The organism is Rhizobium sp. 10N414 (assembly GCF_056394785.1).
The window spans coordinates 111,079-165,812 of the sequence record NZ_JBFTIN010000001.1 but is presented as its reverse complement, the minus strand read 5'-3'; the positions used below and the strand labels follow the sequence as shown (position 1 = coordinate 165,812).

General features: G+C 61.2%; 56 protein-coding genes, 2 tRNA genes, 1 pseudogene and 1 riboswitch (2 of these 60 only partly in view). Of the genes and pseudogenes, 26 read left to right on the top strand and 33 right to left on the bottom strand.

Features of this window, described 5'->3' with window-relative positions; all coding sequences use genetic code 11:
* The 5 genes from AC1DE4_RS00855 to AC1DE4_RS00835 all read right to left on the bottom strand — a co-directional run.
* Nucleotides 1-290: the 5' portion of an SDR family oxidoreductase gene (locus AC1DE4_RS00855; protein WP_062373376.1), read on the bottom strand. It extends 571 nt beyond the left edge of the window; 290 of the gene's 861 nt are visible here — the first part of the coding sequence; it begins with the start codon at nt 288-290; its stop codon lies off the left edge, out of view.
* An 89-nt stretch (nt 291-379) separates the two neighbouring features.
* On the bottom strand, nt 380-1,360 hold the full coding sequence (locus AC1DE4_RS00850; protein ID WP_477879475.1) for an alpha/beta fold hydrolase: 981 nt from the start codon (nt 1,358-1,360) through the stop codon (nt 380-382).
* 298 nt (nt 1,361-1,658) lie between these two features.
* A complete protein-coding gene (locus tag AC1DE4_RS00845) occupies nt 1,659-2,309 on the bottom strand; it encodes a hypothetical protein (protein ID WP_477879473.1) in 651 nt (216 codons plus the stop codon).
* A 91-nt stretch (nt 2,310-2,400) separates the two neighbouring features.
* Complete coding sequence (locus AC1DE4_RS00840; RefSeq protein WP_477879471.1) at nt 2,401-2,817, bottom strand: cupin domain-containing protein; 417 nt, start codon at nt 2,815-2,817, stop codon at nt 2,401-2,403.
* Nucleotides 2,818-2,894: 77 nt separating this feature from the next.
* A complete protein-coding gene (locus AC1DE4_RS00835) occupies nt 2,895-3,650 on the bottom strand; it encodes an SDR family oxidoreductase (RefSeq protein WP_477879469.1) in 756 nt (251 codons plus the stop codon).
* A gap of 342 nt (nt 3,651-3,992) precedes the next feature.
* Here AC1DE4_RS00835 and AC1DE4_RS00830 point away from each other — a divergent pair, with 342 nt between their 5' ends.
* Nucleotides 3,993-4,448 (top strand): carboxymuconolactone decarboxylase family protein, encoded by a 456-nt coding sequence (locus AC1DE4_RS00830; protein WP_477879467.1) that lies wholly within the window; start codon nt 3,993-3,995, stop codon nt 4,446-4,448.
* Nucleotides 4,449-4,528: 80 nt separating this feature from the next.
* Here the strand turns inward: AC1DE4_RS00830 and AC1DE4_RS00825 are convergent, their stop codons facing one another.
* The 7 genes and pseudogenes from AC1DE4_RS00825 to AC1DE4_RS00795 form a co-directional block, all read right to left on the bottom strand.
* The gene (locus AC1DE4_RS00825) at nt 4,529-7,264 is read right to left on the bottom strand and encodes a cation-transporting P-type ATPase (RefSeq protein WP_477879465.1); all 2,736 of its coding nucleotides are present in this window, start codon (nt 7,262-7,264) and stop codon (nt 4,529-4,531) included.
* Entirely contained in the window at nt 7,251-8,198 is a 948-nt protein-coding gene (locus tag AC1DE4_RS00820) for a polyphosphate kinase 2 family protein (RefSeq protein WP_477879463.1), read from the bottom strand. Before AC1DE4_RS00820 ends, AC1DE4_RS00825 begins: the two co-directional genes overlap by 14 nt.
* Nucleotides 8,199-8,756: 558 nt before the next feature.
* Complete coding sequence (locus AC1DE4_RS00815) at nt 8,757-9,008, bottom strand: hypothetical protein (protein ID WP_477879461.1); 252 nt, start codon at nt 9,006-9,008, stop codon at nt 8,757-8,759.
* Nucleotides 9,009-10,026: 1,018 nt separating this feature from the next.
* Nucleotides 10,027-10,242, bottom strand: coding sequence for a hypothetical protein (locus AC1DE4_RS00810; protein ID WP_018857635.1), 216 nt, complete (start codon nt 10,240-10,242; stop codon nt 10,027-10,029).
* Between the two features lie 359 nt (nt 10,243-10,601).
* Nucleotides 10,602-10,756 (bottom strand): annotated as a pseudogene (locus tag AC1DE4_RS00805) (SOS response-associated peptidase); the annotation flags it as partial.
* 266 nt (nt 10,757-11,022) lie between these two features.
* A tRNA-Thr gene (locus tag AC1DE4_RS00800) sits at nt 11,023-11,098 on the bottom strand.
* Between the two features lie 128 nt (nt 11,099-11,226).
* Complete coding sequence (locus AC1DE4_RS00795; RefSeq protein ID WP_112665862.1) at nt 11,227-12,186, bottom strand: NAD(P)H-dependent flavin oxidoreductase; 960 nt, start codon at nt 12,184-12,186, stop codon at nt 11,227-11,229.
* 254 nt (nt 12,187-12,440) lie between these two features.
* Here AC1DE4_RS00795 and AC1DE4_RS00790 point away from each other — a divergent pair, with 254 nt between their 5' ends.
* On the top strand, nt 12,441-13,628 hold the full coding sequence (locus AC1DE4_RS00790) for a hypothetical protein (RefSeq protein ID WP_169679094.1): 1,188 nt from the start codon (nt 12,441-12,443) through the stop codon (nt 13,626-13,628).
* A gap of 1 nt (nt 13,629) precedes the next feature.
* Here the strand turns inward: AC1DE4_RS00790 and ppk2 are convergent, their stop codons facing one another.
* Nucleotides 13,630-14,511, bottom strand: a complete 882-nt coding sequence (gene ppk2 / locus AC1DE4_RS00785) for a polyphosphate kinase 2 (RefSeq protein WP_169679090.1) — start codon at nt 14,509-14,511, stop codon at nt 13,630-13,632.
* Between the two features lie 236 nt (nt 14,512-14,747).
* On the opposite strand from ppk2, the gene phoR reads away from it, so the two are divergent.
* From phoR to phoB, 7 genes are all read left to right on the top strand, one after another.
* Nucleotides 14,748-15,974, top strand: coding sequence for a phosphate regulon sensor histidine kinase PhoR (gene phoR / locus AC1DE4_RS00780; protein ID WP_477879820.1), 1,227 nt, complete (start codon nt 14,748-14,750; stop codon nt 15,972-15,974).
* Nucleotides 15,975-16,172: 198 nt separating this feature from the next.
* Nucleotides 16,173-17,207, top strand: a complete 1,035-nt coding sequence (locus tag AC1DE4_RS00775; RefSeq protein ID WP_025658808.1) for a substrate-binding domain-containing protein — start codon at nt 16,173-16,175, stop codon at nt 17,205-17,207.
* Between the two features lie 148 nt (nt 17,208-17,355).
* On the top strand, nt 17,356-18,837 hold the full coding sequence (gene pstC / locus AC1DE4_RS00770) for a phosphate ABC transporter permease subunit PstC (protein ID WP_477879458.1): 1,482 nt from the start codon (nt 17,356-17,358) through the stop codon (nt 18,835-18,837).
* A complete protein-coding gene (gene pstA, locus AC1DE4_RS00765; RefSeq protein ID WP_018857628.1) occupies nt 18,834-20,156 on the top strand; it encodes a phosphate ABC transporter permease PstA in 1,323 nt (440 codons plus the stop codon). The genes pstC and pstA overlap by 4 nt, the downstream gene beginning before the upstream one ends.
* Nucleotides 20,157-20,170: 14 nt before the next feature.
* Nucleotides 20,171-20,986, top strand: coding sequence for a phosphate ABC transporter ATP-binding protein PstB (gene pstB, locus AC1DE4_RS00760; protein ID WP_062373337.1), 816 nt, complete (start codon nt 20,171-20,173; stop codon nt 20,984-20,986).
* Nucleotides 20,987-21,029: 43 nt separating this feature from the next.
* Nucleotides 21,030-21,743, top strand: a complete 714-nt coding sequence (phoU, locus tag AC1DE4_RS00755) for a phosphate signaling complex protein PhoU (protein WP_025658811.1) — start codon at nt 21,030-21,032, stop codon at nt 21,741-21,743.
* A 36-nt stretch (nt 21,744-21,779) separates the two neighbouring features.
* Nucleotides 21,780-22,463, top strand: a complete 684-nt coding sequence (gene phoB / locus AC1DE4_RS00750) for a phosphate regulon transcriptional regulator PhoB (RefSeq protein WP_477879456.1) — start codon at nt 21,780-21,782, stop codon at nt 22,461-22,463.
* A gap of 93 nt (nt 22,464-22,556) precedes the next feature.
* Here the strand turns inward: phoB and AC1DE4_RS00745 are convergent, their stop codons facing one another.
* On the bottom strand, nt 22,557-23,090 hold the full coding sequence (locus tag AC1DE4_RS00745) for a GcrA family cell cycle regulator (protein WP_018857625.1): 534 nt from the start codon (nt 23,088-23,090) through the stop codon (nt 22,557-22,559).
* A 428-nt stretch (nt 23,091-23,518) separates the two neighbouring features.
* Between AC1DE4_RS00745 and AC1DE4_RS00740 the strand changes: the two genes are divergently transcribed.
* The 3 genes from AC1DE4_RS00740 to AC1DE4_RS00730 all read left to right on the top strand — a co-directional run bounded on the left by AC1DE4_RS00740 (nt 23,519) and on the right by AC1DE4_RS00730 (nt 26,763).
* Nucleotides 23,519-24,715, top strand: a complete 1,197-nt coding sequence (locus tag AC1DE4_RS00740; protein ID WP_025660385.1) for an aspartate aminotransferase family protein — start codon at nt 23,519-23,521, stop codon at nt 24,713-24,715.
* A 42-nt stretch (nt 24,716-24,757) separates the two neighbouring features.
* Nucleotides 24,758-25,675: an ornithine carbamoyltransferase gene (gene argF, locus AC1DE4_RS00735; RefSeq protein ID WP_025660384.1), complete on the top strand. Its 918-nt coding sequence runs from the start codon at nt 24,758-24,760 to the stop codon at nt 25,673-25,675.
* Nucleotides 25,676-25,767: 92 nt separating this feature from the next.
* Entirely contained in the window at nt 25,768-26,763 is a 996-nt protein-coding gene (locus tag AC1DE4_RS00730; protein WP_018857622.1) for an Hsp33 family molecular chaperone, read from the top strand.
* On the opposite strand, the gene apaG is transcribed toward AC1DE4_RS00730, so the two are convergent.
* Nucleotides 26,764-27,156: a Co2+/Mg2+ efflux protein ApaG gene (gene apaG, locus AC1DE4_RS00725; protein WP_018857621.1), complete on the bottom strand. Its 393-nt coding sequence runs from the start codon at nt 27,154-27,156 to the stop codon at nt 26,764-26,766.
* A 200-nt stretch (nt 27,157-27,356) separates the two neighbouring features.
* The gene (locus AC1DE4_RS00720) at nt 27,357-28,541 is read right to left on the bottom strand and encodes an O-succinylhomoserine sulfhydrylase (protein ID WP_018857620.1); all 1,185 of its coding nucleotides are present in this window, start codon (nt 28,539-28,541) and stop codon (nt 27,357-27,359) included.
* A 45-nt stretch (nt 28,542-28,586) separates the two neighbouring features.
* Nucleotides 28,587-28,665: riboswitch (SAM riboswitch) on the bottom strand.
* 72 nt (nt 28,666-28,737) lie between these two features.
* Here AC1DE4_RS00720 and AC1DE4_RS00715 point away from each other — a divergent pair.
* The 3 genes from AC1DE4_RS00715 (at nt 28,738) to AC1DE4_RS00705 (ending at nt 30,397) form a co-directional block, all read left to right on the top strand.
* Nucleotides 28,738-29,832: a 2'-deoxycytidine 5'-triphosphate deaminase gene (locus AC1DE4_RS00715; RefSeq protein WP_025660383.1), complete on the top strand. Its 1,095-nt coding sequence runs from the start codon at nt 28,738-28,740 to the stop codon at nt 29,830-29,832.
* A 55-nt stretch (nt 29,833-29,887) separates the two neighbouring features.
* Nucleotides 29,888-29,961: transfer RNA gene (locus tag AC1DE4_RS00710), tRNA-Gly, on the top strand.
* A 250-nt stretch (nt 29,962-30,211) separates the two neighbouring features.
* Entirely contained in the window at nt 30,212-30,397 is a 186-nt protein-coding gene (locus tag AC1DE4_RS00705; RefSeq protein ID WP_018857618.1) for a hypothetical protein, read from the top strand.
* A gap of 123 nt (nt 30,398-30,520) precedes the next feature.
* Here AC1DE4_RS00705 and AC1DE4_RS00700 read toward each other — a convergent pair whose 3' ends face one another.
* Entirely contained in the window at nt 30,521-32,545 is a 2,025-nt protein-coding gene (locus AC1DE4_RS00700) for a methyl-accepting chemotaxis protein (protein WP_477879453.1), read from the bottom strand.
* A 233-nt stretch (nt 32,546-32,778) separates the two neighbouring features.
* The gene (locus AC1DE4_RS00695; protein WP_477879451.1) at nt 32,779-33,453 is read right to left on the bottom strand and encodes a hypothetical protein; all 675 of its coding nucleotides are present in this window, start codon (nt 33,451-33,453) and stop codon (nt 32,779-32,781) included.
* A gap of 215 nt (nt 33,454-33,668) precedes the next feature.
* Here AC1DE4_RS00695 and AC1DE4_RS00690 point away from each other — a divergent pair, with 215 nt between their 5' ends.
* Nucleotides 33,669-34,544, top strand: coding sequence for a transporter substrate-binding domain-containing protein (locus AC1DE4_RS00690; RefSeq protein ID WP_025660379.1), 876 nt, complete (start codon nt 33,669-33,671; stop codon nt 34,542-34,544).
* 12 nt (nt 34,545-34,556) lie between these two features.
* Here AC1DE4_RS00690 and AC1DE4_RS00685 read toward each other — a convergent pair whose 3' ends face one another.
* From AC1DE4_RS00685 to AC1DE4_RS00665, 5 genes are all read right to left on the bottom strand, one after another.
* Nucleotides 34,557-34,970 (bottom strand): tellurite resistance TerB family protein, encoded by a 414-nt coding sequence (locus AC1DE4_RS00685; protein WP_018858613.1) that lies wholly within the window; start codon nt 34,968-34,970, stop codon nt 34,557-34,559.
* 53 nt (nt 34,971-35,023) lie between these two features.
* A complete protein-coding gene (locus AC1DE4_RS00680) occupies nt 35,024-35,761 on the bottom strand; it encodes a thermonuclease family protein (RefSeq protein WP_477879449.1) in 738 nt (245 codons plus the stop codon).
* Nucleotides 35,762-35,772: 11 nt separating this feature from the next.
* The gene (locus AC1DE4_RS00675) at nt 35,773-36,438 is read right to left on the bottom strand and encodes a S24 family peptidase (protein ID WP_477879447.1); all 666 of its coding nucleotides are present in this window, start codon (nt 36,436-36,438) and stop codon (nt 35,773-35,775) included.
* A 102-nt stretch (nt 36,439-36,540) separates the two neighbouring features.
* Nucleotides 36,541-37,188, bottom strand: a complete 648-nt coding sequence (locus tag AC1DE4_RS00670) for a response regulator (protein ID WP_192240369.1) — start codon at nt 37,186-37,188, stop codon at nt 36,541-36,543.
* An 89-nt stretch (nt 37,189-37,277) separates the two neighbouring features.
* A complete protein-coding gene (locus AC1DE4_RS00665) occupies nt 37,278-37,676 on the bottom strand; it encodes a hypothetical protein (protein ID WP_018858609.1) in 399 nt (132 codons plus the stop codon).
* Between the two features lie 108 nt (nt 37,677-37,784).
* On the opposite strand from AC1DE4_RS00665, the gene AC1DE4_RS00660 reads away from it, so the two are divergent.
* Together AC1DE4_RS00660 and AC1DE4_RS00655 are read left to right on the top strand one after the other, a co-directional pair.
* Nucleotides 37,785-38,138 carry a DUF952 domain-containing protein gene (locus tag AC1DE4_RS00660; RefSeq protein ID WP_192240370.1) on the top strand — a complete coding sequence of 118 codons (354 nt, stop codon included), beginning with the start codon at nt 37,785-37,787 and terminating at the stop codon, nt 38,136-38,138.
* Nucleotides 38,135-39,223: a quinone-dependent dihydroorotate dehydrogenase gene (locus AC1DE4_RS00655; RefSeq protein ID WP_192240371.1), complete on the top strand. Its 1,089-nt coding sequence runs from the start codon at nt 38,135-38,137 to the stop codon at nt 39,221-39,223. The genes AC1DE4_RS00660 and AC1DE4_RS00655 overlap by 4 nt, the downstream gene beginning before the upstream one ends.
* Here the strand turns inward: AC1DE4_RS00655 and AC1DE4_RS00650 are convergent.
* Genes AC1DE4_RS00650 through AC1DE4_RS00640 form a run of 3 tightly spaced genes read right to left on the bottom strand, consistent with a single transcriptional unit; the run spans nt 39,199 to nt 41,342 of the window.
* Nucleotides 39,199-40,545 carry an MATE family efflux transporter gene (locus tag AC1DE4_RS00650; RefSeq protein WP_025660372.1) on the bottom strand — a complete coding sequence of 449 codons (1,347 nt, stop codon included), beginning with the start codon at nt 40,543-40,545 and terminating at the stop codon, nt 39,199-39,201. The two genes, AC1DE4_RS00655 and AC1DE4_RS00650, sit on opposite strands and share 25 nt — an antisense overlap.
* Before the next feature lie 31 nt (nt 40,546-40,576).
* Nucleotides 40,577-41,074 (bottom strand): CAP domain-containing protein, encoded by a 498-nt coding sequence (locus tag AC1DE4_RS00645; protein ID WP_026371973.1) that lies wholly within the window; start codon nt 41,072-41,074, stop codon nt 40,577-40,579.
* Nucleotide 41,075: 1 nt separating this feature from the next.
* On the bottom strand, nt 41,076-41,342 hold the full coding sequence (locus AC1DE4_RS00640; protein ID WP_018858604.1) for a DUF6460 domain-containing protein: 267 nt from the start codon (nt 41,340-41,342) through the stop codon (nt 41,076-41,078).
* Between the two features lie 146 nt (nt 41,343-41,488).
* Between AC1DE4_RS00640 and AC1DE4_RS00635 the strand changes: the two genes are divergently transcribed.
* Together AC1DE4_RS00635 and AC1DE4_RS00630 are read left to right on the top strand one after the other, a co-directional pair.
* Nucleotides 41,489-42,421: a class I SAM-dependent methyltransferase gene (locus tag AC1DE4_RS00635; RefSeq protein WP_477879444.1), complete on the top strand. Its 933-nt coding sequence runs from the start codon at nt 41,489-41,491 to the stop codon at nt 42,419-42,421.
* A 211-nt stretch (nt 42,422-42,632) separates the two neighbouring features.
* Nucleotides 42,633-43,268 (top strand): YitT family protein, encoded by a 636-nt coding sequence (locus tag AC1DE4_RS00630; protein WP_477879442.1) that lies wholly within the window; start codon nt 42,633-42,635, stop codon nt 43,266-43,268.
* Here the strand turns inward: AC1DE4_RS00630 and AC1DE4_RS00625 are convergent.
* Together AC1DE4_RS00625 and AC1DE4_RS00620 are read right to left on the bottom strand one after the other, a co-directional pair.
* Nucleotides 43,265-43,726, bottom strand: a complete 462-nt coding sequence (locus tag AC1DE4_RS00625) for a carboxymuconolactone decarboxylase family protein (RefSeq protein WP_018858601.1) — start codon at nt 43,724-43,726, stop codon at nt 43,265-43,267. The genes AC1DE4_RS00630 and AC1DE4_RS00625 overlap by 4 nt on opposite strands.
* Nucleotides 43,727-43,755: 29 nt before the next feature.
* Nucleotides 43,756-44,256, bottom strand: coding sequence for an RrF2 family transcriptional regulator (locus tag AC1DE4_RS00620; protein ID WP_018858600.1), 501 nt, complete (start codon nt 44,254-44,256; stop codon nt 43,756-43,758).
* A 174-nt stretch (nt 44,257-44,430) separates the two neighbouring features.
* On the opposite strand from AC1DE4_RS00620, the gene AC1DE4_RS00615 reads away from it, so the two are divergent.
* From AC1DE4_RS00615 to pdeM, 4 genes are all read left to right on the top strand, one after another.
* Complete coding sequence (locus tag AC1DE4_RS00615) at nt 44,431-45,186, top strand: ABC transporter substrate-binding protein (RefSeq protein ID WP_018858599.1); 756 nt, start codon at nt 44,431-44,433, stop codon at nt 45,184-45,186.
* A 63-nt stretch (nt 45,187-45,249) separates the two neighbouring features.
* Nucleotides 45,250-46,503, top strand: coding sequence for an NAD(P)/FAD-dependent oxidoreductase (locus AC1DE4_RS00610; protein ID WP_018858598.1), 1,254 nt, complete (start codon nt 45,250-45,252; stop codon nt 46,501-46,503).
* 51 nt (nt 46,504-46,554) lie between these two features.
* Nucleotides 46,555-49,065, top strand: coding sequence for a ligase-associated DNA damage response DEXH box helicase (locus AC1DE4_RS00605; protein ID WP_477879439.1), 2,511 nt, complete (start codon nt 46,555-46,557; stop codon nt 49,063-49,065).
* Nucleotides 49,066-49,171: 106 nt separating this feature from the next.
* Nucleotides 49,172-49,897 carry a ligase-associated DNA damage response endonuclease PdeM gene (gene pdeM, locus AC1DE4_RS00600; RefSeq protein ID WP_018858596.1) on the top strand — a complete coding sequence of 242 codons (726 nt, stop codon included), beginning with the start codon at nt 49,172-49,174 and terminating at the stop codon, nt 49,895-49,897.
* A gap of 38 nt (nt 49,898-49,935) precedes the next feature.
* Here the strand turns inward: pdeM and AC1DE4_RS00595 are convergent, their stop codons facing one another.
* Together AC1DE4_RS00595 and AC1DE4_RS00590 are read right to left on the bottom strand one after the other, a co-directional pair.
* Nucleotides 49,936-50,166, bottom strand: a complete 231-nt coding sequence (locus AC1DE4_RS00595) for a hypothetical protein (protein WP_025660367.1) — start codon at nt 50,164-50,166, stop codon at nt 49,936-49,938.
* Between the two features lie 141 nt (nt 50,167-50,307).
* On the bottom strand, nt 50,308-50,889 hold the full coding sequence (locus AC1DE4_RS00590) for a transglycosylase SLT domain-containing protein (RefSeq protein ID WP_477879437.1): 582 nt from the start codon (nt 50,887-50,889) through the stop codon (nt 50,308-50,310).
* A gap of 340 nt (nt 50,890-51,229) precedes the next feature.
* Here AC1DE4_RS00590 and AC1DE4_RS00585 point away from each other — a divergent pair, with 340 nt between their 5' ends.
* The gene (locus AC1DE4_RS00585) at nt 51,230-52,297 is read left to right on the top strand and encodes a cyclic nucleotide-gated ion channel (protein ID WP_025660366.1); all 1,068 of its coding nucleotides are present in this window, start codon (nt 51,230-51,232) and stop codon (nt 52,295-52,297) included.
* Between the two features lie 43 nt (nt 52,298-52,340).
* Here AC1DE4_RS00585 and AC1DE4_RS00580 read toward each other — a convergent pair whose 3' ends face one another.
* The gene (locus AC1DE4_RS00580; RefSeq protein ID WP_477879435.1) at nt 52,341-52,904 is read right to left on the bottom strand and encodes a dihydrofolate reductase family protein; all 564 of its coding nucleotides are present in this window, start codon (nt 52,902-52,904) and stop codon (nt 52,341-52,343) included.
* Nucleotides 52,905-52,996: 92 nt separating this feature from the next.
* Here AC1DE4_RS00580 and AC1DE4_RS00575 point away from each other — a divergent pair, with 92 nt between their 5' ends.
* Entirely contained in the window at nt 52,997-53,503 is a 507-nt protein-coding gene (locus tag AC1DE4_RS00575) for a winged helix-turn-helix transcriptional regulator (protein WP_169683767.1), read from the top strand.
* On the opposite strand, the gene AC1DE4_RS00570 is transcribed toward AC1DE4_RS00575, so the two are convergent.
* Nucleotides 53,504-54,310 carry a TIGR02186 family protein gene (locus AC1DE4_RS00570; protein ID WP_018858590.1) on the bottom strand — a complete coding sequence of 269 codons (807 nt, stop codon included), beginning with the start codon at nt 54,308-54,310 and terminating at the stop codon, nt 53,504-53,506.
* On the bottom strand, nt 54,310-54,734 hold the final stretch of the coding sequence (locus AC1DE4_RS00565; protein ID WP_018858589.1) for a sulfite exporter TauE/SafE family protein. 496 nt of this gene lie beyond the right edge of the window; 425 of the gene's 921 nt are visible here — the last part of the coding sequence; its start codon lies beyond the right edge, outside the window; it ends in the stop codon at nt 54,310-54,312. The genes AC1DE4_RS00570 and AC1DE4_RS00565 overlap by 1 nt, the downstream gene beginning before the upstream one ends.

Sequence of the window (54,734 nt, the reverse complement as noted above, 5' to 3'; positions counted from 1 at the left end):
TCCGAGACCTGTTCGAAGGGACTGAGATGCGCGTAACCGGCATTGTTCAGCAGCACGTCGAGGCGACCGAACCGTTCCATCGCGGTGTCGACTGCTCCGCGTGCTGCTGGCGCATCCGTCACATCGAGTTCGATGAGTTCCACCTGCTTGCCGTAGCGGCGCACAAGGTTGAGAAGGCGGTCGACGTTTCGGGCCGTCGCGACGAGGTTTTCGCCGCGCGCGAGCACGAGTTCGGCCGTGCTCAGGCCGATCCCGCTGACGCTGCCGGTTATGAGCCAGGTCTTCGACATGTTGGATTTCCTTAAAGGGCGATGATGGAAAGGGCTTGAATGGAAACGGCGCGGCCTTGCCGCGCCACCGATCGTCCAAGTTACGAGCGTCAGGCCTTGAGGAAGGCGAGCAGGTCGGCGTTGACCTGGTCCTGATGTGTGGCGGTGATGCCGTGCGGCGCGCCGGGATAGTAGATGTCCTTGGCGCCCTTGATCAGCCGGGCGGACTTGACGGCGGAATCCTTGACCGGAACGATCTGGTCATCCTCCCCGTGCAGGACGAGCGTCGGCACGTCGAACTTCTTCAGGTCTTCGGTGAAGTCGGTTTCCGAGAATGCCTTGACGCATTCATAGGCGTTCAGCAGGCCGGCCTGCATGCTCCAGAGCCAGAACTGGTCGAGTGTGCCCTGGGAGACGTTTGAGCCCGGTCGATTGGCGCCATAAAATTGCGGGGCAAGGTCGCGGTAGAATTGCGAGCGATCCTTGACGAGGCCGGCGCGGATCGCGTCGAACGCTTCGATCGGCAGGCCTTCCGGATTGGCCTCTGATTTCACCATGACCGGCGGCACGGCGGCGATGAGCACAGCCTTGGCGACACGCTTCGTGCCGTGCCGGCCGATATAGCGGGCGACTTCGCCGCCGCCGGTGGAGTGGCCGACCAGCGTCACGTCCTTGAGGTCAAGCGCCTCGATCAGGGCGGCCAGATCGTCGGCGTATCCGTTCATGTCGTTTCCGGATGTCGGCTGGCTGGATCGTCCGTGGCCGCGGCGATCGTGCGCCACGACGCGGAAGCCGTGCTGGGCGAGAAAGAGCATCTGGCCGTCCCAGGCGTCGGAGTTCAACGGCCAGCCATGCGAGAAGGTGACGACTGGACCGGTGCCCCAATCCTTGTAGTAGATTTCCGTGCCGTCCTTGGTGGTGATCGTTCTCATGGCTTGCTTTCCGTGGTTGCTGGTGGCGGGGAGAGGCTGCTTCGACGTCTTTGCGGAGGCAACCGCCGGCAAGCCCACGGCGATCCCGGCGGTGAGGCTGCCGAGCAGGGCGTCGCGACGTGAGACACTGACAGTCGATGGGTTTGAAATATCGCGCATTTTCTATCCTTCGCGGTGATTGACATGCGACAGAGGATGGCGACCGGCGGCCCGGAAAACCATTGGGCGGAAGCATCTGGGGACTGTGCGAAAGTCTAGGTGACCGCATCGAACGATTAGGGCGGTTGCTCGCACCGAGGCGTTCACGACGCAAAACACGCGCTGATGAAGCGCGCGTTTTCTTGCTTGTCTATGTGCGGTGTGGGTTACCGATAGGGGGCCTGCGATGTAGTGGTGAGTGCAGGCCCTTGCAGCTCTTCCTGTTCGAAGTGCACGTCCATCGCATCGAACATGGCGATCATTCATCGAAGGGCGCATTTGCCACCAGATCGACCGAGGAGGTCGGCACTTTATAGCCAGGAACCAGGCGCTCCCCGAAATCCCGCGCGAAGTTGTCGTAAGTCGTTTCCGGCTGTGTCGCGGCGATGTGGCAAAAGCACAGGGTCATCTGCCGCTTCATCCCAAGCCGCGGAAATTCGGCGACGATCGCCTTCATCTCAGCCGAGGGAATGGAACTGTATTGCAGGCCGACGACGTCGAGGCAGATGCCGGCGGTGCAGAGTGCGACCTCGGCTTCCTTGTGGAGGCCGATCGACGGCGTCGAGTTGAGCGCGACGCAATCCCAGATCTGTTGGGCGCGATACTTGTCGAGCCCGGCTTCCGTCGCAAATCCGCGCGCCAGATCCGCGGCCTCCACCTCGAAGCGCCGCGGCCCCGCAAATCTCTCGTTCAGCGTTATGTCATGCAGCAGCGTGCCGACGGCCAAGACTTCCGCGTCGTGCTCGATGGCATGAAGCTGCCCGATCCGCTCGGCAAACAGCCAGGAGCGGACAACGTGGTTGAAGAGATAGGGCTCGCATGCCATTCGCGCATGCTCAAGCGCGCGATCGACGATCGGCGTCTGGGGGACCGAAATTCCGGCAAGTGTTCGCATTGCTGTCGCGCTCATGGGTCCAAGCCTTGTTGATCTGAGTCTCTCGAAATATCGGCGGGTGAGGGCTGCGATGTCAGGCATTGGCGGGACATCGCAGAGGTTTGTCTCACTTGTCGTCGATCGTTATGTTCTTCTCGTCGGTATCGACGACGAAGACCGCAAGCAGGCGCGCCGGCTCGGTCTTGCTTGCATTCTCGCTGACGGCGTGGTGATCGCCCGGAAACTCCGAGAAGCTTTCGCCGGCATGGTAGGTCGTGACCGCGCCGCTATTGACCTGACTGCGGATTGCGCCTTCGAGGACCGTTGCATAGATGAAGGCTGAGTTCGGATGCGTGTGGGCAGGCGAGGTGCCGCCCGGCGCATACTCGACCAGCACGCCCTTCATGCTCTTGCCGGGCACGTTGGGAAGCTTCTGGTCGTAAACGATGGTGACTTTCGCGTCACCGGAGGAAGTGTCATGCGCGACGGCGGCGCCGCCGAGGACGGCCGTCAATGCGGTTGCCGCCATAAAGGTCCGGAACATGCTGGTTCTCCTGTCGTGATTGTGCATGGAAGGGACAGCCTGGGTCTTGCCGGATGCGCCGCGCCCCTCCGAAGGGGTTACGTTCTCGGCTGGTAGTGGCTGAGCCAGTCCTGGAAGCTGACGCGGCCAAGCCGGGCGTCGCCGATCGGCACGAGCGAGCCCTCGGCGAGCTCGGTGCCGAAATAAGGCGCATGCGGATCAGCGACGACCTGGCGGGAATCGCCGGTCGACTTCAGGAACTGCGCCGCGATCTCGTTGAGGCGAAATTTCTCCGGACCGGCAATCTCGATGATGCCATTCAGGGGTCTACCGAGGGCCACGTCGGCCATGGCGTCGGCGACATCCTCCGACGAGATCGGCTGCACATAGGCGGAGGACAGATGCACCGTCTGGTCGACCGTGCCTGACTGCACGATGCCCGGAATGAATTCCAGGAACTGCGTCGAATGCACGATCGTGTAGGGAATGCCAGAAGCACGGATCAGCGCTTCCTGGGCCATCTTGGCGCGCATGTAGCCGCTGCCCTCGAGCCGCTCCACGCCGACAATGGAAAGGGCGATATGATGTTCGACGCCTGCCACGACGGCTGCCTTGAGGAGGTTACGTCCCGCGGTCTGAAAGAATTCCATCACCGCCTTGTCCTCGAACGAGGGCGAATTGGCGAGGTCGATCACCACCTTCGCGCCAGCCAGCGCGTCGTCCAGGCCCTTGCCGGTCAGAGTGTCGACACCCGTATTTGGGGATGCTGCGAGGACGTCGTGGCCCTTTTTCCGCAGCCGTTCGACGGTCTTCGAGCCGATCAGTCCGGTGCCGCCAATGACAACGATTTTCATGCCTAGTCTCCTTCTTGGGTCATGTGCCCGGATCTTGATTGAAACCCGCCAGTGTCAGCATTCCGTGTGTGGGATCAGCGAAAGCCACGCCCGGATGCGGCTCCGATGGCGGGACAATGCGTTGGATCCCCGTCTTGAACCATTCTACCGGGGACGCGCTCATCTCCTGCCGAAGTATAGGAAGGGGTGTCCCGAACGGTGGAAGGCCTGATCGATCGGTGGGCGTCTGCTGAATTCCGCGTTAGGCCGGGCGCATCGACCGGCCAGATGGATGATCCACGATGTCGGGGATACCTCCTGTCCGGGCGCAACGTCCCGATCACTCATGTCACGGAGAGCATGATGACCAAGCGTTTGAACATACTGGCCAGGAAGAACGGAGGCATAGAAGGCCTCGTTGCCGTGGAGGCGTGGATTGCCAAGAGCTTCGATCCCAAGCTGATGGAGCTCGTCAAGGTGCGCGTGTCCCAGATAAACGGATGCGCCAATTGCCTGCACATGCATCGCCAGGACGCGTTGAAGCTGGGCGAGACAGAAGAGCGGATGCTCTTGTTAAACACCTGGCATGAATCGGAGCTCTATACGGATCGCGAACGGGCGGCACTGACATGGGCCGAGGCGCTGACCAATGTCGCTGAAGGCCATGCGCCGGATTCGGATTATGAGGTCGCGCAAAACGCCTTCTCGAAGGATGAACTCGTGGCGCTCTCGATCGGCATCGCAATGATCAATGCCTGGAACCGCCTGGCAATCGGCTTTCGGCTGCAGCATCCAGCGGATCGCAAGCGCGCCGCCTGACCCAAGCGTTCGCCGGGCAAATCCGTTCGCCCGGCGACTGCGGCGTCCGCGCCGCCATGCAACCCAACTTCTTGTGCGCGTTACCGACGGGTCGCTGCGTCTTTCAACGCGGGCGTAGAGCGAATGACGAGTTTTTCGATCTCCACGACGAGGAAGAAGGCGAGCCCGCCCAAGATGAGCCAGAGCCAGACTGAAGGGGGCAAGGCCTCGGTGTCGAACACGGCGTGGAGCGGCGGTGCATAAGTGAAGAGGATCTGCAGCACCACGACCGTGGCTAGGCCGTACCAAAGATAGGGATTGTCCAGATGGGCACGCACGGACAAAGACGAATCGAGCAGGTAACGGCTGTTGAAAAGGTAGTAGACCTGCCCGAGCGTGATCGCGTTGACGGCAGCCGTGCGCGCCATCTGGTCCGAAGCGCCTTGCCCCTTCATCCAGAAGAAGACCACCAGCGTATAAAGGACAAGCGCCGCGCCCACGAAGAGAATGCGCCAGATCCCGAAACCGGTGACGATCGGCCGGTCGATCGAGCGGGGAGGGCGCGTCATCACGTCCGCCTCATGGGGCTCGAACGAAATGACAAGACCGAGCGCGACCGACGTGACCATGTTCACCCACAGCACCTGCGGCGCCGTGATCGGCAGCGTGAAGGCGAACAGAATTGCGATCGCGATCACCGCGCCCTGGGCGATATTGGTGGGCAGCAGGAAGAGCATCGCCTTCTCGATGTTGTTGTAGACCGTGCGGCCTTCCTTTACGGCCGCCGAGATCGAGGCGAAATTGTCGTCGGCGAGGATCATCTCCGCGGCCTCTTTCGTCACCTCCGTGCCCTTGATGCCCATCGCCACTCCAATATCGGCCTTCTTCAGCGCCGGCGCATCGTTGACGCCGTCTCCGGTCATGGCGACGATCTGACGATTGGCTTGGATTGCCTTCACGAGCCTGAGCTTGTGCTCGGGGCTGGCGCGGGCGAAGACATCGACGTCGCGCACGCATTCCTGCAGCGCCGCATCGTTCATCGCCTCGATCTCAGTGCCCGCCACGGCCGTCTTCCCGTCGCCGATGCCGAGCATCTTCGCGATTGCCGCCGCGGTGATCTTGTGGTCGCCCGTGATCATTGTCACCCGGATACCGCCGCCATGACATTCCTGCACGGCATCGATCGCCTCCTTGCGGGGTGGATCCATGAGGCCCACGAAGCCCAGTAACACCAGGGTCTTCGGCAGATCCGCCGGCCCGAGGCTGCCGGCGCGGAGATCCGGGTTCGGCAGCCATGCCAGGCCCAAGACGCGCTCCCCCTGCGCAGCCAGCCGGTCACCTTCCCGAACAAACCAGTCACGATCGAGCGGCTCCGGACCGGTCGCGGCCTGCTGCCGGTCGCAATGATCGAGGATCACCTCAGGGGCGCCCTTGACCAAAAGCATTTCGCCGTCGGCCGAACGATTGAGGGTTGCCATGAATTTGTGCTCCGACTCGAAGGGGATCGCATCGATACGGGGCGCGGCTGCCTCCTCCGCGGCACGCTCGATGCCAACCTTTGTGGCGAAGGGATAGAGTGCGCCCTCGGTCGGGTCTCCCTCCACTTTCCACTTTCCAACCTCATCGAAGAGTTCGGCATCGTTGCACAGCACGGAGACGCGGCCCATCAGCGTGAGCACGTCCGGCAAAGCACCGACCGGCTTGCCGCCGGTCTTGATCTCGCCTTCGGGCGCATAGCCGTCGCCGCTGACCTCATAGGCCGCATCCGCCGTCACGACGGAGGCCACCATCATTTCCATCAGGGTCAGCGTTCCGGTCTTGTCCGAGCAGATGCGCGAGACGGACCCCAGCGTTTCGACCGCCGGCAGACGGCGGATGATCGCGTTGCGCTGGGCCATGCGCTGCACGCCGATGGCGAGCGTTATCGTGATCAGCGCGGGCAGACCTTCAGGGATCATCGACACCGCGATGCCGACAATCGCCTGGAATAGCTCGACAAAGGACATATGTCCGAGCCAGTGGCCCCAGGAGAAGAGCAACACGCTGATGATGCCGATGGCCGCCGTGATGACGTAGCCGAATTTCTTGATCTGGCGCAGCAGCGGCGTCTCAAGAGCACTGACGTCCGCGAGCATCTGGTTGATGCGGCCGAGTTCCGTCTGGCTGCCGGTCGCGATAACGATGCCGGTCGCCCGGCCCGAAACCACCATGGTCCCGGAAAACGCCATGTTTCCCCGGTCGCCGACGGTTGCCTTGTCGGGTACCAGGGCCGTGGTCTTTTCTGCCGGGACAGATTCGCCCGTGAGGGCTGCCTCCTCCGTGCGCAGGTTCTTGGCATCGATGAGGCGCATGTCCGCCGGGATCTTGTCGCCCGATTCCAGGAGGACGATGTCGCCTGGAACAAGTTCTGTAGCCGAAATGAGGCGCGTCGCTCCGCCTCGCAGAACGCGCGCCTCCGCCGACAGCATGTCGCGGATTGCGTCGAGCGCTTTTTCCGCCCGTCCCTCCTGCAGGAAGCCCAAGAGCGAATTCAGAATGACGACGGCAAAGATGATCGAGGCGTCGAGCCACAGGTTAAGCATCAGTTTGATGAAGCCGGCCGCGAGGAGGACATAGATGAGAATATTGTTGAACTGGGCGAGAAACCGCATCAGCGGCCCCTTCTTCCTGCCCTGCGGCAGGCGGTTCGGCCCGTAAGCCCCCAGCCTCTCGGCGGCCTCGTCGGCATCGAGGCCGCGCCCGGGATCCGTGCGAAGCTGGCTTTCCACCTGTTCCGCCGGCATCGCATGCCACGACACCGGATCCGTACCCAAAGCCGAGGTGTCATCCGCTCTCATTTTTGTTCCTCCTGGTGCTTTTAGCCCCCGTCGAGCCTTCCGCTTCGAGCTCTTGGCGCGCCCCCGCTAGATCCTTCATCTGCTTCGACGTGACTTTGGGATATTCGAGGTCGAGCTTCTCCACCGCCTCCACAATCGCGGCCGCGACGACGAGGCGCGTGAACCATTTGGTGTCGGCGGGCACGACGAACCACGGCGCCCCCTCGGAGGCCGTGGCGCGGATCGCGTCGTCATAGGCCTGCATGTAGTCATCCCAGTATCGTCGCTCGCGAACATCGGACGCGGAGAACTTCCAGTGCTTTTCGGGCTTGTCGAGGCGGCGCATGAACCGTTTTTTCTGTTCCTCGTATGAGACGTTCAGATAGAACTTGAGGATGACCACGCCTTGGCGCGTCAGATAGTCTTCAAAGCGCGCGATGTCGGCGAGCCGCTCTTCCCACAGATTTTTGCCGACAAGGTTTGGCGGGATCTTTTGCGCTTCGAGCAGTTCCTGGTGCACGCGCACCACAAGCACCTCCTCGTAATAAGAGCGGTTGAAGATGCCAATTCGCCCGCGCTCCGGAACGGCCTTGGCATGGCGCCATAGGAAATCGTGGGAGATCTCCTTGTCCGAGGGTTGCTTGAACGAGATGACATCGCATCCCTGCGGATTGACCCGCGACATGACGTGCTTAATCGTACCGTCCTTTCCCGCCGCGTCCATCGCCTGGAACACAAGCAGCAGGGACCAGGAATCCTGCGCATAGAGAATATCCTGTTCCATCGCGAGCCATTCCGAACCGCGATCGAGAAGTTGCGCCGCTTCCTGCTTGCCCATCTTGAGCCCCAGCGTATCGCCGGGATCGAAGTCCCGCAGGCGAAAATCCTTGCCGTTGGTGACACGAAACGGATCCGTGTATTTCTTCACGGCGTCTACGATTTCTTTCCGAGCCATTGACGCTTCTCCGGAAGAACGATCGTTACAGGAGAAGAAGGCTCGCGCTTGCAACCAATGTCAATCGGGGAGCGTCGCCACACGTTGTCGCTGAACGGAAACATGGTGCTGTGTGGGGCTTGGCGACCCAACGACATTTTTTCGGATCACTACCGCGGTCCCCTATTCCAGGCCGGCATACAATTGATTTGTCTGAGAGAAATGGTGCCGCTTACGCTCGAAGCGATGCTCAGAGCGGTGGCCCATGTCCATTGGTCGGAAGGATCGGCCACGGGCTACGCGGTGCTCTTGTTGGCCCTGTTTCCTGCGTTACCTTGAGTGGGTGTGGAATTGCCGGCTACCGCGAGCTTATCGTTGAGAGAGTTCGTGGAGAGTGACTTCTCCTCGATTTGCTGTTGCTGGCGCTGCTTTTGGTCCTGCCCCGCTGCCGCTGATCCACCTGCTGCTGTCTCGGGTAGTTGTCGCGTGAGTGATTGGACATGTGACCATCCCTCCGGTTCACCGTCGGCAGAATACGGCAGGTGTTAGAACCTCGCTGGGCTTTGATCGCCAGCGACGTCAGTAATGACAGTTTGAAGGGGCGCCGGGTTTAAACCCATGGTCACAGACCGGGTTCATCGGGCGCTTGCGGTCCATCATTCGGGGAGTAAGAAAGCGATTGGTCGGCTGCGTGGTGGGCGCGGCGTTTTGGTTGCTCACGGCCTTCGGGTCGGGTTGCTTTGAAGCAGCCGATGAAACAGGGGCGGCCGTACCTGGCGCGAAGGTCGAAAGACATGCGGCTGTCGTTGCAGCCATGAGAGTGCGGTTCATTGGCATTCTCCCTCGGATTGCGGTTGTCAGCAACGGCGACCACCACATACACGCAGTTAGGCCGCTATAAACGGACCACCCATAGTGCCAGCGGTGTATGAACTGATGATGTCAGACCGAGCGGCATGGGAGGTTCCGCGAAGGGGCCATCCAGCCAGCCACGGAAACCTCCTGGCCGCTCCATGGGAGGCGCCAGCGACTTTACAGCAACCACTAATATTAGTCAGCAGAAAAATGCACGCCGTCGGATCTCTCAAAGGAGTTGACGTCTCATCCTCCAAACACCCACGCTCCCAGCATCCAGAAGGCTATCCAGATCAAGGCTAAAGCGCCGACGACGAGGAGGAAGGCGAATATCATGCTGGGGATCTCGAAGCGGTTCACGGCTCTTCCTCACTGCGTATTGCCCGAACAGCATTTCCCCGCCATTCGCTCCACACACGGAGCACTTCAACCGAGGTTGGATCTCATCAATATACGCCTGCCTCAATCGATCCGGCAGGCCTGTTTCTGTCGAATGGTCGCTGTGTCCCGCAGCCATGGCACTTTACCTGAATATCGACGTGGTACGGGGCGTAGTGGAGAGATCCGGGGTTCTATCCCCCTGGAAACGAGTCACGGCATCATGGTCGATTTCGATGACAGCTCGGACAAGAGCATTGAGGGCGCGCGGTCGAAGCAAATTCGCCTTGAGCCCCAACCGCACACCCCATTGCTCTGGAGGGGCTGGGTCCTGGCTCCAAAAGCAACGTGCCGGAAGCTAAGAGTTCAGGGTTAATTTAGTATTTAGGAATGACTAATATTAAAGAAAAGGGCCCCACTGCTGGTTCGACACTCAGCGAAGACCCTGGGGCCGTGCTGGTGGGCTGCCATAAACCTCAGGGCCACCGCCGAGCAACCCGCCGGTGTACGCTCCCACGGGTAACACGATTATCATACGCCCGCCGCGGGACGGTTGCCAGTTGATCTTCGGTCAGCCGACGTCGTCCGCGAACTTAATGCTTTGCAGGGTAGCGGGTCATTCCGAGTGTTTGCCGCGATATGTGGTCGGCGGAGGAAGCGCCTCGTGAGCTTGAGCAAGCGTTTCGAGCCACGAGGCCAAGCCAGCTGGAACTTCAGCGTTCCCGGCCTCCAGCGCTTCCACCCATGAAAGGTCGCATTGCAGGGCCGATGCCAGATTGATCGGCGTCCACCGGATATGAAGAAGGCATTCCGTGAAACGGGCAGGGGTCATTGCTCACATCCTCGTAAAGCACCGACAAACATGGCCTATGATGTACTGCCAGTTCGGCAGGTCAACCATATCTTCAGCCTCCTCGATTTGGCCGTGCGTCAACCTCCGCCGTCACTGCCGTAGGAGTCGTCCTTCACGCACCTCAGAAACTTGTTTCAATTATTTCCGGGATCGCTAATGTTCCCGCATGGCAAACCGAACGGTGCGGCTTAAACAGGGCGCAGCGGGGACCGAGCATCCTGTACAGGACGAAATCTCGAATGCCAGAGGGAGAGAAGCTTAGCTCTTCGGAGGCAACGCCTGAGCTTCTCTCCCGATCCTGCGGCTTCGGCCCAGCTATGCCGCCCATTTGAGGCCAGCTAGACCATTGTTGGTTCTGGATCTGGATCTGGATCAATCTCGTCAAGGCGTCGGGCGTGTCGTTCCTCGGCAAGCCGACCTTTCTGCCGACGGGCCACATCTTCATGACTCCGGCCGGAAAGGGCTTCATAAGGTCGACGGGATCGGGTTCCGGCGGTGCGGGGATCGGCGGGCAAGCCGATTTGCTCGGCCTCAACCTCCGTGAGCTGTGCCCAAGTCTTTGCGTCTTCGAGGCGGCTGTATGTCTTGGAGAGTGGGGCGCAGCCCTGAACGCGGACCTGCACCTGATACTTTCCATTGCGCCTACGGATGGTCGCCATTGCAAAACCTCATGCTGTGACCGTGGTGTGACAGTGATGAATTGCAACGGGCTTGGTGGAGCGCGACCCTTGATAACTATTTGATTTATCAAGGAAAGAATGGTGCCGCTTACGTGACTCGAACACGTGACCCCATCATTACGAATGATGTGCTCTACCGACTGAGCTAAAGCGGCAATCCCTGCGGCCGAACCATGCGGCCCGCGATTTGCATGGGCTGATACAGGCATTGTTTGAAGATTTCAAGCGCCCTGTCGGCTCTTCGGCAAAAAAGAACGGTGCTGTGGAAATCCGCCGCCGATCTCTAGAGTGACAGCCGCGTCCGGGCAGCCGCATATTCGGCTTCCAGCCGGTCGACGAGCTTGCCGACTGGTTCGATCGCCTTGATGACGCCGATGCCTTGTCCGCTGCCCCAAATGTCCTTCCATGCCTTGGCACCGCCGACGGCCTGTTCGAAATCCATTTTCGAGGGATCGGCGACCGGCAGATTGTCGGGGTCGAGGCCGACGGCCTTCACCGACGGTTTGAGATAATTGCCATGCACGCCGGTGAAGTAGTTGGAATAGACGATGTCGTTCGCCATGCCGTCGACAATCGCCTGCTTGTAGGCGTCTGAGGCGCGGGCCTCTTCGGTCGCGATGAAGGGCGTGCCGATATAGGCCATGTCGGCGCCCATCGCTTGCGCCGCGAGGATGGCACCGCCATTGGCTATCGCGCCGGCAAGCAGCAGCGGCCCGTCGAACCATTCGCGGATTTCCTGGACAAGCGCGAACGGCGAAAGCGTGCCGGCATGGCCGCCGGCACCGGCTGCGACGGCAATCAGCCCGTCCGCGCCCTTGCGGATGGCTGAGTTCGCATGGCGATTGTTGATGACGTCGTGAAGCACGATGCCGCCGTAGGAGTGCACCGCGGCGTTCACTTCCGGCACGGCGCCGAGTGACGAGATGACAACCGGCACCTTATATTTGACGCAGAGCCTCAGATCGTGCTCCAGCCGCTTGTTCGACATATGGACGATCTGGTTGACGGCAAACGGAGCCGCTGGCCGTTCGGGGTTCGCGGCGTTGTGCGCGGCGAGATCCTCGGTGATAATGGCGAGCCATTCGTCGAGCTGGCTTTCCGGCCGCGCATTCAGGGCCGGGAAGGCGCCAACGATCCCAGCCTTGCACTGCGCCAGCGTCAGTGCCGGGTGCGAAATGATGAAGAGCGGGGAGGCGACGACCGGCAATCTGAGATTCTGGGTCAGGATCGGAGGCAGGGCCATGGGACACCGTAGGAATTGACGTTTACGAAAACGTCAATGTGATAGCAGAGACTTTGACAGAGGAAAAGTGCGCTCTATCGATTCCTCAAATATCGGCTATTGTTGCAAGGACATAGGACGGTCAGGGTCTCCTGCGTTATCCCCTGCCGATGCGAACCCGGACACCGGGTGAGGCTTGCGATTTGCGGCGGCAGCGGCTACCGCATTTACGAATTGTTAAGTACAAAGCCCAGTCTCAGAGTAAAGGACCGGACGTGAGCGGATTAGAAACGGCTATCAAAACGGCGCTCAGCAATGCCGATCGCGACAATCCCGAAGTCCGTGCAAAGATTTATCAGTCCGCGCGTCAGGCTCTTGAAGCCGGTCTCCGCAAGCAGGACATCACCGAGACGGAAGCGGTCGCCTATCATCGCCACAGGCTCGAAACGACGATCCATATGATCGAAGCGGAGGAGCGCGAACGCCTTCATCCGCGCCAGGGGCCGCCGGAAGTTGCTGTTCCCCCCGTGGTGGAAGTACCAAGGCCGGCTGATCATGTGGCAGAGGAAGAAGTCGCGAACGTTTCGATTGGCGGCGAAACCCGTGAGCATTCGGTTACCGACCCACGCTTCGACGATGAATCCAGCCTCGCCGGCGTCCATGCCGGGAGCGGCAATCATCTTGGCGCCGAGCCGGTCGCTGAATCGCCAGCGGCGGAGCGAAAGCCCACGCAGATGGATTTCCGGCCGGAGCGCGCCGCGGTTCGACGCAAGCCGCGCAAGTTTTTCTCCCGACTGCTTGTCGCCTGCGTGCTCCTTGCCTTCATCGGCATGGGTGCGTGGTGGGTATACACCTCGGGCGTGCTTAAGACCGCTGCGGAACGAGATACAAGCGTTGCCAATCCGCCGGCGAGCACTCAGCCGGAAGACTTCGACGGCGCGGACAACAGTGGCGACAGCGGTGCCGCAGGCGGCAATGCGGCGCCGGTTGCGATCGACCCGCAGAACTCCTTCTCCGCCGACTGGATTGAGGTTTTCAAGCCGTCCAATGCGGACAAGATCAAGACCGGTGCACGGGCGGAAATTCAGAATGTTGCGGAAAACGAGGGCACCGCGGTCCGCCTGATCTCGCAGAGCAACGACAGCGACGGCAATATCAGCATCAGCGTTCCCGCCGATGTCCTTCAGCAGTTGGCCGGCAAGTCCTCGACGATTGCAATCACGCTGCAATCGACGTCCGACGAACCAACTCAGGTTACGGTGGAATGCGATTTCCAGTCGCTCGGCGACTGCGCCCGTCACCGTTTCTCGGTCACCCGGCAGAAGTCGGATGTGCTTCTCCAGGTCCGCTTCGATCGCTCGCTGGCGCCGAACGCCGCCGGACGTCTGATCATCAACAGCGATGTCGACGGCAAGGCGCGCGGCATCAACCTCTACGCTATCCGAATCCTGCCGGGGCAATAGGCTATTTCAGGAAATGCGGACCCGAGCCGATGATCTTGTCATCGAGTTTGCCGATGGCATCCTTGTCCTTGCCGTCATAATCCATCGTCTTCAGCATGTGCCGGATCAGGTTTAGCCGGGCGCGACGCTTGTCATTGGCACGAATGACCGTCCAGGGCGCGAATTCCGTATGTGTCTCTTTCAGCATCCGGTCGCGTTTCTCGCTGTAGTCGCCCCATTTCGTCAGCGCTGCGATGTCCATCGACGACAGTTTCCAGACCTTGAGCGGGTCGTGGCGCCGATCGTGGAACCGCTTCAGTTGCATCTCGCGGCCGATATCGAGATAGAACTTGAAGAAGAAGATACCCTCGTGCGCGATGACCTTCTCAAGCTGAGGCGCCTGGTTCAGGAAATCTTCGTATTGCTTGTGCGTGCAGAAGCCCATGACGGGCTCGACGCCGGCACGATTGTACCAGGACCGGTCGAAGAGTACGAACTCGCCCGCGGTCGGGAATTGCGCGACATAGCGCTGGAAATACCATTGCCCGGCCTCACGATCGGTGGGCTTGGCCAATGCGACCGCCCGGGCAAGGCGGGGATTCATGTGCGCCGATGAGGCGGAAATCGCGCCGCCCTTGCCCGCCGCATCCCGTCCCTCGAAAAGCGCCATGACCCGCTTGCCGGTGGCCTGCAGCCAGAACTGCACCTTGACCAACTCGATTTGCAGCTTTTTGAGTTCTTCAAGGTATTGTTCTTCCTTGAGGTGTTTGTCGTATGGATAGCCGCCGGATTCCAAAGCCGCCTTGTCAACCCAGTCCGGCAGCACGGCATTGTCGACATCAAAGACGCGCTTCTCTCCGCGGATGTCCAGTTCGACGGCTCTGCTTTCGACATCATCGGCCATGGCTTCTTCTCCGGTGAACTTCGTCGCATACAGGCGACCATATTTCCTGTTGAAAATCAAATGTCTTGCGGATCGTGGAAATTTCTGTGTGTTCGCACCAAAGCCTTTCCGCGTGTCGTGTGCAGGCGAAAACTTCTGTCATGAATCACGGCTATCAGGCAGAGTTTGAAGATAAGAGTACGAGCCGAAACCGCGAGGGGCAGTTGGAAGACAAAGCGCCATGGACACGAAGCCTGATTGCACGCATTCGGCAGGAGCGTCCCGTCCTGCTCGTGGCTCTGCTGATTGCCCTGATTGCTCTGGCTGCAGGCGCAAACAAGTGGGTCGTGCTCGGTCTTCTGTTGCTAATGATCATCACGGCGTTGTGGCACGCGGTTCCGGCCGCCCTCCCGAAAGTCCAGCTGGAACCAGTTCCCGAGACTATCAAAGCGCCCGGCAACCGCTTGGCCCAGGTTGCCGCGACGCTTGCCGCGCTCGACATCCCCGTCATGGTGCTTTCCGGTGATGCCTCGGTGCTTTACCAGAACCGCGCGGCCGAAAAGGCTTTCGGCGAGGCCGCCATTGGTGCGCATATTTCCGCTCGCCTGCGCTCGCCTGGCATCCTCGACATGGTCGGCGAAACGATTGCAACCAACGCGCCGAACCAGATCGAGCACTCCGAACGCCTGCCATCCGAGCGCGTTTACATCGTCCGCAGCGCCCCCGTGGAGTTTGACGAACAGCAGCCGGCTGATGAGCGTTTCTTCGTGCTTTCCTTCCGGGACATTTCCGAGGTTCGCCGCATCGACCGCATGCGCTCCGATTTCGTCGCCAATGCCAGCCACGAGTTGCGCACGCCACTCGCGTCCCTGCGCGGCTTCATAGAGACTATCCAGGGTCCGGCGAAGAATGACGGCAAGGCGCAGGAGCGCTTTCTCGGCATCATGCTGGATCAGGCCACTCGTATGAGCCGTCTTGTCGACGACCTCCTGTCCTTGTCGCGGCTGGAACTCAAGTCACATATCGCCCCGGATCAGAAGGTCGATCTCGTTCCACTTCTCGGCCATGTGAGGGACTCGCTGGCACCGCTCGCAAACGATGTCGGCGTTGAGATCGTGCTGCATCTTCCGCTGCGCAAGGCAGAGGTGCTTGGCGATCGCGACGAACTGGTCCAGGTTTTTGAAAACCTGATGGAAAATGCCTGCAAATATGGGCAGGAGGGCAAGACCGTCGATGTGTTCCTGAAGAATGCGCCGGGCGAGCCGGTGGAGGTCACGGTTGTCGACAAGGGACCGGGAATTCCGGCCGAGCATGTGCCGCGACTGACCGAGCGTTTCTACCGTGTGAGCATCGAGGACAGCCGCTCGAAGAAAGGCACGGGGTTGGGCCTTGCCATCGTCAAGCATATCCTGACGCGGCACCGCGCGCGCTTGATCGTCAAGTCGGAAGTCGGCAAGGGAACGAGCTTCACCGTGCGGTTTTGACATAAAACTGCGATCAATCGTGCGGGATCGCATTCTTTGTATAATGATTTCATATATTTAATCTGTCACAAATGTTTCGTGAAAATGACATAAAAGCTCCGGGCATCAGGGGCTAAAGAGAGCGGGCCGCTGATGAAGACGGCACTGCAAAGGCCGCTCGAGGCCGCACTCAGACCGCTATATGCCCGGGAGATTGTTATGAACGCTTTTAAACTCACGGTCGCAGCACTTGCCGCTTCCGCCGCTTTCGCTGGCGCGGCCGTTGCTCGCGACCAGGTTCAGGTTGCTGGCTCGTCCACCGTCCTGCCTTACGCCAAGATCGTAGCCGAAACCTTCGGCGAAACCTTCAAGGACTTCAAGACGCCGGTCGTTGAATCCGGCGGCACGGGCGCTGGCCTCAAGGAATTCTGCAAGGGCGTCGGCCCGGACACCATCGACGTTGCCAACGCTTCGCGTCCGATCAACGCCAAGGAACTGGACGCCTGCAAGGCAGCCGGCGTGACCGACATCCAGGAAGTGAAGATCGGCTATGACGGCATCGTCTTCGCGACCGACTCGTCAAACCCTGATGTCGCCTACGTCCCGGCCGACATCTATAAGGCTCTGGCTGCCCAGGTCGTTGTTGACGGCAAGCTCGTCGCCAACCCTTACAAGAAGTGGTCGGAAGTCAACCCGGCACTCCCGGCTGTTGACATTGCTGCCTACATCCCGGGCGAAAAGCACGGCACCCGCGAAGTCTTCGAACAGAACGTTCTTGCTGCTGGCTGCAAGGCTTCCGGCGCTCTCGACGTCATCAAGGCTTCGATCTCTGACGCCGCCGCTCAGACCAAGGCTTGCGTCGCAGTCCGTAAGGACGGCGCTGCTGTCGACATCGACGGTGACTATCCGGAAACGCTGGCACGCATCGCTGCCAACAAGACCGGCGTTGGCGTCTTCGGCCTTTCCTTCTATGAAAACAACGCCGACAAGCTGAAGGTTGCGACCGTCAACGGTATCGTTCCGTCGACCGAAACCATCTCCGACGGCACGTACCCGGTTTCCCGTCCGCTGTTCTTCTACGTCAAGAAGGCACACCTCGGCGTCATCCCGGGCCTGAAGGAATACGTCAACTTCTTCGTATCCGAACAGATGATCGGACCGGACAGCCCGCTCGTCGAGTACGGCCTCGTTGCCGCTCCGGACGGTGAGCGCGACGCGATCCGCAAGGGCGTTGAAGACGGCAAGACTATGTAAGGACTTTGCCGGCGCGATCACCAGATCGCGCCGGCTTTGCCTTGTTCCGCCAAGTCGGGACGGGGTCTGAACTTCTGCAAGTTTGAGAGCCGGATCGGTCCGCCTGCCGTTTCCGCTTTTGGGGTCAAAGGGCCTGGGACCTAAACGAATGGGTACATCCATCATACTCTTGTGTCTCGTGGTGCTTGGCGCCGTTGCTTTCATCGCAGCGCGCAGCCGTGCTACGGCACTTGCCGGGGGCAAGTCCTCCGCGCTGCATTCGCGACCGGGCTACTATGGCGCCTATGCCGCCATCTGGGCGGTGCTGCCGGCACTTATCGTGCTGTGCGCCTGGCTGCTGATCAGCCCTTCGATCATTGAGTCTTCTGTCCGTGGCACTTTCCCGGATGACGTCAAGGCGCAGCCGGCCGCGCAGCAGAACCTGAATTACGGGATGGTCAGCGCGATTGCGCGCGGCTTGCCGCTCCTCACCCCGGAGGAGATCAGCGGTGCTGCCAGCGATCCGGCTGGCCTCCAGGCAAAGCTTGCTGCAAAGGGCGTTCCGCTGGCCGGCCAGCCGCAGCCATACATGATCGACGCAGCGCAAAAGCTGAACGAAGAATCGGCTTCCAGCCGCCTCGTCATGACGGCGGTCGTCCTCATCCTTGCCGTTGCCGGCGCATTCTATGCGCTTCGTGAAGTCGCTCCGCGATTCCGTGCACGCAACCGCGTCGAACGTGTCATGCTTTGGGGCCTGCTCCTGGCGTCCTCGATCGCCATCCTGACGACGATCGGTATCGTTCTGTCAATGCTGACGGAAGCCGCGCATTTCTTCGCGGTCGTTCCTGCTGCAGACTTCTTCTTCGGTACGGTCTGGGATCCGCGCTTTGCTGGTGCCGGCGGCTCGTCCTTCGGGCAATTCGGCCTGATACCGCTGCTGCTAGGCACGCTTTACATCGGCTTCGTTGCGATGCTGGTGGCGGTGCCTGTCGGCCTGTTCGCGGCGATCTACATGGCGGAATACGCGGCCCCCGCGGTGCGATCGATCGCAAAGCCGCTGCTCGAAGTGCTCGCTGGTATTCCGACGATTGTTTACGGCTTTTTCGCCCTCGTCACGGTCGGCCCCTTCCTCCGCGACCTGTCTTCGCAGGTAAACGGCCTCCTTACCGGCAATTATGCGAACTTTATTCAGGCGCAGAGCGTTCTGACAGCGGGTATCGTCATGGGCATCATGCTGATCCCATACGTTTCGTCGCTCTCCGACGATATCATCACCGCTGTGCCGCGTGCGCTCCGCGATGGTTCGCTCGGTCTCGGTGCGACGCGTTCGGAGACAATCAAGAAGGTGGTGCTTCCCGCGGCGCTGCCCGGCATCGTCGGCGCGCTTCTGATGACTGCATCGCGCGCCATCGGCGAAACCATGATCGTAGTGCTGGCGGCGGGTGTCGCAGCGCGCATCCAGGTCAACCCGTTCGAGCCAATGACGACAGTCACTGTCAAGATAGTCAATCAGCTCACTGGTGATCTGGAGTTCACCTCGCCGCAGACGCTGGTTGCCTTCGCGCTTGGTATCACGCTGTTCTTCATCACGCTTTGCCTCAACATCTACGCGCTCTATATCGTGCGCAAATACCGGGAGCAGTACGAATGACGGATATTGTTTCTCCGGGTCAGGGCGTTGTCGTTTCGAAGGCGCCTGAACGTCGCGACATCGGCCTCAAGCGCCGCTATGCCGCCGAGCGCCGGTTCCGCATCTATGGCATCGCTGCGATCTCCTTTGGCTTGATCTTCCTGGCGGTTTTGCTGACGAGCGTCGTCAGCAAGGGCTACACGGCCTTCCTGCAGACGGCGATCACGCTGCCGATCGAGTTCAGCGAGAAAACCATCGACCCGAACAACAAGCGCGCAACGGATCCGTCCGTGCTGATCGCGGCCAATTATTCGGTTCTCATCCGCGACGCGATGGTCAAGACGCTGAACCTCAATGCATCGAGCCGTCCCGAGGTGCGTGACGCGACCGCTATGATCTCCAAGGGCGCGCCGATCCAGCTGCGCGACATGGTCGTTGCCGATCCGTCGCTCATCGGCAGGACAGTCAACATCACCCTGCTTGCAGACGCCAACGTTGACTCCGCCAACAAGGGTCAGATTGACCTCAAGGTCGACGAGAAGAACCGCAAGGTGAACGACAGGCAGGTTGGCTGGATGAACCAGCTGGCGGAAACCGGTGCGCTGCACAAGAAATTCAACACCGGGCTCTTCGTCAACGGCAACTCCAGCCGTCCCGAGGCCGCCGGTCTTGGTGTCGCCCTGGTTGGCTCGCTTTATCTGATGTTGATCGTGCTCGTCCTTTCCCTGCCGATCGGCGTTGCCGCTTCGATTTACCTCGAGGAATTTGCACCGAAGAACAAGCTGACGGACCTGATCGAGGTCAACATCAACAACCTCGCGGCGGTTCCCTCCATCGTCTACGGTCTGCTCGGTCTTGCTGTTTTCATCAACTTCGCCGGCTTGCCGCGTTCAGCGTCGCTGGTTGGTGGTCTGGTACTGACCCTGATGACCTTGCCCACGATCATCATCGCGACCCGCGCAGCGCTTCGCGCCGTCCCGCCATCGATCCGCTCGGCCGCGCTCGGCCTCGGCGCCTCCAAGATGCAGATGGTCTTCCACCACGTCCTGCCGCTTGCGATGCCCGGCATCCTGACCGGCACGATTATCGGTCTGGCGCACGCGCTCGGGGAGACGGCGCCGCTGCTTTTGATCGGCATGGTCGCTTTCGTCGCGAATGCTCCGGCGACGCCCATGGAGCCTTCGACGGCCCTGCCGGTGCAGGTCTACATGTGGGCCAATGAAGCCGAGCGCGCCTTCGTCGAGCGGACCTCCGGCGCCATTATCGTCCTGCTCCTATTCCTGATCCTCATGAACCTCGGAGCCATCCTCTTGCGTCGTCGCTTTGAGCGCCGCTGGTAAACGGAGTAAACATTATGAACATGTTGACGGAAGCAGCAGTTGAGAAAGCGGTTGATCAGAAGATGAACACCATTCCCTACAAGATGATCGGCCAGGACGTCTCCGTTTACTACGGCGAGAAGCGCGCGCTGTTCGACGTGAAGCTGAACATCCGTGAAAACACGGTGACCGCCCTGATTGGCCCATCCGGTTGCGGCAAGTCCACCTTCCTGCGCAGCCTGAACCGCATGAACGACACGATCGACGGTTGCCGCGTCACTGGCAAGATCACGCTCGATGGCGAAGATATCTACGATCCGGATATCGACGTTGTGGAGCTTCGCGCGCGTGTAGGCATGGTGTTCCAGAAGCCCAACCCGTTCCCGAAGACGATCTACGAAAACGTCGCCTACGGTCCGCGTATCCATGGGCTCGCCAAGTCGAAGGCCGACATGGACCAGATCGTCGAACACAGCCTGCAGCGCGCCGGCCTCTGGAATGAGGTGAAGGATCGCGTTCACGAAGCTGGCACCGGTCTTTCCGGTGGTCAGCAGCAGCGCCTCTGCATCGCCCGCGCCGTCGCCGTCAGCCCCGAAGTCATCCTGATGGACGAGCCATGCTCGGCACTCGATCCGATTGCAACGGCCAAGGTCGAGGAGCTCATCCACGAGCTCCGCGAGAACTACACGATTGTCATCGTGACGCACTCGATGCAGCAGGCCGCCCGTGTTTCGCAGCGCACAGCCATGTTCCACCTTGGCAACCTCGTCGAGGAGAATGACACCGACAAGATGTTCACCAACCCGGACGATCCGCGCACCCAGGACTACATCATGGGCCGCTTCGGTTGATCGGCCGTCTCGGTAGCACTTACGATATTCAAGGATGAGCCCTATGGCATCGACACATATCTTTTCTGCCTACGACGATGATTTGAAGTTCCTGTCCCGCCGTATCTCGGAAATGGGCGGCTTGGCCGAGCAGATGGTCTCGGATGCCGTACGCGCGCTCGTAAACGGCGATACGGCTCTTGCCCAGAAGGTCATCTCGGACGATGTGATCCTCGACCACGCGGAGCGCGAGATCGGCGACAAGGCGATCGTCACGATCGCCCGCCGCCAGCCCATGGCGGCCGATCTTCGCGAGATCATGGGCTCCATCCGCATCGCGGCAGACCTGGAGCGCGTCGGCGACCTGGGCAAGAACACTGCCAAGCGCGTCATTGCCGTACAGAGCGCCGGCGTGCCGCGCAAGCTCGCCCGCGGCCTCGAGCACCTGTCCGAGCTCGCCCTCGTCCAACTCAAGGAAGTCCTCGACGTCTACACGAGCCGTGCTGCCGACAAAGCAAAATCGGTCCGTGAGCGCGACGAGGAAATCGACGCGATGTACACCTCGCTGTTCCGTGAAATGCTCACCTACATGATGGAAGATCCGCGCAACATCACCAGCTGCACGCATCTTCTGTTCTGCGCCAAGAACATCGAGCGCATCGGCGACCACGCCACCAACATTGCCGAAACGATCTACTACATGGCCACCGGTGCCCAGCCGGAAGGCGAACGTCCGAAGGACGATACCGCCAACACCGTCGGCGCAGTCACTGAATAGTCATTCCGCGACCGCGCCCCCAGGAGACCGAAACGAATGATCCCTAAAGTAGCTGTCGTTGAAGACGAAGAAGCGCTGAGCGTGCTTCTCCGCTATAACCTTGAGGCCGAAGGCTTTGAGGTCGATACCATCCTGCGCGGCGACGAGGCCGAGATCCGGCTTCAGGAACGCACGCCGGACCTTCTCATCCTCGATTGGATGTTGCCGGGCGTGTCTGGCATCGAGCTCTGCCGCCGCCTGCGCATGCGGCCGGAAACCGAGCGCCTGCCGATCATCATGCTGACCGCCCGTGGCGAGGAAAGCGAACGGGTTCGCGGCCTCTCGACCGGTGCTGACGATTACGTCGTCAAGCCGTTCTCGACGCCGGAGCTTGTCGCTCGCGTCAAGGCGATGCTGCGTCGTGCCAAGCCCGAGGTGCTCTCGACGCTGCTGAAGTGCGGCGATATCGAGCTGGATCGCGAGACGCACCGCGTTCACCGCAAGAGCCGCGAAGTCCGCCTCGGCCCGACCGAATTCCGCCTTCTCGAGTTCTTGATGGCATCGCCCGGCCGCGTCTTCTCGCGCTCGCAGTTGCTCGACGGCGTCTGGGGTCACGACATCTATGTCGACGAGCGTACTGTTGACGTCCATGTCGGCCGCCTGCGCAAGGCTTTGAACTTGCCCAACATGCAGGACGTCATCCGCACCGTGCGCGGTGCCGGCTATTCGATGGAAGCCTGATCCTTTCAGGCGAGAGCCTGAGAGGTCTTTCCCTTACAACGAAAAACGGGCCCGCGAGGGCCCGTTTTCTTTATTCCTTATCCGGCTTCCGGGTCAGGCGACCCGGTTAGCGGCCTTGCGGCGCTCGTTGACCGGCTGGTAGGCCATGCGCTGATGATACGTGCAATACGGGGAAGAGTCCGGGGACTCGCAACCGCAGAAGTGGAAGTCGTCATTGAGCGGATCGCCGACCGGCCACTTGCAGGTGCGCTCGGTGAGCTCGGTGAGGCCAAGGCGGCGAGAAATCGGAACGATTACATTTGCGGCCGGACGGAAGCGGACTTCCTCCACCGTATCGATTTCGATCTCTTCCTTGAGCATCGTCGCGCCCTGTTGGCGGGTAACGGTGCGTGTGGTGATCCGCGAGGCGTAGTTCGTGGCGCGGGGCGCCGAAGTCGTGCGCTTGGGGGTTCTGACGGTGGTCGTCGAACCGCCGGCCTTGGCACGGCCGGGCAGACTCAAACGATGGACTTTACCAATGACGGCGTTACGACTTACACCGCCAAGTTGTGCTGCGATCTGGCTGGCGCTCAGGCCTTCGGACCACAGCTTCTTCAGTTTTTCAACGCGCTCGTCTGTCCAGTTCATGCCCCTGTCTCCGCCTTATTAGCGTTGGTGTAGGCAGAATCCTTCACCGTTGCCACGGACGTATCCGAGGCAAGAAACGCTTACTCAAATTTTGGTGACTAGTTCCGCCGCATGCAGCCTAGTAATTGAGTTTTAACCTAGTGTGAGGCCGACTCCGTGACAAGAGTCGGTTGAATCTCGGGGAATCGATTTTCAAGTTTTCCCCAACTTGCTGGGCGTGAGAGTCATTTATGCAACATAGTTGTTGATAGGTCGAGCGCCTCGGGATGGCTGCTTGACGCATGCAGCGAAACCTCAGTTTTGTTGACATTGCAGTGCGAAAAGTAAATAGTGCTGCTCGCCGCCGAAAGGCGGCATTTTTAATTTTCCGGACCTGCTTTCCTTAGCCGGAGTCCGGCTGCTGATGATTGCTGATAGGAGATCGCGCCATGGCTGAAGCCGCGCTTTACGACACCTACTCTCGTGCCCCGCTGCGGTTCGAGCGAGGAGAAGGCGTGTGGCTGATCAGCGAAACGGGCGAGCGATATCTTGATTTCGGCGCGGGCGTTGCCGTCACCTCCGTTGGCCACAGCCATCCGCATGTGGTTGGCGCGCTGAAGGAGCAGGCCGACAAGGTCTGGCATCTGTCCAACATCTATGAGATCCCGGGTCAGGAAACACTGGCAAAGCGGCTGACCGATGCGACCTTCGCCGATAAGGTGTTCTTCACGAACTCCGGCGCGGAAGCCTTGGAATGCGCGATCAAGACCGCGCGCCGCTATCAGTTTTCCAAGGGCCATCCCGAGCGGTTCCATATTATCACCTTTGAAGGCGCCTTCCATGGCCGTACGCTGGCGACGATTGCCGCCGGTGGCCAGGAGAAATACCTCGAAGGCTTCGGTCCCAAGGCGCCTGGCTTCGATCAGGTGCCGTTCGGTGATCTCGATGCAGTCCGCAGCGCCATCACAAATGAAACGGCCGCGATCCTCATCGAACCTATTCAGGGGGAAGGCGGCGTCCGCCCGGCGACGAACGAGTTCCTGAAGGCACTTCGCGCGATCTGCGACGAGCATGGTCTGCTGCTGATTTTCGATGAAGTGCAGACCGGCATGGGCCGCACGGGCAAGCTCTTTGCGCATGAGTGGTCAGGCGCTACCCCCGATATCATGGCGGTTGCCAAGGGCATCGGCGGCGGCTTCCCGCTCGGAGCCTGCCTTGCCACGGCAGAGGCCGCTTCCGGCATGAAGGCCGGCACGCATGGCTCCACTTATGGCGGCAATCCGCTCGCCATGGCAGTTGGCAGTGCCGTGCTCGACGTGATCCTCGCGGAGGGCTTCCTGCAGCAGGTGCGTGACGTCTCGCTGGTATTCCGCCAAGGGCTGGCCTCGCTCAAGGATCGCTATCCTGATATCATCGAGGATATCAAGGGCGAGGGGCTGCTGCTCGGCGTCAAGGCCGCCGTGCCGTCCTCCGAACTGCTGCAGGCGATCCGTGACGCCCATCTGCTCGGCGTACCCGCTGGCGACAATGTCATTCGTCTTCTGCCGCCTCTGGTCGTCACTGCTGACGAAGCCCGCGAGGGCCTTGCCCGCCTCGAACGCGCCGCCGAAAGCGTGCGCGCTGCGAAGGTCAAGAAGACGGCTTAATGAGTAGTGCCTGTCGGAAGGCGGGCGTGATAGGTAACGATAATGGCTTCCCCCAAACACTTCCTCGATCTCTCCGCCGTCGCGGCATCCGACCTACGGCTCATCATGGATGACGCAATCTCGCGCAAGCAGGCCTTCAAGGCCGGGCAGGGCGACAAGCCGCTATCAGGCAAGATGCTGGCGATGATCTTCGAAAAGCCCTCGACGCGCACCCGCGTGTCCTTCGACGTTGGCATGCGCCAGCTCGGGGGCGAGACGCTGTTCCTGTCGGGCACAGAAATGCAGCTCGGCCGCGCCGAGACGATCGGTGACACGGCCAAGGTGCTGTCGCGCTATGTCGACGCGATCATGATCCGCACGACTGATCATGCCCGCATGCTGGAGCTCGCCGAGCATGCAACCGTTCCTGTCATCAACGCATTGACGGATGATACGCACCCCTGCCAGATCATGGCTGATGTCATGACCTTCGAAGAGCACCGCGGCCCGATCAAGGGCAAGACGATCGCCTGGACCGGTGACGGCAACAACGTGCTGCATTCGTTGGTCGAAGGAGCCGCGCGTTTTGGCTACCGCATGAATATGGCGGTGCCCCTTGGTTCCGAGCCAAAGGATCACTATCTGAACTGGGCCCGCAATGAGGGCGCCGAAATCATGCTTTACCATGATGCAGACCGTGCGGTCGCCGGCGTCGATTGTGTGGTGACCGATACCTGGGTCTCCATGAATCAGGAACATCGGGCCCGTGGTCACAACGTATTCCAGCCTTATCAGGTCAATTCGGCTTTGATGGCGCAGGCCGACAAGGATGCATTGTTCATGCATTGCCTGCCCGCCCATCGTGGTGAGGAAGTTACGGACGAGGTGATCGACGGCCCGCAATCCGTGGTCTTCGATGAAGCGGAAAACCGTCTTCATGCGCAGAAGTCGATTCTTGCTTGGTGCCTGGGCGCGATCTGAACCATACTGGACGCCACGTTTGGCCGGAAGGCCCGGTGGCCGTGCGAGCGGATGGACACCCTTGTCTGCCGCTCTCAGACTAGGAGAAGACCATGGCAGAACCTGCAGCCACCCTCGGCGAATTCAATTTCGCCGGCGATGATCATGTCGTTCCGTTTCAGGTTGAGGGACTGGATGTGCGCGGTCGCGCCGTCCAGCTCGGGCCGATGCTGGACGCGATCCTCGAGCGCCATCGCTATCCTGCGCCCGTCGCGCGGCTTCTTGCCGAAGTCGTTGTGCTGACGGTGCTGCTCGGCACGTCGCTGAAATTTGAAGGCAAGTTCACGGTCCAGACCAAGGGCGACGGCCCGGTGGACCTGCTTGTTTGCGATTTCTCGACGCCTGAGAACGTGCGTGCCTACGCACGCTTCAACCAGGGCCTCCTCGACAGGGCCGTTGCGGCAGGGCAGATCGAGCCCGAACAGCTTCTCGGCAAGGGCATGCTGGCCTTTACGATCGATCAGGGCAAGTTTTCCCAACCCTACCAGGGTATCGTTGCGCTCGACGGTGCGACCCTTGAAGAGATTGCCGGCACCTATTTCCGCCAGTCTGAGCAGATCCCGACGCGGGTGCGTCTTGCTGCTGCCGAACTCTTCGATCGCGACGACGCGGGCAAGCCGCGCCACCGCTGGCGGGCTGGCGGTCTTGTCGCCCAGTTCCTGCCGGAAGCGCCGGAGCGCATGCGCCAGCCGGATCTTCACGGCGGCGACGGCGATAGGACTGGCGGCACCCACAAGGAAGACGATGCCTGGATGGAAGCCCGCTCGCTCGTCGACACGATCGACGCCGACGAACTGACGGATCCGCAAGTCGGCACCGAGCGGCTGCTATATCGTCTGTTCCACGAGCGTGGGGTTCGCGTCTACGAACCGCGCGAGGTCTTCGATCGGTGCAGCTGTTCCCGCGAAAAGATCAAGGGGGTGCTGAAGGGCTTCTCGGCGGAGGAAATTGATGCCAGTCAGGAAGACGGCGCAATTTCGGTCACCTGCGAATTCTGCTCGACGACCTATCGTTTCGAAGTGGAAGAGGTGGCAGAGCCTGCTGAGTGATCAGTTCAGGACTCTCAGCAGCCCTGGCGAATCCAGTGAGAAGGCGGGTATTTCGACATTGAAAAGCTCGCCTTCGTCCGTTTCCATCTGGTAGTGGCCGAACATCAGCCCCGACGGCGTATCCAGCGGGCAGCCCGAGGAATATTCATAGGTATCGCCGGGCGCGAGCCGCGGCTGTTCGCCCACGACGCCGGCGCCCGTGACCTCATCGACGAGGCCGTTCTGGTCGGTGATGTTCCAATAGCGGTTCACCAGTCGCACGGACTTGTCGGAATTGTTGCTGATGACGATCCGGTAGCCCCAGACATAGCGATCGTCTTCCGGATCGGATTGCTCCTCCAGATAAAAAGGTTCGACGACGACTTCAATGTCTCGTGTAAGGGCGCGGTACATGCCTACACCATAGTCAATATACGTTACCGGTATCTTATACGACAGCCGATCCGTCAATAAACCGATAGTCGATCACGTCCGTAATGCCTGTAAAGGCAAGAAGTTTCGCCACTTAAGCCTGACTTTGACCTGTCTTGGGTGGGGCAAAGCAGCATGTGGCGGTCGGCCGGATTTGCGTCGATCCGGCCGATGTCGGCTGATCAGGCGTTCACTTTTGCGAGAGCCTGGGCGAAGTCCTCGATCAGGTCGTCCGTGTCCTCGATGCCGGCGGAAAGACGAACGGTACCGCCGGAAATGCCGAGCTCCGCCCGTGCTTCGTCGGTCAGGTTCTTGTGCGTCGTCGTAGCCGGATGCGTGATCAGGCTCTTGGCGTCGCCCAGATTGTTGGAGATCTTGACGACCTGCAAGGCGTTTTGGAGCGCGAAAGCTGCTTCCTTGCCGCCCTTGAGTTCGATGGCGACCAGTGTCGAGCCACCCTTCATCTGCTTGGCGACGATGTCGGCCTGCGGATGATCGTTGCGGCCGGGATAGATGACCTTGGCGACCTTCGGCTGATCGGCCAGGAAGTCGGCGATCTTCGATGCGTTTTCGGTCTGCTGCTTGACGCGCAGCGGCAGCGTCTCGAGTCCCTTCAGCAGCGTCCATGCCGTGAACGGCGACATGGCCGGGCCGGTGTGGCGGTAGTAGTCCTGAAGGTTCTCGTTGACCCATTCCCGGTCGGAGAGGATGACGCCACCGAGGCTGCGGCCCTGGCCGTCGATGTGCTTGGTGGCCGAATAGACGACGATATGGGCGCCGAGCTCGAGCGGCTTCTGGAAGATCGGCGTGGCGAAGACGTTGTCGACCACGACCTTGGCGCCGATCTGGTTGGCGAGCTTGGCGACGCCGGCAATGTCTATCACCTCGAGTGTCGGATTGGTCGGGCTTTCCAGGAAGAACACCTTGGTGTTCGGGCGGATCGCCTTTTCCCAGTTTTCCAGATGGCGACCGTCGACCAGCGTGCATTCGATACCGTATTTCGGGGCGAGCGTCTCGACGACCCAGCGGCAGGAGCCGAAGAGGGCGCGGGCGGCAACGATGTGGTCGCCGGCCTTCACCTGGCAGAGGATTGCGGCGGTGACGGCTGCCATGCCGGAGGCCGTGGCGCGGGCTTCCTCTGCGCCTTCCAGTGCGCACATGCGCTTCTCGAACATGTCGTTTGTCGGGCTGCCGTAGCGAGCGTAGATATAGCCTTCCGTTTCGCCCTTGAAGCGCGCTTCGGCCGCTTCCGCGCTCTCATAGACGAAGCCCTGCGTGAGGTAGATGGCTTCCGAGGTCTCGCCATATTGCGAGCGCAAAGAGCCGTCGTGAACGAGTTGGGTTGCGGGGCGCCAAGTCTTGCTCATGAATCACCACTTTCAAACAACAAAAAAACCGGCCGCGAAAGCAGACCGGTTTTGCACCCGGTCCTTTTAGCCACTTGTTTAACGTGGCTGCAAGCCGACCGGCCAAATCACCACGGGATAAAAGTGCAATACTGCCGTTCTATGCTTGCGTCAATTCCTTGAGTTTGGTTTTGTCTCCCGCGAATATGGATGGGGCATGATGGCTCGCGAAACAGGAATTTTGGCGGATCGCGCGATAGCCGCGCTCTTTGAGGCGGGACGTCTCACCAGCGAGCGCGATTTGGACCACGACCAGATCCAACCGGCAAGCCTTGACCTCAGGCTTGGCGCGAAGGCATTCCGCGTTCGCGCGAGCTTCATGCCGGGTCCTTCCCATTTGGTGTCCGATAAGCTCGATCGCCTCAGCCTCCACGTCGTCGACCTCAGCGAAGGCGCCGTGCTGGAGACCGGCTGTGTCTATATCGTTCCCTTGATGGAGCGCCTCGACCTGTCGGCCGACATGTCGGCCTCGGCCAATCCCAAAAGCTCGACCGGACGTCTCGATATCTTCACCCGCGTCATCACCGACTACGCGCAGGAGTTCGACAAAATCCCGGCTGGCTACTCCGGCCCGCTCTATCTCGAAATCAGTCCGCGTACTTTCCCGATCGTCGTGCGTCGAGGCTCGCGCCTGTCGCAGATCCGTTTCCGGGTCGGCCATTCGATACTTGGGGAGCCGGAATTGCTCGCGCTCCACGATGCCGAAACGCTGGTCGCCAGCAAGCTGCCGAACGTCTCCGGCGGCGGCATTGCCCTGTCGATTGATTTGGCCGGCGACAAGGATGGACTGATCGGCTACCGCGGTAAGCACCACACTGCAGTCGTCGATGTCGACAAGAAGGCGCAGCACGACATCTATGACTTCTGGGAACCTCTCTATAGCCGCGGTCGCAACGAACTGATCCTGGATCCGGACGAGTTTTATATTCTCGTCTCGCGCGAAGCCATCCATGTGCCACCGCACTACGCGGCAGAGATGACCCCCTTCGATCCGTTGGTTGGCGAATTTCGCGTGCATTATGCAGGCTTCTTCGACCCCGGCTTCGGCCACGTCCCCGCCGGCGGCCGCGGCAGCCGCGCCGTGCTCGAGGTCCGCAGCCACGAGGTTCCCTTCATCCTCGAGGACGGCCAGATCGTCGGTCGCCTCGTCTATGAGCATATGCAGGAGCACCCCGAGAGCCTCTACGGCTCCGGCCTCGGCTCCAACTATCAGGCCCAGGGCCTGAAACTCTCGAAGCACTTCCGCATCTGACAACGCCAATGCCCGCTTGACAGCGGCACCCATCTATTGGAAATCTCGCTCCAACGCGGGTGTAGCTCAATGGTAGAGCAGCAGCTTCCCAAGCTGAATACGAGGGTTCGATTCCCTTCACCCGCTCCAAGTTCAGATGGTTTTGCTGGGACTGAGCGGATTTCATCCGCACTGTGGTCTGAGCGTGGTGCCACGTGGGCCGCCGTCGTTCGCTGTCTTACTCCACGAGGAAAGAACGCCCTTAAGAGGTAGCCTCGAAGGAAATTGAAATAGTTGACAATCCTCTAATAAACATGGTTAATTTTTAACTATTCTCCGATATCACGGGAACGCAGGCGACCCCTTGGTCGTTGTCGGCATGATCAGGAGGAGTTGCAGAATGCTTTTGAAGATTTTCACGGCGAAGCGCGAGATCCGGGAGAATGGCGATACCGGCACTTACGCTGACGGCTACTATGCGCCGGAAGTGGTTCTTGCGTCTGCGCGCGATGACGATCGTGCTTCCTATGAGCGCGATTATGGTCGCGGCCGCAAGGTCGAGCAAATTCCGCTCGGGTTTGCCTGAGCACCCTTTTTAGCTTCCGTCTTGTGCGGCAGCCGGGCCATGGCTCGCTGTTTGAAGTCGAAAGTCTATAATCGAAAAGGGCGGCATTGAGCCGCCCTTTGCTTTTGTACCGTTTTGCTGGGATCAGAATTCCGTCCAATCGGCGTCGTCGCGTGGGCTCGAAGAGGCGCTGCTTGCACCAAATGCGCTTGCAAGTTTCTGCCCAAGCGCCCGAGCCGGCGAGCTAGAGGGGCGGGTGACACCCGGAGTGGCGATGCGGACGGGTGCCTTTCTGGCTGCGACCGGCGGCGCGGCCGGCCGTGGCGCCGAATGGATGTGAGTGCCCTGCAGCGGCGCTGCCGCGGCAATGTTAGCGCTGAAACTGCCAGTGCCGGTCAGCTTGAACTGGTCGAGCAGGTTGTTGAGTGTCGCCGCTTCCGTCGCGAGCTTGTGGCTCGCCGCCGTGCTTTCCTCGACCATGGCCGCATTCTTCTGCGTTCCCTGGTCCATCGAGTTCACCGCCGTGTTGATCTCCTGCAGGCCGGTCGATTGCTCGCGGGCGGCCTCGGCGATCGCGTCGACGTGCTGGTTGATCTCCTGAACCTCGTGAACGATCGCATCAAGCGCCTTGCCGGTTTCGCCGACAAGCGACACGCCCGTCTGCACATGGTCGCCCGATGTGGTGATCAGCGACTTGATCTCCCTGGCGGCATTGGCCGAGCGCTGTGCAAGTTCACGCACCTCCTGGGCAACGACGGCAAAGCCCTTGCCGGCTTCACCGGCGCGCGCGGCCTCGACGCCGGCGTTGAGGGCCAGAAGATTGGTCTGGAAGGCGATGTCGTCGATGACGCCGATGATGTTGCCGATCTCCGCGGAGGATTGCGCGATCTGCTGCATGGCGTTGACGGCCTTGCTGACCACTTCGCCGGACTTTTCTGCACCGGCGCGCGTGCGTGCCACGAGCCCACGTGCTTCCTCGGCACGCTTGGCGGCATCCTTCACGGTGGTGGTGATCTCCTCGAGGGCCGCTGCCGTCTCCTCGACGGACGCTGCCTGCTGCTCGGTGCGCTTCGAAAGCTCGTCCGCCGAGGCGCGGATCTCGGTTGCGCCGGCAGTGATGGCGCGGGCGTTGGCGCCGACCGTCTGCATAGTGTCGTTCAAGCGCAGGATCGAGTTGTTGAAATCCTGTCGCAGACTATCGAGGTCGCCGACAAACGCCGTATCGATTCGAGATGCGAGGTCGCCTGCGGCCAGCCGGCGTAAGCCGTCGCCAAGCGCGCTGACCGCGCGCGAGAGATCGGCAGCCTCGGTTGCGCGCTGAGCTTCACGTTCTCGGCGTTCGCTGTCGCTGAGATTGCGGCTCTTTTCGGCCTCGCCCTCAAGCCGGATACGATCGACGGCATTGTCGCGGAAGACGGCAACGGCGCCGGCCATCTGGCCAACCTCGTCACGACGGTCGAGGCCGTCGATGGCGCCGTGCGTATCTCCCTCGGCAAGCTGAGCCATCCGGTCACGCAGACGAACCATGGGCGTGGTGATCCCCGATTGCGCGACCCACACAGAAAGGCCGATCGCGCCCATGACAGCGAGCCCGATCAGTACGAAACTGAGAGTGATGCGCTGGTTGACGCTAATGGAGAGCGCGTCGCCGCCATCGTTCAGCAATGCCATCAGCGCATCATTGTTGGCGATCATTTTCGGAGTGACCGTGTTCAGCTTCGCATTGAGCATGCTTGCTGCAAGCTGCGCGCCGGCACTGTCCTTTGCCTTGGCGAGGTCGATGACCTTGCTGGAAAGCGCTTCCATCTCGGCGATGCCGACGAGGATGTCGTCAATCGCCGGCTTGCGGCTAGGTACCAAGGCCGCCGCCTGTTCCAGGCGTTCGCGCGCTTGAGGCATCTTGCTTGGCGTCGTGAGCGCCGTATTGAAAGCCGGCGTCTCCGGCTTGAGGCCGGCGATAAGCGTGACCTGCAGCACGGCAGCGGTTGCCGAGGCGCTGGCGCGGGATGCCTGCATGGCTGCCAGTGCCTCGTTATCGATGAAGGCGCTGTAGGTGGCATCGGCACCGCGGAATTCGGTGATGACATAAACGAGGCCCCCGAGCGCGATCGCCCCGAGAAGCGCGACGACAGAAATGATCTTCGTCCGGATTTTCAAGTTCTTCAGCATGGCTATGTCCAGTCGCTTGACCCGACCGCGGGCGGGCCGACTATTGAAGCATTTTATGTCGCGGGATACGGCATGGTGGGATGCCCGGAAGGCTCGACATGCGCATCATGCATTCGGCCCGTGAGCCGGCGTCGTCCTGGCGAATAGAATGGGACATTGCTTAATGTGGCCCTAACGCTTGGGATCTGTCCCCGGAAATAATTTCGGGTCCCGCCGCCTAGGGACGAGTCATGCTAAGCGGGGCGCAACTTCTCACTGGTGCTGACAGGGACATGAGGCGTCTTGTCCCAGAAGAAGGGCTTTCTCGGCAGCTCGAGAAGGGCGCGCCATGCCGCCACCGAGATCATCAGGCAATAGAGCGGGACATAGATCCAGCGCCAGCCGATGCTGCGTTTTTCCTCACGCAGCATCGCGACCCTGCCGAGCAACAGAAAGAGGCCGTAGCTTGCCGCCATATTGGCAAGATCGAGGAGCAAGAGCGCGCCTTCGCTGCTGCCGGCGGGCGGCAAGCCGAGCGCTAGGTAGCCGGCGGTGGTGACAAGGAGCATGATCAGCCAGGGATGGGTGAGAGAGGAAAACAGCATTCCTCCGATCAGCAACTGGAACACCAGAAAGCCGCCCACGCCCATCTCGCGCGGGAGGCGCGCTGGCTCGCGCATCACCAGGTTTCGGGCTTCCGGCACGATCGCCAGCATGCCTTTGCTGATGTAGTTCAGCCGGACGCAGCGAGCCTGCAGAAGCTGGCTGTCGAGTGCCTTGTCATCGTTGACGAGGGAGCTGTCGATTGCCGAAAGGAAGGGAAGCCGGAGCCCGCGCGCCAGGGATGCGTAGTAGCTGTCGGCATCGATGGAGCCGCTTGCAATGAGTTCCTGTTCGATGCTCGCGTCGTTGCGGCGTGCGACCTGCATCGGGCGGGCGATTGTCGGCCTGCCGATGCCGAGTTGCAGCAGAACCTCTGGTAGGAATCGTTTACCGCGCGCGCAGGCGGCGCGCCGTGGCGTATTGAACCATCATCCAAGAGCGTGCGGTCTTCGATCCCGCCCGACGCATATTCCCCGACACGCATGACTCTGATACACCGTTTCCAGAATGGCAGTGCATGCTTTCCCCGAGGCCGATCATAATGATGCAATTTAAACTGGCATCCCTGAATCTTAAGGGGCTATGCAGCTTTTGGCTGTCTTTGATTGTGTTTTTCTGCCCGCTCTCGTTGTCGGCGCAGGAGGCGATGCCAGGCTTGCCGCTGCTTTTCGATTCCAGGGAGCGCCTTGCCAAACCGGATCTTTCGTCGCTCGTCCGCCTTCGTTTCCTGACGACGATCGACTTTCCACCGTTCAATTTTACCGATCAGAATGGCAAGCTTTCCGGTTTCAACGTCGATCTCGCCCGCGAGATCTGTAACGAGCTGGAGATTGCCAGCAAATGCCAGATCCAGGCGCTGCCGTTCGCTGACCTGAATGCCGCGCTCGCGGCCTCGCAGGGCGATGCCGTGATTGCCGGTGTCGCCGTCAGCGAGGAGCTGCGGCGACAGTTCGCCTTTTCGCGCCCCTATCTCATGCTGCCCGCCCGCTTCGTTCGAAACTTAAAGGCTTCCATCAAGGGCGAGAATGCCAGCGCTCTAGCCGATCATCCGGTCGGCGTCGTCAAGGCGACGGCGCACGAAGCCATGCTGGCGGCCTATTTCCCGAAGGTGAAGGCCGTACCCTTCGACAGCAAGGACGCCCTTCTTGCAGCACTCAAGGATGGCAAGCTGGAGGCCGTCTTCGCGGATTCCCTCCAGCTCTCCTTCTGGGTTTCGTCGGAGGCCTCGGCGAAATGCTGCGCGCTGTTCGACGGGCCTTATCTCTCCGAGCAGTTTCTCGGCGAAGGCATGACGATCATGCTCCGTCAGAAGGACGATGTCCTTACGGCAGCGCTCGATCACGCGCTGGCAGCGCTGTCGCGCAGTGGCCGCCTGCAGGAAATCTACCTGCGCTACTTCCCTTACGGCCTGTATTAAACCTGAAAGGCTCTAGCCCTTGCGAAAGCGCGCGATCGCGCTGCGCTCGATGGCGGCGCAAGTGAGCTTATCGAGGCCGAGGCGGTCGCGAAGCAGGCTGAGAAGGCGCAGCTCTTCCGCCTTCACCGAGAGATCGGCGGAAGCAATTTCGACCGCGAGCGCATAGGCCGTGTCGTAGAGGCGCGACGGCAGCGTGTCCTTGACGGTTTCGAGCACGATGTCGAGCCCTTCGGGACCAGCCAGCAGTCCCGCGCAATCGCGCGCGATGGAAATCAGCTTTTCGTCGTCGAAATCACGGAAGACCGGCAGGAAGCCGATCAGTTGGCCGATGCGCTCCATCTCGCGATCGTTCATCGTGCTGTCGACGGCGGATGCCATCACCATCACGTAGATCAAGGCGTCATGGGCGGAAAGCGGCTTGTTCATGTCTCGATGATCCCTTCGAAGTGAGGCCAGAGTCTAGGAGTTGCCCAGCGACATTACAAGCCGTCGGGCGGCAGATCGGAAGGCAGATCCTCAGGACCGCTGGTTTCTGCGAGGCTGCGAGGGTCGTTGCCATGGATGCCTTTGCCCGCCTGTTTCGCCTTCTCGCCGGCCTCGGCGAGCGCAGATCCCTTCGCCGCCTCTGCCCAGCCGTTTTCGACGAGCCACTGTGAAATGTCCTGCGTGCCGATCCTGCAGTCGGCCGTGACGGTACCGGTCCATTCCGCAATGTCGAGATCGCAGCGGACGGCCCTGAGGCGCAGCAGCAGCCGCAGATTGGTCTTTGCCAGCATCCCGCATGGCCACTCACGGCCCCCGCTGTCGATGCATGTCTTGTCCGCCGGCGTGGGGTCGATGCCGGCAAGCTGCAGGCGACGGTCGCCAAACGCCAGGACACCGGCGCTTTCCGCGATCGGGCGAACAAGGTTCACGCCCCTGTCTTTGGCAGGGTTTGCCGGTTGCTCCGGCACAACGGCCGCGATGCGCTCGAGTGGCTTGCCGTCGATGACCGCAGGGTAGAACTGGCTGGCCTCGTCGACACGCCGCGCATTCATGCTGGCTTCGGGATTTGAGGTCGGTTGAGCCGTCGGAGCGGGGGGCGGCACTTGCGCTTCCATCGGCGCTGCCGTTTCCGCCGGATCAATGGCCGAGCCAAGCCGCTGTCCGCCGGCCGCAATCAGGTCGGCAACAATTCCGATCCCTGCAACAGCGGTCAGAATTGCCGCAGGACGCATGGAATATCTTCCTACTGGCTGGCCCAGATGATGCGGGCGATCCAATCCACGTCGGAAAGTTCAATTGTTCGGTTGGGATGCTCCGGGTTGAGCGACATCAATTCGATCGATCGCGGGCTCTGGCGCAACAGCACCTTCGCCATCACTTCGCCTTCGCGCGTCTTGACGACGACGCGATCATTGCGTCGCACCTGCGCGCCAGGCTCGACGATCAAGACGTCGCCGTCGCGGTAGAGCGGCATCATGCTCTCGCCCTGGACTTCGAGCGCATAGACGCCTGCCTTCTGCGAGGGTGCGGCCGGGAACTCCACAACGTCCCAGCCTTGCCCAGCCGGAAAGCCGCCATCATCGAAGAAGCCGCCGGCACCGGCCTGCGCAAAGCCGAGCAGCGGAATCGAGCTGCCCTGCCGCGGGAAGTCGCCTTCCGGAAGACTGGAAAAGCTCCCTGCCGGCCGCATGAACGTCAGGAACTGCTCCATGCTGGCGCCCGTTGCATCCAGCACCTTGGCGATCGATTCCGTCGACGGCCAGCGCAACCGCCCATCGGCGGAGAGCCGCTTGGACTTGTTGAAGGAGGTTGGATCGAGCCCCGCGCGCCGGGCAAGACCTGAAGGCGTCAGGTCATGCCGTTCGGCAAGCCTGTCGATCGCCCCCCAAATCTGCTCGTGTGACAGCATGTCGCCTGATTCCTGCGCGCCTGCGCCATCGTTCAACGACGAAATATTAACCGCAAGCCCAGCGGGAGTAAAGAGAGGAAAGGAATAAAATCCTGTCTCGCCTCAGGCGACCAAGGCCATGTTGATCTTGCCGAGCTGGATCACCGCCTGCGTACGGCTGTCGACATCGAGCTTGAGCAGGATCGCCGAGACATGCGCCTTGATCGTCGCCTCGGAAACGCCGAGCTCATAGGCGATCTGCTTGTTGAGAAGACCTTCCGCCAGCATCGTCAGCACACGGCTCTGCTGCGGTGTCAGCGTGTGCAGCCGGTGGATCAGGTCGGCGACGTCAGGATCCTGTTCCTGCCCGTCCCGATAAGTCTCGGGGGTCGCGATGTCGCCGGCAAGGACCGTCTGGATACCGCGGCGAATGTCGTCGATCCCGGAGGATTTGGAGATGAAGCCGGATGCGCCGAGTTCGAGCGCGCGACGGATCGTCGTGGCGTCATCCGTCGCGGAAATGATGACGATCGGCAGCCCGGCGAATTCGGAGCGAAGCGCCATCAGGCCGGAAAAGCCGCTGACACCAGGCATCGATAGATCGAGCAGCATCAGGTCCGCTTCGGGATGTGCTCCAGCCGCCATGCGCGCTGCGGCAAAATCGCCGGCCTCGACGATCTCGGGATGGCCTTCCATACCAATCACTGCCTGGCGCAGCGCATCCCGGAAAAGCGGGTGGTCGTCGGCAATGATGATTGTCTGTTCCTGCATCGATAGCTCCCTCCCAAGAGCTCGATCGCCGAGACATGTCTCGTGCCTCCGCACGATACATGCTTCCATTCGGAGGTGACTATATCAAATCATGTCTTTTGCGGAAGGGCGTTGCGCTCCTCCTCGCTTCGGAATTCCTTGACTATCCCCATGAAGCTCCGCATCCAGCGCTCCATGATGCCGATCGAACGGTTGATCTCCTCGTCGGAGGGAAGCGCCTTGTTGACGATGCTTTTGTTCTCTAGCGCCGTGACGCGGGCCGAAAGCCGGTCGAGTTCCTGCTCATAGGCCGCCCGCTCATCGGCGGCCATCCTGCAGACGAGCGCGCCGTCCTTCTCCTCGCAAAGCGACATGGCGCCGGTCTGCTTGTCGAGCCGCACGAAGTGGTCGCCGCTACGCTCCAATTGAAAGCGCAATGCGTCGGTTTCAGCGGCATGAACGCCGAGCGGCAGGAGAAGCGCGAAAAGGCCGATTGCGATATTTCTCATGGTTTCCTCCGGAAATCTCGGTGGCCACCGCATTTTTCGCGGCGAGGCGTGGACATCGCCGCCGCTTTGCGGCAAAGCCCGGGAAAGACCAGCCATTCTGAGGTTATCATGACCCTGACACCCACGCTTTACAAGATCGTGACGGAAACGCTCTGGCAGGAGGCGAGGGCAGCCGGCGTTTTTCGTGGCGCGCCGATCGACCTTACGGACGGCTACATCCACTTCTCGACAGCCGCCCAGGTCAGGCAGACGGCGGCGCTTCACTTCGCCGGCCAGGCGGGGCTTCTGCTCGTTGCCGTCGATAGCAGCAAGTTCGGCGACGAACTCGTCTTCGAACCCTCGCGCGGCGGCGCTCTCTTTCCACACCTCTATGCGGAATTGCCGATGTCGGCCGTGTTATGGGAGGCGCCGCTGCCGCTCGATGTCGCCGGCCAGCACGTCTTTCCGGATCTTGCGCCATGATCGAGCTTTTCAAGCACGCCGCCCGCAAGGGTCTCTTCCTCTTCGACCCCGAAACCGCTCATGGCATGTCGATTGCCGCACTGAAGGCAGGCGCCGTGCCGGCCTGCCGGATCGCCCCCGATCCGCGCCTGCGGCAGAGCGTTGCCGGGCTCGATTTCGTCAATCCGATCGGCATGGCGGCCGGCTACGACAAGAACGCCGAGGTTCCGGAAGCGTTGCTGAAGATCGGCTTCGGTTTCACCGAGATCGGCACCGTGACGCCGAAGCCGCAGCCCGGCAACCCGCGCCCACGCATCTTCCGGCTGGTCGAGGATGAAGGCGTCATCAATCGCCTCGGCTTCAACAACGAAGGCCACGATGCCGCCTTCGCACGCCTGTCGGTCATTCGCGGCAACGGCATGATCGGCGTCAACATCGGCGCCAACAAGGACAGCGAGGACCGCATTGTCGACTATGTCCTCGGCATCCGCCGGTTCTATTCGGTCGCTCGCTATTTCACCGCCAATATCTCATCACCGAACACGCCGGGCCTGCGCGATTTGCAGGCGCGCGAAAGCCTCGCCGCGCTCTTGTCGGCAGTGCTTGCCGCCCGCGATGCCGAAGCCGAAAAGGCAGGCAGAAAGATCCCCGTCTTCCTGAAGATCGCGCCTGATCTGACGGAAGAGGGGCTGGACGATATCGCCGCCGAAGCGCTGTCGCATGCCCTGGACGGCCTGATCGTTTCGAACACCACGCTTTCCCGCGAGGGCCTCAGGGACCAGCGTCAGGCGAAGGAGGCCGGCGGGCTTTCCGGCAAGCCGCTGTTCGACAAATCGACCGCCGTTCTCGCCAAAATGCGCAAACGCGTCGGCCCAGGCCTGCCGATCATCGGCGTCGGCGGCGTCTCGTCCGCCGAAACCGCGCTCGAGAAGATCAAGGCCGGTGCCGATCTCGTGCAGCTCTATTCCTGCATGGTTTATGAGGGGCCGGGCCTCCCGGGCACGATCGTTCGCGGCCTGTCGAAGCTGCTCGATCGCGAGCAGGTCAGATCCATCCGCGACCTCAGGGATACGAGAACGGACTACTGGGCAGGACGGAACGTCTGATCCGCCCGCGGCCGCACGAGCATCGCCAGGAAGACACCGCGAAACAGCAGGAAGCCGTTCATCGCCAGCCATAGGCCATGATTGCCGAACAGCGGCACGAAAACGGCCAGCGCTATGAGATAGCCGGCAAACGACATGAGCATCCGGTTGCGCATGTCGGTCGACCAGGTGGCGCCGATGAAGACACCGTCCATCAGGAAGGCCAGCGCCCCCGTAAGTCCGGTGACGGCGGCCCAGGGCAGGTAGGTTTCGGCCGCCTGCTGCACCTCCGGCGAGGTGGTTAGCACCGAAATCAACCATGGACCGGCCAGCAGGAAGAACACGGAAATGAGGCCGGCAAGCCCGAAGGACCAGAGCGCCGTCAGCTTCAAGCCACGCTCGAAGGCCGGCCGGTATCGCGCGCCGATCGCCCGTCCGGTGATCTGCTCTGCCGCGTTGGCCAGTCCGTCGAGATAATATCCGGAGAGCAGGAAGAAGTTCATCAGCACGGCGTTGGCGGCCAGCGTGACCGCTCCGAAGCTCGTGCCGATCCGCGTCATCAGAGTGAAAGCGGCGAGCAGCACGAAGGTGCGGATCAGGATGTCGCGGTTCAGCGCGAAAAGCTCGGCGAGGCGATGCCGGGAGAAGATCTCCGTGCGTGTCGGCCGATGCGCGCGATCGAAGCCGCGAAGGACAATCAGCAAGCCGACGACAGCACCGGCTGTCTCGCCGACCATCGTACCCCAGGCGACGCCCGCCACGCCCCAGTCAAGCCAGAGGCCGAGATAGATCGCCAGTATGATGTTGATGCCGTTGATGATCGTCTGCAGCAACAGGCCAACGGTGCCCTGGCCGCGGCCGAGCACGAAGCCGAGGATCGCGTAATTGGCAAGCGCTGCCGGTCCGGCAAGGATGCGGATGGAGAAATAGGTGCTGGTGGCGGCCGCAACGGCGCTCTCCGGTCCCATCAGCTTCAGCCCGGCTGCGAGTAGCAGTGGCGAAAGACAGAGAAGCGCTATGCCGCAGCCGAGCGCGGAGATCAGCGCTCGCCAGAAGACGCCCTGCTGGGCGTGCCGGTCGTGCCGTCCGAAGGCCTGCGCCGTCAGTCCGGTCGTGGAGGCGCGCAGGAAGTTGAAGCTGCCGAGGATAAGGTCGAAGAGCATGGCGCCGATCGCAAGCCCTGCCAGCGCATCCGGCTGACCCATGTGGCCGACGACGCCGGTGTCGACGAGGCCAAGGAGCGGCGTCGTCATGAAGCCGAGCGTCATCGGAATTGCAATCGACAGCACCAGTCGGTGCGTCACGTCGAATGCCAGCCTGTTCTCGTGACCGTGCGTATCCATGTCTGCCTCTGAGGAAGGAGGCAGAATCGCCTCAGCCGGAAAGCACCATTGCCCAATAGGGCACGCTTTTGGAAGCAGAATTGCGTGCTACCGCAACGCCGAGACCATTGTAACGACCGAGCATGTTCTCCAGATGGTGCGGAGAGTTGATCCAGGCGGTCACAACGGCCGGCACCGACTGTTGGCCGGCCGCGATGTTTTCGGCGGCCGGCATCTGTACGCCGCTTGCCTTGACGCGCGGGCCGAAGCCGTCGCCGATCCCCATCACGTGCTTCATCTTGCCTGCCGATGCCATGCGCTTGGCCTGGAACATCGCGGCATCCTTGGCAGCAGGATCCGCCGAAAGCGGCGGCAATCCGTTCTTGGCGCGCAACTGATTGACTAGCGGTAGAGCGTCCGCCGTTTCGTCTTCGCCATCAGAAGGCGTGGAAGCGAACTTCGGCGCGGTCGTGCAGCTTGCAACACCGGCGACCAGCACGAGGCCGGATATGTGTAGTAGCCCACGCCGCGAGAGGATGAGAGAGGTCATATTAGCGCCGATAGCTGAAGAGACGGATGAGGACGAAGACCGGGATCACGACGGTCGCACCAAGCAACAGATAATCGCCGACGCGTCCCAAAGCGGCAAAGCCGCGATGCCAGACTTCCAGAACGAAATTGCGGAAGCCGTAGACGAAATCCAGCGGCGCCCAGCCGAACACGGCCATGATGAAGCCGACGATCAGCGATACGACCAAAAGCTTGACCAATGTGCGGCCGAGGGAATCGCCGAGAAACTTGTTCACCTGATCGGACATGCGCCATCTCCTGTTTGTCCCTGAAATACGGGCGCGGAACGCCGCTCGCAAGCCTTTTTCAGGTCTGGCGTCTCCGCCTCTGAAATAGGACTTGAGTTTTTTTGTGACCGCAGCCAAATGCGGGCCGATCCCAATAGGTCTTCACCATGCAGCCCAACCAGCTCACTTCAGGCGACGTGATCGCCGATCGCCGCGCCGACTACGCCAAGATGCTCGACGAAAGCGGCGAACCGGACGCAGCCGCCGAATTGATGGAGCAGGCGTTGGAACTCGTGCCGGGCTGGGCGGCCGGCTGGTATCGGCTTGCCGGCTACCGCGAAAAGGCCGGCGATAAGTCAGGCGCGATCGACGCCTACCGGCGCACTTTGGAGGTCAGTCCGGACGATATTTTCGGAGCCGAGCTCAAGCTCGCTTTGCTTGGCGACGTCGAGACGCCGGACCAGCCGCCGAGCAGGTATGTCGAGCGATTGTTCGACGACTATGCCGATCGCTTCGAGACGTCGCTGGTGGAGAAGCTCGATTACAGCGTTCCCGCCAAGCTTGCGGCGCTCGTCGCGACGACCGGCAGGAACTATGCGTTGGCCGTGGACCTCGGCTGCGGCACCGGCTTGCTCGGACCGGAGATCCGTGATCGCGTTGCGCGCCTCGAGGGGTTCGATCTGTCGCAGAACATGCTCGCCAAGGCTGCCGAGAAGCATATCTACGATCACTTGGCGCAAGCCGATCTGTCGCTGGCTCCGGAAGCGACGGGCCTCTTTGTCGAGGGAGCGACGCATCGTGCCGACCTCGTCACTGCCGCGGATGTGTTGATGTATCTCGGCAATCTCGAGAGTGTGTTCGAGGCGGTTTCAGCGCTTGTCTTGCCGGGCGCCGATTTCGCATTTTCGGTCGAGGACGCGGGTGAGGGCGATGGCTTTCATCTCGCGCCGTCGCTGCGCTACGCCCATTCCGAAAGCTATATACGCGCGCTCTGCGCCCGCCACGGTCTCGAGGTCATCGCCGTCAGCAAGACGCCCGTTCGCAAAGATGGCTCAAACATCATTTCAGGTATCCTGTTCCTTACGCGCAAGGCGGGATAGCGGAACGATTCTTGCGAAGTGAATAATAGGTCAGCATTGCTTACGTATTTCGCTTGATTGCACTGCGAAAACGCCTGATAATCCTGGCTAATTCAGTAGGGTTCTTTCAGGATTTCGAGGCACCCGGGACCATTCATCACCTACATTTCGTCACGCTTGGGGTCTCGCCCTGGCGCATATGAACATGTCTGCCGTTTGGGGATCAACGACAATGGCACAGCTCTTCAATGCCCTCGGTTTCTGGAATACCAGCGCCACTCGCCATACACCGGTCGAAGACGTCCAGGGGATTTTCTCCGGCAGCCTTATTGCGGCGCTCGGGCTTTATGTTCTGGCCAGCGCCGGCCTTCTGACCGGCAGCACCGCCGGCGTCGCGTTTCTGCTCCACTACGCCTTCGGCGTGAACTTCGGTCTCGCCTTCTTCCTGCTCAACCTGCCGTTCTTTTATCTTTCGTGGACGCGGCTCGGCATGGCCTTCACGGTCAAGACATTTATCGCGATCGGCCTGACATCGCTCATGACCAGCCTGCAGCCGAAGGTCATGGACATTTCCGCCATCCATCCGGCCTGGGCGGCCCTTCTCGGCGGTCTGCTGCTGGGTTTCGGCCTTCTGGCGCTCTATCGCCACCGCGCCAGCCTCGGTGGGGTCGGCATCCTGGGGGTCTATATGCAGGAGCGTTTCGGCATCCGCGCCGGCCTCGTGCAGATGGCGATCGACCTTTGTGTGCTGGCCGCAGCCTTCCTTGTCACCACGCCACCGGTGGTTTTCTATTCCGTTCTAGGCGCGGTGGTGCTGAACCTCTTCGTGGCCGTCAACCACCGCGCCGATCGCTACATCGCGCTTTAGGCAGCCCGTGCCGGCTTGTCGATCGGGTGCTGCGAGCGGAAGCCGACTGCCAGCCGGTTCCAGACATTGATCGTGCCGATCGCGACCGTGATCTTGGTGATCTCTTCTTCCGTGAAGTGGGCCTTCAGGGCTTCGAAATCGGCGTCCGGTGCGCCGGTTTCGGCGATACGGGTCACGGCATCGACCCAGCCGAGAAGGGCGCGTTCCTTGGCGTCATAGATCGGCGATTCCCGCCAGACGCACATCAGGTTGATCCACTGTTCGCTAAGCCCGTCATGCCGGGATTCCTTCACGTGCATGTCGACGCAATAGGCGCAGCCGTTGATCTGCGAGGCGCGCAGCTTGATCAGATGGATGAAGCGGCGTTCAAGGCCCGATTCCTGAACATACTGCTCGAGGGCGGCGACCGCCTTGTAAGCGTCCGGCGCGGCCTTGGCGAAGTTGAAACGTGCTTGCATGGTTCATTCTCCTTTTAGGGTTCTGCGGCTCAGCGAGCCGCTCTGCGTTCATTGATCTCAAGGAAGGCGCAGCCGCGGGCGGCGATCCCGCCGTCGTCATCAGCAGCGAGCTGCACCAGGATGTCGGCGATGCTGGTCTTGGCGAGTTCGGCGCGGTAGACGCGCTCGGCCCTCAGCATCGCTGCGCTGATCTGGCACGGTTTGGTGAAATAGCGCCCTGGAAGCTGGTTCGGCCCGCGCTGGCGGATCTCACCGCAGCGGAAAGCCGGCTCCGGCCCTTCGACAGCAAGGACGATGTCGAGAAGGCTGATCTCCTCTGTCGGCTTCGCCAACTTGTATCCGCCCTTCGGCCCCGGAACCGTGCTCACGATACCTGCGCCGGAAAGCGCCTGCAGATGCTTCAGAAGATAGCTCGTCGAAACGCCATGGAACTCTGCGAGTGCCGCGGCCGAGAGCACCCCGCCTTCGGAAAGGCCGGCCAGCATGGAAACGCTGTGTATCGCCTGCTCGACTCCATCACCCAGTTTCATCAGACCATCCTCAATTCGTGGATAAAAAATATCTATGATTATTGCACCTGTCAAGCGGCGATATGCGAAGGATCGGATAGACGTGCGCATTTTGGTCGTCCGGGGTTGTGAAGCGGGACGGATTCGCTAAAGTCGGCCCCGTTGGGCAAAAACAATTCCAATAAGGGAACAGCAATGAGAAAGACGATTTTCCTGGCGGCCGCTGCCTTGCTTGCGGCGACGCACCTCGCATCCGCCGAGGACACGATCCGCATCGCAACGGAAGGTGCCTATCCTCCATTCAACTATGTCGAATCCGACGGCAGCCTGAAGGGCCTCGACGTCGACATGGCCAATGCGCTCTGCGACGAGATGAAGGCCAAGTGCACGATCGTAGCGCAGGATTGGGATGGCATCATCCCCGGGCTCCTGGCCAAGAAATATGACGCCATCATCGCGTCGATGAGCATCACCGAGGAACGCAAGAAGCAGATCGACTTCACGAACAAATACTACACGACGCCGCTTGCGGTTGCCGTGCCGAAGGACAGCCCGCTCAAGGGCGTTTCGGTCGATGACATGAAGGGCAAGACCGTTGGCGCCCAGGCTTCGACCACGCAGGCCGACTACCTGAACGACGTCTACGCCAAGGGCGGCGCCGAAGCGAAGATGTATCCGACGCAGGATGAAGCCGTCGCCGACTTGCAGAACGGTCGTATGGACGCCCTGATCTCCGACAAGTTCGTGGTGGTCGACTGGCTGAACAAGGCAGGCAAGGATTGCTGCAAGTTGCTCGGCGACGTCCCCGGTACGGAAACGCAGGCCGGCATCGGCATCCGCCAGGGCGAGACCGAGCTGAAGGAACGCTTCAACAAGGCGATCGACGCGCTCGTTGCGAACGGGAAGTACAAGGAAATCACCAAGAAGTACTTCCCCTTCGACATCTACTGATCGCTTGCCGATCCAATCGCGCGGAGGCCAAAAGCCTCCGCGCCCTCTGATCAAGTCCATCCTATGAAAACAGATATCCTCGTCCTCGGTGCCGGCATTGTCGGCGTCAGTGCGGCCATTCATTTGCAGGATCGCGGCCGCTCCGTCGTGCTTGCCGACCGCGGCGAACCGGGCGGCGGCACCAGCTACGGCAATGCCGGACTGATCGAGCGTTCCTCCGTCGTTCCCTACGCCTTCCCACGACAGCTCGGCGCGATTGCCAAGTATGCGCTGAACAATTCATCGGATGTCCGTTACGATCCGGCCTACCTGCCGCGCATCGCGAAATGGCTGGCGCGCTACTGGTGGCATTCCTCGCCGACCAATCTGGAAAAGGCGACACGGGCGCTGCTGCCATTGATCGAAGCCAGTGTCACCGAACACGACAAGCTGATTGGCCGCGCCGGCGCCTCCGACCTCATCCGCGAGCGCGGCTGGATGTCGTTCTACAAGAACCCGCGCCGTTTCGAGGCTGCCCGTGCGGAAGCCGAGGGCCTGTCCGCCCATGGTCTGGCGATCCGTATTCTCGATGCCAGCGAGTTTCTGGCGATGGAGCCTGCCTTCGCCGCGCGCGGTGGAAGCATCGCCGGCGCCGTCCACTGGCTCGACCCGAAGACCGTAACCGATCCACAGGCGCTGACGGCAGCCTATGCCAACCTCTTCACGGCAGCCGGCGGCACGGTCGTCCGAGCTGACGCCTCCGCTCTTCGCGAGGAGAAGAACGGCTGGTCGATCACGACAGCCGAAGGCGAGATCATCGAAGCCGGCGAGGTCGTCGTTGCCCTCGGCCCGCAATCCGGCCTGATCTTCCGCAAGCTCGGCTATTCCTTGCCGCTGGCGGTCAAGCGCGGCTACCACCGGCATTATGCGCAGCGCGAAGGCCAGCCGCTCGGCCACTCCGTCGTCGACGAGGAAGCCGGCTACGTGCTGGCGCCGATGGCGCGCGGTATCCGGTTGACGACGGGCATCGAATTTGCTGCGCCCGATGCGCCGCCGAATACCATCCAGCTCCGCCGCGACGAGGCTCAGGCCCGCGCGCTCTTCCCGCTCGGTGAGCCAGTGGAGGCCACGCCCTGGCTCGGCCTGCGTCCCTGCCTGCCCGACATGCGCCCGGTGATCGGACCGGCGCCGCGCCATCGCGGCGTTTGGTTCAATTTCGGCCACGCCCATCACGGCCTGACGCTCGGCCCGGCAAGTGGCCGGCTGCTGGCCGAGCAGATGGCCGGCAACGACACGTTTGCCGATCCGAAGCCCTTCCACCCGCATCGCTTCCTGTAGTTACAAGGTCTGCCATTCTATTTCTGCAGCCGCTGCACTACCTTTAGGGCCGTGGACCAGATCGATTCCGAAGCCCGCGTTGTCCTGCCTCAGCCTTTCACCCGCTGGTTCGCGGACAAGGGATGGCGTCCACGCGCCCATCAGCTGGAATTGCTGGCCCGCGCCGAGGCTGGTGACAGCACGCTGCTGATCGCGCCAACCGGCGCCGGCAAGACGCTCGCCGGCTTTCTGCCATCGCTGACTGACCTGACGCGTCGCGGCAAGATCCTCCCGGGCTCCGCCTTCACCGGTATCCACACGCTTTACATCTCGCCACTGAAGGCGCTTGCCGTCGACATCGAGAGAAACCTGATGAAGCCAGTGGAGGAAATGGTCCTGCCGGTGACGGTCGAAAACCGCACCGGCGACACGCCCGTTGCCAAGCGCCAGCGCCAGAGATTGAGCCCGCCCGACATTCTGCTGACCACCCCCGAGCAAGTGGCCTTGCTGCTCGCCAGCCGCGAGGCAGAGCGCTTTTTCAAGGACCTCAAATACGTCGTTTTCGACGAACTGCATTCGCTCGTCACCTCGAAGCGGGGCCACATGCTTTCGCTCGGCCTTGCCCGCCTGCGCCGGCTGGCACCCGCCCTGCAGACGATCGGCCTTTCGGCTACCGTCTCCGACCCGATGGACCTGCAGAAATGGCTAGTGGCGCAGCGGGAAGGCGAGGATCACCACGCCGGATTGGTCATCGTCGAAGGCGGCGCCAAGCCCGACATTTCGATCCTGTCGACCGAGGAGCACATTCCCTGGTCGGGCCATTCGGCGAAATACGCGATCCCCGACGTCTACAAGCAGCTCCTCGACCACCGCACGACGCTGCTCTTCGTCAATACCAGGTCGCAGGCCGAGATGCTGTTCCAGGAACTCTGGACGGTGAACGAGGAAAACCTGCCGATCGCGCTGCATCACGGCTCGCTCGATGTCGGCCAGCGCCGCAAGGTGGAGGCCGCGATGGCGGCAAACCGGCTGCGGGCGGTTGTCGCCACCTCGACGCTCGACCTCGGCATCGACTGGGGCGATGTCGATCTTGTCGTCCATGTCGGCGCGCCAAAGGGAGCCTCGCGGCTGGCCCAGCGCATCGGCCGCGCCAACCACCGCATGGACGAGCCGTCGAAGGCGATCCTCGTGCCCGCCAACCGCTTCGAGGTGATGGAATGCCAGGCAGCACTCGACGCGAACTATATCGGCGCGCAGGACACGCCGCCGGTCGGGAAGGGCGCGCTTGATGCTCTGGCGCAGCATGTGCTCGGCATGGCCTGCGCCGAACCTTTCGATATGCTGGAACTCTTCGACGAGATATTGAGCGCCTCGCCATACGCCGATCTCTCGTGGGAGACCTTCGAGCGCGTCGTTGATTTCGTCGCGACGGGCGGCTATGCGCTGCGCACCTATGAGCGCTATGCCCGGATCCGCAAGACCAATGAAGGACGCTGGCGCGTCTCAAATCCCCAGGTCGCCCAGCAATACCGGCTGAACCTCGGCACCATCGTTGAAAGCCCGATGCTCAACCTGCGCATGGTCAAGCGCGGCGAAGGCGGCAGGATCGGCCGCGGCGGTGCGACGCTGGGCAAGGTCGAGGAATACTTCCTCGAGCAGCTTTCGCCCGGCGACACCTTCATCTTCGCCGGCAAGGTGCTACGTTTCGAGGGCATCCGCGAGAACGAGGCGGTTGCCTCGCAGGCCTTCTCGATGGATCCGAAGATCCCATCCTATGCCGGCGGCAAGTTTCCTCTTTCCACCTATCTGGCGGACCAGGTGCGCTCGATGATAGCAGATCCCGACCGCTGGCGCCGCCTGCCGGACCAGGTGCGCGACTGGCTGGCGATCCAGCAGGAAAAGTCGATGCTGCCGAAGCGCGACGAGCTCTTGATCGAGACCTTTCCGCGCGGAAGCCGCTGCTACATGGTGATCTACCCCTTCGAGGGACGACTGGCGCACCAGACGCTCGGCATGCTGCTGACCCGGCGCCTCGAGCGAGCCGGCGCCAAGCCTCTCGGCTTCGTCGCGACGGATTATTCGCTCGGCATCTGGGGCTTCGAGGACATGGGGCTGATGATCCGCAACGGCCGGCTCAGCCTTGCCGATCTCTTCGACGAGGACATGCTGGGCGACGATCTCGAAAGCTGGCTCGACGAATCTTTCCTTTTGAAGCGAACCTTCCGCAATTGTGCCGTGGTTGCAGGTTTGATCGAGCGCCGTCACCCGGGCAAGGAAAAGACCGGGCGCCAGGTCACGGTCTCGGCCGATCTGATCTATGATGTGCTGAGAACCCACGAGCCGGATCACATTCTGCTGCAGGCGACGCGGCAGGATGCGGCAAGCGGGCTTTTGGATATTTCCCGGCTTGGCGATATGCTGAGGCGAATCAAGGGCCATATCACGCATCGCGCGCTCGACCACATCTCGCCGCTGGCGGTCCCCGTCATGCTGGAGATCGGCAAGGAGCCAGTGCATGGCGAGGCGCATGATGCCGTGCTGGCGGAAGCCGCCGACGACCTGATCGCCGAGGCGCTGGCTTAGAATAAGTCCCGGATAGGTTTGCGCCGGCTTACCATCCGGAATGCCCGATACGGAGATAGGGAGCGACCCGAAAAGGAGCTTCCGAGACCAAGGACTGACCCGAGTGATGAACCGCCTGGCGCTTGCGCGTGAACTGAACGGACTGGCCGCGCGACCGGGCGTCGAGACTTCGGTCCACGGCGTTGCCGCCGTCTGCGATCCGCTCGGCGCGCTCTACATGCCCGATGCCGGCATTCTCGTCGTGTCCGACCTGCATCTCGAAAAGGGTGCGGCCTTCGCCCGTCGCGGCATGATGCTGCCGCCCTACGATACGCTGGCGACGCTGACTGTGCTTTCGGCCGTCATCACCCGCTACGACCCGAAGCTGGTGGTCTCGCTCGGCGACAATTTCCACGACCGCGTCGGCTCGGCGCATCTGCCCGAGTCGTTCCGCAGCCTGATTGCGGAAATGGCGCGCGGCCGCGAATGGATCTGGATCAACGGCAATCATGATCCTGACGGCACTGTCGATCTGCCGGGTGCTTCCGTCGATGAGATGCATTACGGCGGTCTGACCTTCCGCCACGAGCCGAGAGGCGGGCTGCAGCAGGGCGAGATCGCCGGGCACCTGCATCCGGCCGCAACCGTCCGCCGCCGCGAAAAATCCGTCCGCCGGCCGTGCTTTGCCACCGACGGCGCCCGCCTACTGATGCCGGCCTTCGGCGTCTTGACCGGCGGCCTCGACCTTCGCCACAAGGCGATGAAGGGCCTGTTCGATCACACTGCGCTCATCGCCCACCTCCTTGGGCGTGACCGGATCTACTCAGTCAGGTTTGGCAACCTGGTGGGTTAAGCGCGCGATAGGCGACAGGCGTGCAAACCGCCGTCGCGCTAGTCGCCGAAATAGTAGAGCGGCTGGCGAGTGAGCTCACCACGGCCGAGATGGCCGTACACATCGTTTCCCAGAATCCAGAAGGCAATCGCCTGTGTCTTCGTGTTGAAGATGTAGTCGCCGGAGATCCAGTGTTCCGCTTTGTTGCCAGAAAGCGCATACAGATAGTCGCCAACCTCATACATGACCGCCCGGTGCGAGTTGTAATCGTATAAGTAGCGCTCGGCCATCTATTCTCCTGATTCTATTTCGGAAAGAATCCCATGGTCCCGAATGTATTGTCAAACAATACTGTAGATGTACGAAGATCGACCCAATTTTGTTTGGTTCGTGTTGTATAGTGTTTCTATTGGACGTTCCCAGTGAAGGCCTTAATTGCACTCCTGCAATTGCCGTTGATAGGCCACTGCCATGTTGTTGAACCGCTGCGCCGTCTTCTGCAGCTGTGCATTCGAGCGCCAGTCGCCGCGCACGTAACCCTTCGGGCCGGAATAGTAGGCGAGATAGAGGTTGTAGGCATCGTTCAGGGGAATGCCGGTCACCTGGCTGTTTTGCGCGTGGTACCAGCCGATGAAGTCGATCGCATCGGCGAAGTTGGTGCGGCGCGCGGCCCAGCTGCCGGTGGCGGATTGGTAGTGATCCCAGGTGCCGTCGAGCGCTTGCGAATAGCCGTAAGCCGTCGAAGGTCTCGTCCACGGAATGAAGCCGAACAGCTTGGTGCGCGGTGGTCGCGCATAGGGCTGGAAGCCGGACTCGGTATACATGGTCGCCATCAGGATCGGAACCGGAACGCCATACTTGCGCTCCGTCTTTTCCGCCGCGCGCTGCCAGCTCGTGAACATCCCGTCGCGCTGCTCGAAGACCGCGCAGATGTTTCGGGTCTGTTTGGGAGCGGTCGCACAGCCGGCAACAAGTGCCAGAAGCACGAGAGCGGGGAGGGCACGGATACGCATTACAAGAACCTCTCGTTTCCGAGAGATTACTAACTCGTAAATATTAACGAGCGGTTTTTAGCGGAATGCGAGTTGGCACCTGCAAATGGCGGCAGTGCCGCTTAGGAGAGCAGCTTTTCCAATCCGGAATTTTGTCAGCGCCCGCCTGCGCTTTTCGACGCTTTGCTGCGTTAAAGCGACGAAACCTCGCCGCTCGAAGAACAGTTTGGCCGTCAGGCCCGCTTCCCTTGCCAAACTGCCTGGCCCTGGGAGGCCGCACGAGCGTTGGTTCAAGTGTACTTTGCGCGTGGCCCAAAGGCATTTATTGTCGAAGAATGCCGGGCGCGGTTGGGAGTGTCTGATGTCGGCAGTGCCTTTCTCGAAGATTTCGACGCCGATCAACGCGCTGTTCGCCGCAATTGGTCTCCTGATCGTTGCTGCGCTGACGACGCCCAATCTCGCCGCGGAAGAGCAATTGGCCTTTGAGTTGCTGCTTGCGGCAATTTGGGTGGTCTATGTGCTCCAATTGGTTGGGACGTTGCTCTCACGTCGACAACGCCCGTCGAGCGGGGTGACGGCCCTTGTGATCGATTTGCTTGCCGTTCTGGTTCCGGTCGTTGCATTCCTGTTCGTTGGATCCCGCGATCGGAGCCTGTATTGCGCCATTTGGCTTCTCAAGCCGCTGCGGGACTCGAGCTTCTTCAGGCTGATGGCAAAGGTGGTTGCGAACGAATCGCGCAATCTGCTTGGCGTCACGTCGGTCTTCGGCATCGTTCTCTTTGGTGCCGCGCTGGCCGGTTATGTCATCGAGCGCGACGTCCAGCCAGACAAGTTCGGCAGCATCCCGCAGGCGATGTGGTGGGCCGTCGTAACGTTGTCGACGACCGGCTACGGCGACGAGATCCCGCAGAGCCTCGGAGGGCGGATACTGGCTGGCCTGGTGATGATGAGCGGTATCGGCATTTTTGCGCTTTGGGCCGGTATCCTCGCCACCGGTTTCTACGAAGAGGTTCGCCGTCAGGACTTTGTTCGCAACTGGCAACTGGTCGCCGCCGTACCTCTATTCCAGAAGCTCGGCGCTGCCGCACTCGTCGAGATCGTGCGGGCGCTGCGACCGCGCGTCGTCCCTGCCGGTAGCGTGATCTGTCGCAAGGGTGATATTGGCGATCAGATGTTCTTCATCGTCGAGGGGCGGGTCAGCGTGGCAACCCCCGATCATCCGGTGGAACTTGGCAGCGGAAGCTTTTTCGGCGAGATGGCGCTGATCACGGGCGAGCCGCGATCAGCAACTGTCAGTGCCGCAACTGAGGTGTCGCTGCTGTCGCTCTATGCGGTGGAGTTCCAGATGCTGTCGAGCAGCAGCCCCGAGATCGCAGAGACCATCCGCAAGACTGCGCTTGAGCGACGGGGCGGGCTGCCGAAGGCTTGATCCAATCCCGCTGTGGCTGCGGCAGGGCCGCAGCCATTGACGCTCATGCCTGGACCGGCTCGTAGCGAAGGATCACTGCGCCGTTCTTCGTCGTCGTGCTGTCCAGTAGCCTCAGCGGAAGCTGCCAGTCTCCCGGTTTGAAATGTGGGTTGCCGCCGCCGAGGATGACAGGCACAAGGCATATGCGGATCTCATCCACCAGGCCTTCCTTCAGGAGCGAATCCGCCAGTTCGGCGCTGCCGAAAATGAAGATCGACTTGCCGGTTTCGGCCTTCAGCTTCTTGAGTTCCGAGACGGGTTCACTCACGACGCGGGTATTGTTCCAGTCGGCCGTCGGCATCGACCTCGATACGGCTATCTTGGCAATGCCGTTCATATAGGTCTTGATCTTCTCGCCTTCCTCGTCCGTGGCGGTCGGCCAATAGGCGGCCATGCCCTCATATGTCTTGCGGCCGAAGACGAGCAGGTCGCCCTCTTCGCCAAGACGCTCGGAGTACTGTTGCAGTTCGGGACCCCAGACAAGAGTGTGAAAATCGATATCCCACGGCTTCGTCCCTTCGAAATAGCCGTCAAGCGTCATCAGATTCCAAACGATAAGCTTTCTCATCCCTTCGTCCTCCTCGAAACTGGTTGCGACTCGTAACTGGTTGAACGCTTGGTTGACTGATGGCAAAATGCAAGCAGTTTTTGGAGGTGCTAATGGACGACGCTCATCGCTCCGGCTGCCCGATCAATCTGACGCTCGAGGTCCTCGGCGATCGCTGGAGCCTCATCGTCATCCGCGACATCATGTTCGGCAATCGGCGCCATTTTCGCGAACTGCTGCAGAATTCGCAGGAGAAAATTGCCTCGAACATTCTGGCCGACCGCCTCCGCCGCCTAGTCGACAGGGGATTGCTGACGCGTGAGGATGATCCGACGCACAAGCAGAAGGCAATCTATAGCCTGACCGAAATGGCGATCCAACTCGTGCCCATCTTCGCGCACATGGGTGCGTGGGGTCGCAGGCATCTTCCGGTTACCGAGGAACTCTCCATTCGGGCGGAGCTTCTGGAGGAGGGGGGCACCGAACTCTGGGAGGAATTCATGGACGAGCTGCGCGCCAAGCATCTCGGCAAGAAGCTGCCTGCCGGAACGCCGTCCGTCCTCGCGCGCCTCACCGAAGCCTATCTCGGCGTCGTCGCCCGCAAGACGAAATCCGCCTGATCAATCCTTGCGGAACACCACGCTGGCACCCCAGCCGGTAATGAGCGCCAGGAAGACAGAAACCAGGCCGTAGGCAATCGGCTGCGAGTGCGCCGCGTCGGTAATCATCTGCTCGATGCCCGTCTTGATGACACGCAACGGCACCGACTTCTCAGTGATGAAATTGCCGCTCTTGAAGAGATAGGCTCGCACGGTATGCACGCCGTTCGGAATGTTTGCCGGCAACCGCAGGCTGGCTTTGAAAAGGCTGGAACTGACGAAACGCACGCCGCTCGGGTCGCGATCGTAGAGGCCGCCGTTTTCCTGCAGTCGGCGAAAGGCCTGCCGGAATTCGCCGAGATTGCTGGCGTTGCCGACGAAGCCGACCGGCGTCAGCGGGATGTGGTCGATGCCGATCCCCCTATCGGTGAGGTCGAGCGGCGTGGTGATGTCGTCAAGCATGCGCGAACTCGACATCGAATAGGAGTGCGGCACCGCCTCGAAGGTCATCGATCGCGTATTCATCCAGACGCCGAACACGCGCTCCTTCCGGCGCACGGTCGCGTTTTCTCGCGGCCCCTCGAGAACGACGACCACGTCATATTGGCCGATTGCCAACAGAAGACTGTCAGTGTTGGTCACGGCTCCAAAGATCGTCAGGTCCGCGCCCCGAAAATCCGAAGTGATGGCGATTTCGCTGGTGGAGGTGCCGATCTCCAGCCCTTCGGTCTTGCTCTGCGCGGCCTGTCCCGGGAGCAGCATCTGCGCCATTGCTGCGGTGGGCAGCAAGAGAACGATAGATAGAAGAGCAGCGAGGAAGCGGCGCATCAATTCGCTCCCATGACGACGGAGTAGACGTCCGCTGGGGTTACGACGAGCGCAACGGCAAGACGAAGGCCGACGGCAAGCACCAGCAGTCCGAGAAGCGCGCGAAGCTGCTCACCGCGCAGCTTCTGTCCGACACGCACGCCATACTGCGCGCCGATCACGCCGGCAATCATTAGGAAAAAGGCGAGCACGATGTCGACCGAGAAGTTCGTCGCCGCCTGCACGACCGTCGTGTAGGCGGTCACGAAGATGATCTGGAACAGCGACGTGCCGACGACCACGTTGGTCGGAATGCGCAGGAGATAGATCATCGCCGGCACCATGATGAAGCCGCCGCCGACGCCCATGACCGATGTCAGGATGCCGATGCCGAAGCCGAGCGCGACGACCGGGATCACACTGAGGAAGATCTTCGACTTCTTGA

Coding starts and splice junctions, on each gene's coding strand:
- pstA (WP_018857628.1), top strand. CDS start 18,834: ATGACGGATATTGTTTCTCCGGGTCAGGGCGTTGTCGTTTCGAAGGCG.
- AC1DE4_RS00650 (WP_025660372.1), bottom strand. CDS start 40,545: ATGGATACGCACGGTCACGAGAACAGGCTGGCATTCGACGTGACGCAC.
- AC1DE4_RS00795 (WP_112665862.1), bottom strand. CDS start 12,186: ATGGCCCTGCCTCCGATCCTGACCCAGAATCTCAGATTGCCGGTCGTC.
- AC1DE4_RS00675 (WP_477879447.1), bottom strand. CDS start 36,438: ATGCTGTCACACGAGCAGATTTGGGGGGCGATCGACAGGCTTGCCGAA.
- AC1DE4_RS00705 (WP_018857618.1), top strand. CDS start 30,212: ATGCTTTTGAAGATTTTCACGGCGAAGCGCGAGATCCGGGAGAATGGC.
- AC1DE4_RS00570 (WP_018858590.1), bottom strand. CDS start 54,310: ATGCGCCGCTTCCTCGCTGCTCTTCTATCTATCGTTCTCTTGCTGCCC.
- AC1DE4_RS00635 (WP_477879444.1), top strand. CDS start 41,489: ATGCAGCCCAACCAGCTCACTTCAGGCGACGTGATCGCCGATCGCCGC.
- AC1DE4_RS00695 (WP_477879451.1), bottom strand. CDS start 33,453: ATGCAGGTCGCACGCCGCAACGACGCGAGCATCGAACAGGAACTCATT.
- AC1DE4_RS00585 (WP_025660366.1), top strand. CDS start 51,230: ATGTCGGCAGTGCCTTTCTCGAAGATTTCGACGCCGATCAACGCGCTG.
- AC1DE4_RS00580 (WP_477879435.1), bottom strand. CDS start 52,904: ATGAGAAAGCTTATCGTTTGGAATCTGATGACGCTTGACGGCTATTTC.
- AC1DE4_RS00845 (WP_477879473.1), bottom strand. CDS start 2,309: ATGAGCGCGACAGCAATGCGAACACTTGCCGGAATTTCGGTCCCCCAG.
- ppk2 (WP_169679090.1), bottom strand. CDS start 14,511: ATGGCCGATGATGTCGAAAGCAGAGCCGTCGAACTGGACATCCGCGGA.
- AC1DE4_RS00720 (WP_018857620.1), bottom strand. CDS start 28,541: ATGAGCAAGACTTGGCGCCCCGCAACCCAACTCGTTCACGACGGCTCT.
- AC1DE4_RS00815 (WP_477879461.1), bottom strand. CDS start 9,008: ATGAACCGCACTCTCATGGCTGCAACGACAGCCGCATGTCTTTCGACC.
- AC1DE4_RS00610 (WP_018858598.1), top strand. CDS start 45,250: ATGAAAACAGATATCCTCGTCCTCGGTGCCGGCATTGTCGGCGTCAGT.
- AC1DE4_RS00715 (WP_025660383.1), top strand. CDS start 28,738: ATGATGGCTCGCGAAACAGGAATTTTGGCGGATCGCGCGATAGCCGCG.
- AC1DE4_RS00660 (WP_192240370.1), top strand. CDS start 37,785: ATGACCCTGACACCCACGCTTTACAAGATCGTGACGGAAACGCTCTGG.
- AC1DE4_RS00595 (WP_025660367.1), bottom strand. CDS start 50,166: ATGGCCGAGCGCTACTTATACGATTACAACTCGCACCGGGCGGTCATG.
- AC1DE4_RS00830 (WP_477879467.1), top strand. CDS start 3,993: ATGACCAAGCGTTTGAACATACTGGCCAGGAAGAACGGAGGCATAGAA.
- AC1DE4_RS00575 (WP_169683767.1), top strand. CDS start 52,997: ATGGACGACGCTCATCGCTCCGGCTGCCCGATCAATCTGACGCTCGAG.
- AC1DE4_RS00640 (WP_018858604.1), bottom strand. CDS start 41,342: ATGTCCGATCAGGTGAACAAGTTTCTCGGCGATTCCCTCGGCCGCACA.
- AC1DE4_RS00685 (WP_018858613.1), bottom strand. CDS start 34,970: ATGAACAAGCCGCTTTCCGCCCATGACGCCTTGATCTACGTGATGGTG.
- AC1DE4_RS00835 (WP_477879469.1), bottom strand. CDS start 3,650: ATGAAAATCGTTGTCATTGGCGGCACCGGACTGATCGGCTCGAAGACC.
- AC1DE4_RS00670 (WP_192240369.1), bottom strand. CDS start 37,188: ATGCAGGAACAGACAATCATCATTGCCGACGACCACCCGCTTTTCCGG.
- AC1DE4_RS00810 (WP_018857635.1), bottom strand. CDS start 10,242: ATGACCCCTGCCCGTTTCACGGAATGCCTTCTTCATATCCGGTGGACG.
- AC1DE4_RS00700 (WP_477879453.1), bottom strand. CDS start 32,545: ATGCTGAAGAACTTGAAAATCCGGACGAAGATCATTTCTGTCGTCGCG.
- apaG (WP_018857621.1), bottom strand. CDS start 27,156: ATGTACCGCGCCCTTACACGAGACATTGAAGTCGTCGTCGAACCTTTT.
- AC1DE4_RS00690 (WP_025660379.1), top strand. CDS start 33,669: ATGATGCAATTTAAACTGGCATCCCTGAATCTTAAGGGGCTATGCAGC.
- pdeM (WP_018858596.1), top strand. CDS start 49,172: ATGAACCGCCTGGCGCTTGCGCGTGAACTGAACGGACTGGCCGCGCGA.
- AC1DE4_RS00625 (WP_018858601.1), bottom strand. CDS start 43,726: ATGCAAGCACGTTTCAACTTCGCCAAGGCCGCGCCGGACGCTTACAAG.
- AC1DE4_RS00825 (WP_477879465.1), bottom strand. CDS start 7,264: ATGAGAGCGGATGACACCTCGGCTTTGGGTACGGATCCGGTGTCGTGG.
- AC1DE4_RS00850 (WP_477879475.1), bottom strand. CDS start 1,360: ATGCGCGATATTTCAAACCCATCGACTGTCAGTGTCTCACGTCGCGAC.
- argF (WP_025660384.1), top strand. CDS start 24,758: ATGGCTTCCCCCAAACACTTCCTCGATCTCTCCGCCGTCGCGGCATCC.
- AC1DE4_RS00590 (WP_477879437.1), bottom strand. CDS start 50,889: ATGCGTATCCGTGCCCTCCCCGCTCTCGTGCTTCTGGCACTTGTTGCC.
- AC1DE4_RS00645 (WP_026371973.1), bottom strand. CDS start 41,074: ATGACCTCTCTCATCCTCTCGCGGCGTGGGCTACTACACATATCCGGC.
- AC1DE4_RS00630 (WP_477879442.1), top strand. CDS start 42,633: ATGGCACAGCTCTTCAATGCCCTCGGTTTCTGGAATACCAGCGCCACT.
- AC1DE4_RS00655 (WP_192240371.1), top strand. CDS start 38,135: ATGATCGAGCTTTTCAAGCACGCCGCCCGCAAGGGTCTCTTCCTCTTC.
- AC1DE4_RS00840 (WP_477879471.1), bottom strand. CDS start 2,817: ATGTTCCGGACCTTTATGGCGGCAACCGCATTGACGGCCGTCCTCGGC.
- AC1DE4_RS00740 (WP_025660385.1), top strand. CDS start 23,519: ATGGCTGAAGCCGCGCTTTACGACACCTACTCTCGTGCCCCGCTGCGG.
- phoB (WP_477879456.1), top strand. CDS start 21,780: ATGATCCCTAAAGTAGCTGTCGTTGAAGACGAAGAAGCGCTGAGCGTG.
- AC1DE4_RS00615 (WP_018858599.1), top strand. CDS start 44,431: ATGAGAAAGACGATTTTCCTGGCGGCCGCTGCCTTGCTTGCGGCGACG.
- AC1DE4_RS00665 (WP_018858609.1), bottom strand. CDS start 37,676: ATGAGAAATATCGCAATCGGCCTTTTCGCGCTTCTCCTGCCGCTCGGC.
- phoU (WP_025658811.1), top strand. CDS start 21,030: ATGGCATCGACACATATCTTTTCTGCCTACGACGATGATTTGAAGTTC.
- AC1DE4_RS00620 (WP_018858600.1), bottom strand. CDS start 44,256: ATGAAACTGGGTGATGGAGTCGAGCAGGCGATACACAGCGTTTCCATG.
- AC1DE4_RS00745 (WP_018857625.1), bottom strand. CDS start 23,090: ATGAACTGGACAGACGAGCGCGTTGAAAAACTGAAGAAGCTGTGGTCC.
- AC1DE4_RS00680 (WP_477879449.1), bottom strand. CDS start 35,761: ATGCGTCCTGCGGCAATTCTGACCGCTGTTGCAGGGATCGGAATTGTT.
- pstB (WP_062373337.1), top strand. CDS start 20,171: ATGAACATGTTGACGGAAGCAGCAGTTGAGAAAGCGGTTGATCAGAAG.
- AC1DE4_RS00820 (WP_477879463.1), bottom strand. CDS start 8,198: ATGGCTCGGAAAGAAATCGTAGACGCCGTGAAGAAATACACGGATCCG.
- pstC (WP_477879458.1), top strand. CDS start 17,356: ATGGGTACATCCATCATACTCTTGTGTCTCGTGGTGCTTGGCGCCGTT.
- AC1DE4_RS00730 (WP_018857622.1), top strand. CDS start 25,768: ATGGCAGAACCTGCAGCCACCCTCGGCGAATTCAATTTCGCCGGCGAT.
- AC1DE4_RS00775 (WP_025658808.1), top strand. CDS start 16,173: ATGAACGCTTTTAAACTCACGGTCGCAGCACTTGCCGCTTCCGCCGCT.